Source organism: Cryobacterium sp. M96, from assembly GCF_002929845.1.
Classification (GTDB): Bacteria; Actinomycetota; Actinomycetes; order Actinomycetales; family Microbacteriaceae; genus Cryobacterium; species Cryobacterium sandaracinum.
Genome location: NZ_PJJS01000050.1, coordinates 112290 through 169403 on the forward strand (window position 1 = coordinate 112290; position 57114 = coordinate 169403).

A 57114-nucleotide genomic window follows, 5' to 3' on the forward strand; every position below is an offset into this window, starting at 1 on the left:
CGTGTCCGACGGCCCGCGCCTCTGGCTCGGCCAGAGCGGTTTTGGCACCGAGCTGGTGCACCGCTCCCGGGCCGAGCAGCTCGTCGACCGCCTCACCGGCCTCGACCGGGCCGGGGGAGAGGCCGGGGCGGCCCGGCCGGAGGTGCGCTCGCCGATGCCCGGGACCGTGGTTGCCGTGCACCTCGCCACGGGCGACCTGATCGTCGCCGGCCAGCGCATCCTCACCGTGGAGGCCATGAAAATGGAGCACCATCTGCTGGCCGAAACGGATGGCCGGCTCACCATCGGCGTGCGCCCGGGTGACCTCGTGCGCCTCGACCAGATCGTCGCCACAGTCGCCGCCACCGCCGTGACCACCGGGACGGAAGCCACACCACCAGCCACGCCAGTCAAGGGAGACCCAACGTGAAACAGGAACTGACCGAGCAGCAGCAGCAGCTCAGCGACACCGTGCGCGACTTCGCCGACATGGTCGTAGCGCCGGCCGCCTACGAGTACGACACCAAGCGCAGCCTGCCCTATGACATCATCGCCCAGATGGGGGAGTTGGGCCTGTTCGGCCTGCCATTCCCGAAGGAGTACGGCGGCCAGGGCCAGGACTACTTCGCGCTCTGCCTCGCGGTCGAGCAGCTTGCCCGGGTCGACCAGTCCATCGCCGTCACCCTCGAGGCCGGCGTGGGGCTCGGCATCATGCCCGTCTACCGGCGCGGAACCGAGGCGCAGAAGCAGGAGTGGGTGCCGCTGCTGACCAGCGGGCGTGCGCTCGCCGCGTTCGGGTTGACCGAGGCGGATGCCGGCTCCGACGCCGCCGGCACGAAGACCACGGCCGAGCTTTCCGGCAGTGAATGGGTGATCAACGGCACGAAGCAGTTCATCACCAACTCCGGTTCCGAGATCACCCGGCTGGTCACCGTGACAGCTGTCACCGGCGAGTCCGAGCGCCCCGACGGCTCGGTGAAGAAGGAGCTCACGGCCATCCTCGTGCCCACCCCGACCCCGGGGTTCACGGCGCTGCCGGCTTATGACAAGGTGGGCTGGCACACCTCCGACACGCATCCGCTGCTCTTCGAGAACGTGCGCGTGCCCGAGGCCAACCTGCTCGGCGAACGCGGCCGCGGCTTCGCCAACTTCGTGCAGACCCTCGACGAGGGGCGCATCGCCTTCGCCGCGCTGTGCACGGGTGCGGCGCAGGGCTGCCTCGAGGAGTCCATCCGTTACGCCAACACCCGCAATGTGTTCGGCCGGTCGATCGGCTCCAACCAGCACATCGCGTTCAAGATCGCACGGATGCAGGCTCGCGTGTACACGGCCCGCCTCGCCTACTACGACGCGGCCATGAAAATGGTGCATGGACACCCCTTCAAAATGGAGGCCTCGATTGCCAAAATGGTGGGAAGCGAAGCCGCCATGGACAACGCCCGCGACGCGACCCAGATCTTTGGCGGCTACGGGTTCCTGAACGAGAACCCGGTGGCGAGGCACTACCGCGACTCGAAGGTGCTCGAGCTCGGTGAAGGCACTACCGAGGTTCAGCTGATGGTCATCTCGCGGGCGCTTGGGTTCACCGGTTAGGCGGGAGGAAAATGAGCGACGAACGACGCACGATCGAGCAGCGCGGGCTGTATTACGAGGAATTCGACCTCGAGGCCCGCTACCGGCACAGCCCCGGTCGCACGGTGACCGAGGCCGACAACGTGCTCTTCAGCACGCTGACCATGAACTCGCAGGCACTGCACCTCGACGCGGCGTGGGCGGCCACCCAGCCGTTCGGGCAGCGCCTGGTCAACTCGATGTTCACGTTGGCGACGCTGGTGGGCAGTTCGGTCGCGCAGCTGACGCAGGGCACGATCGTGGCGAACCTCGGCTTCGGGGAGGTGACGTTCCCGCATCCGCTCTTCCACGGCGACACCCTCTACTCCGACACGATCGTCACCGCCCGCCGGCTGTCGGCGTCCCGGCCGGGCCAGGGGCTGGTCACGCTTCGGCACACCGGTCGTAACCAGGAGGGCGACGTGGTGGCCACGGCCGAGCGCACGGTGCTGGTCTGGTGCCGGGCGGCCGTTCAATGAGCTTCGACCTTGGACCCGCGCTGCTGTTCTGCCCGGCCGACCGCCCCGACCGGTATCGCAAGGCGGCGGAGCGGGCGGATGCCGTGATCCTCGACCTGGAGGATGCGCTCCTGCCCGGCAACCGGGCACGCGCTCGCGGCCTGCTGGTCAGCCATCCGCTCGACCCCGAACGCACTGTCGTGCGCGTCAACCCGGCCGACACGCCCGACTTCCAGCTTGACCTCGCCGCCCTCGACGACACCCTGTACCGCTACGTGATGCTGCCGAAGACCGTGAGCGCCGCCCACCTCGCCGCTCTCGCCCGGTTCGAGGTGATCGCACTCTGCGAGACCGCCGCGGGGGTGCTCGCCGCCCCCTCGATTGCGGCCGAGCCCAATGTGGTGGCGCTGATGTGGGGTGCCGACGACCTGGTGGCCTCGCTCGGCGGCAGCTCGAGCCGGTTCCCCGACGGCAGCTACCGCGCCATCGCCCGCCATGCTCGGTCCGCTGTGCTCCTGGCGGCCGGGGCCAACGACAAGGCGGCCGTGGACGGCGTGTTCCTGGCCATCCCCGACCTCGAGGGTCTGCAGGCCGAGGTGGTGGATGCGGTCGCGAGCGGATTTCGCGCCACCGCCTGCATCCACCCCAGCCAGGTGCCCGTCATCCGGGCCGCCTACCGGCCCACGCCTGCCGAGGTCACGGCGGCGTGGCAAATCCTGGAGGCGGCCGCGGGAGAGGGGGGCGTGTTCGCCTACCAGGGGCGCATGATCGACGCACCCCTGCTGCGCCACGCCGAGGCGGTGCTGCGGCGGGCGGCGACCGTCCCGCCGGAACCGGGATTTCCGACGGGATCGGCTCCGGCCGACTCGGTGGACCACTAGCTGCCTCTGTTCGGCGTCGAATTCGTTCACGGCGCAGCGCGGGGCGACCGCTGATTGCCCGAACCGCGTAAGCCCTGCGGCATATCCGTGGCGCCTTGTGGCTTAGTCAGGAGATACGTCTGGCCACGCCGGGCATCCACGCCGGTTCCGCACTGGTCCGGGGCGGCAGGTTCACGAGGGCGACGGATGTCCTGAGTTGACCACACGCGCGGGCTTGGCCGGGGCCCATCCACCCCGGGGGAGCCAGGGGCGTCAACCGGCTCGGTGGGCTCTTAGGCGGCGTTGGCCGCGAGGGTCTTCTCGATCGCCTGCACGATCTCGTCGGACTCCGGCTCGACCGTCGACGCGAAGCGGTTGACGATCTCACCCTCGGGACTCACCAAGAACTTCTCGAAGTTCCACTTGATCAGACCGGGCAGCAGGCCCGACTTGAACTTGGTCAGCTGAGCGTAGAGCGGGTGCTGGTGCCTGCCGCGCACGTCGACCTTCACGCTCAGCGGGAAGGTGACGCCGTAGTTCTTCTGGCAGAACAACTCGATGTCCGCCTCGGCCCCTGGCTCCTGTCCCATGAACTGGTTGCAGGGAAGGCCGAGCACGACGAGTCCCTCGTGCTGGTACTTCTGGTAGAGCGCTTCGAGACCGGCGTACTGCGGAGTGAACCCACATTTCGAGGCGACGTTCACGACCAGGACGGCCTTGCCGCCGAACTGGCCGAAGGTCGTTTCCGTGCCGTCGATGAGGGTGAGTGGGGTCGAATACAGCTCTGAGGCAGACATGCGGCTGACGCTACCGGTGCTGCCTTCGAGAAGGCTGGGCAGGGGAGCGGTGAAGGGGCTGACCCGGCTGCGATAGAATGAGGCGTCATGAGCATCATCCGTGCCCTCTCGACTGCCGTGTCGATGACTTCACGGACCTGACGCCACCGCCTTCGGACTCAGCCTCGACTCCGACCCGATCGGACATTAGCGTCCGCCCCGGGCGCGGCCGCCCGAATCCAGACTTTGCACGATCTGTTCACCAGAACATCCGTTCACCAGGACCCGACCACGGTCCACTACGCGAGACACGCCCGCGACGCGCGCGTTTTCACACTGAGAAATGAGTTTTTTTGACCAAGCACCCGCTCGACCTGTCCACGCCGCCGCAGCTGCCCAGGCGCGGCCTCCGCGTCACCCCGCTCGGCGGTCTCGGCGAGATCGGCCGCAACATGACGGTCTTCGAACACAAGGGCAAGCTCCTGATCGTGGACTGCGGCGTTCTCTTCCCCGAAGAGACCCAGCCCGGCATCAACGTGATCCTGCCCGACTTCTCGTCGCTGCGCGACCGCCTCCAGGACATCGAGGCCATCGTGCTCACCCACGGCCACGAAGACCACATCGGCGGCGTGCCGTACCTGCTGCGCGAGCGCAAGGACATCCCCGTCATCGGATCACAGCTGACCCTGGCCTTCGTCACAGCGAAGCTCGAAGAGCACCGCATCACGCCGCGCCTGATCGAGGTCAAGGAGGGTCAGCGCCGCAAGGCCGGCCCGTTCGACCTCGAGTTCCTCGCCGTGAACCACTCGATCCCCGACGGACTCGCCGTCGCGATCCGCACTGAGGCCGGCCTCGTGCTCGTCACCGGCGACTTCAAGATGGACCAGTTCCCCCTCGACAACCGCCTTACCGACCTCCCCGGCTTCGCCCGGCTCGGAGAAGAGGGCGTCGACCTGTTTCTGACCGACTCGACCAACGCCGAGGTTCCCGGGTTCACGGTGACCGAGGAAGACATCCGCCCGGCCATCGACGCCGTCTTCCGCACCGCTCCTCGCCGGATCATCGTCTCCAGCTTCGCCAGTCACGTGCACCGCATCCAGCAGGTCATCGACGCCGCCGCCCGCCACAACCGCAAGGTGGCCTTCGTCGGCCGCTCGATGGTGCGCAACATGGGCATCGCCGAGAAACTGGGCTTCCTGCAGGTGCCCAAGGGCCTCCTGGTTGACGTCAAGGCCTTCGACCGGATGAAGGACGACAAGGTCGTCCTGATCTGCACCGGTTCGCAGGGTGAGCCCATGGCCGCGCTGGCCCGCATGGCCAACCGCGAGCACACCATCAAGATCGGCGAGGGCGACACCGTTCTGCTGGCCAGTTCGCTGATCCCCGGAAACGAGAACTCGATTTACCGGGTCATCAACGGCCTCACCCGCTGGGGTGCCAACGTCGTGCACAAGGGCAATGCCAAGGTGCACGTCTCCGGCCATGCGTCGGCCGGCGAACTCGTCTATGTCTACAACATCGTCAAACCCAAGAACGTCATCCCGTACCACGGCGAATGGCGCCACCTCAAGTCCAATGCCGATCTGGCCATCCGCACGGGCGTCCCCGAGGACCAGGTCCTCGTCGTGGAAGACGGCGTGGTCGTCGACCTCGTCGACGGTGTCGCGAAAGTCACCGGCCGCGTGGCTGCCGAGCTCGTCTTCGTGCACGGTATGACGGTCGGCGGCGGCGGCTCCGAGGAGGCTCTCGCCGACCGCGTGCAGCTCTCCAACGACGGCGCGGTCACGATCCTCGGCATCCTCGACACCCGAACCGGGCTTCTCACCGAGCCGGTCGAGTTCATAGCCCGCGGCTTCGTGCAGGACAACGAGTGGATCCAGGGCGCGACCAAGTCCATCGATGACGCCCTGCGCGCCGCGAACAAGGTCAAGATCGTCAACGGCGCAGAGCTCGAAGACATCTTCACGCAGAGTCTGACCCGCTGGATGCAGCGCAAGTACCGCCGCATCCCGGTCATCACCTCGGTCGTCGTCGACGCCTGATTGTAGCCGCCGGGCCGCCGGGCCGTTCGGCCCGGTGGCCCTCCCGCTTCCTTCGCAACCAGAAACGACTCGGCGCTCATGACCCCTGAAATGTCCGGTAGGAAAAACGCCCGTCGGTCCCGACGGCGTTCGCGTGTGCTGATCGCGCTCAGTGTCATCGTGGCCCTGCTGGCGACGACGGCGATCGTGGCCGTGGTCAATCTGCCCGACGACCTGTCAATCGGCCGGTTGTCGCAGAAGAGCAACATCTACGCCACCGCGAGTGACGGTTCGCCCTATCTGCTCGCCTCCTTCTATGACCAGAACCGGGTCGAAGTGAGTTCGGATGCGATCAGCCAGTACGTGAAGGATGCGGCGACCTCCGGCGAGGACCCGGGATTCTACGAGCACGGCGGCGTGAACATCTGGGGCAGCCTCACCGGCGCCGTCACCACGCTGTTCACCGGCGACGTCCGCGGCGGATCCTCGATCACCCAGCAGTACGTGAAAAATGTGCTCGTGCAGCAGTGCGAGGCCCTTTCCGACGACGCCGAGCGCATGATTTGCTACGACGCGGCCACGGAGACCAGCCCGTGGCGCAAACTCAAGGAAATGAGCCTCGCCGTCGGTCTGGAGAAGAAGTCCTCCAAGGACGACATCCTGCGGCAGTATCTGAACATCACCGGCTTCGGTGGATCCGTCTACGGCATCGAGGCGGCCGCCAACTACTATTTCAACACGACCGCGGCCGCGCTGACGCTGCCGCAGGCCGCGAGCCTCGTCGCGATCGTGAACAACCCGGTCAAGTTCCAGCTCGACGAACCCGACAGCACGACCAACGGCGCCGCCAACGGGTACGCGGCCAACAAAGAACGCCGTGACTACATCCTCGACGAGATGCAGGAGAACGAGAAGATCAGCACGGCGGACCACGACGCCGCGATCAGCGCTCCGATCGAACCGACCATCACCGAACCGAGCACGGGGTGCCGCACCGCGGGCGGAAGCGCCTACTTCTGCGACCTGGTGCTCCAGACCCTCCGGAACGATCCGGCCTTCGGGGCGGATGCCGATGCCCGCCTGGCCAACTTCCGGCTCGGCGGCTACAACGTGTACACGACCCTCGACCCCGTCCTGCAGAGCGCGGCAGAGAGCACCATGGCCGAGAACGTGCCCAAGACCTTCGAGGACTGGGATGTCGGCGGCGTGATCACGAGCGTGGGCGTCGGTACAGGGCGGGTGCTGGCCATGACCCAGAACAAGGACTATAGCCAGGACCCGGCCGACACCGGAGCGAACTTCACCGGCATCAACTACAACACCGATCTCGACCAGGGCGGCTCCAACGGATTCCAGACCGGGTCGACCTACAAGGTTTTCACCCTCGCCGAATGGCTCACTCAGGGTAATTCGCTCGCCGACTCGGTCAGCGCCTGGGAACGCGACGAGTGGGGAACCTTCGAGGACAGTTGCAACGGTCCCCAGGACTACGGCGAGAGCTTTGCGCCCGGCAACGACTCCTCCTCGGATGACGATTCCTCCTATTCCGCCCTGGAATCGACCATCGACTCGATCAATACCGGCTTCATCGGAATGGCCAAGGAACTCGACCTTTGCGGCATCCGCAAGACGGCCGAAGCCTTCGGCGTGCACCGCGCCGATGGTGGCGCGCTGGAACAGGGCGCGTCCGCGGTGCTGGGCACCAACGAGATCGCGCCGCTGACGATGGCCGCCGCCTACGCGGGGATCGCCAACAATGGCGTCACCTGCACGCCGATCGTGATCGACCGGATCACCGGCCCCGACGGAGCCGAACTTCCCGCCCCGCAGTCGAATTGCACGCAGTCCGTCACCCCCGAGGTTGCCGCGGCCATGAGCTACGCGATGGAGCGCGTGATGACCAGAGGCTCGGGTAGCCCGTCGTACTACGACACCGACCCGCAGGTGCCGATGATCGGCAAGACCGGCACCACCGATGAGAACAGGGACACCTGGATGGCCGGTGCGAGCACGAAGGTCGCCACCATCGTGGGCGTCATGAACGTGTCCGGGGTCGGCGAAGACCAGCGGGAGACATATTTCGAGAGCGGGCAGGCGGCCACGGCCCGGCACCGGATGTGGCCCGAGATGATGGGCGTCGCCAACGAAAAGTACGGCGGAGACGAGTTCACGGAGCCGCCGCGCGACCTGACCCGCTGACCCCATGCCCGACGGCATCCGCCTGACCGCTGCCCTCGTGCTGGCCGCTGCCCTCGCGGCGTCAAACCAATTCGACGGAGATTCTGGCCTAAATCCGGTTTTCCGGCCGGTTTGGGCCGGTTTTCGGCAGAATCTCCGTCGAATTCGTTCGGGCTGCTGGCCTGCGAATCAGGACCGACTCGCCTAGTACGCGGCGGGAACCTCGTTGCTGCCCGTGGCGAGGTCTTCCAGCATCAGCTCGGGGTGGTCGCGCACGGTGTTGCGCAGCCGCCACGGAGTGCTGAACAGGGCGAGCAGCGTGCCGTCGGAGCGCATCAGCACCTCGACCTGGCGGTCGTGGCCGAGGATCTCGGCGCTCGCGCGGTCGGTGCGCCGGGCCAGCTGGTAGGGCAGAGCCTCGGTGCGAATGGCGGCGCCGAAGTCGTGGGTCATCCGTTCCTCCACAACCTCGAACTGCATCGGCCCGACCGCGCCGAGCACCGGCGCCTGGTCGCCGCGCAGCTCCGACCGCAGCACCTGAATGACACCCTCGTGGTCAAGCTGGTCTATGCCGCGACGGAACTGCTTGTGCTTGCTGGAGTCCGCCGACCGCACCACCCGGAAGTGCTCGGGCGCGAACATCGGCAGCGGCGGGTATTCCACCGGTTCGATCTCGAAGATCGAGTCGCCCACCCGTAGGGCGGAGGCATTGACCAGGCCGACGATGTCGCCGGGCCAGGCCTCGTCGGCCACCTCCCGCTCGCGCCCGAACAGGTGCTGCGCGTACTTGGTGGCGAACGGCCGCCCGCTGGCCGCGTGGGTCACGATCATCCCGCGCCGGAACTGACCCGAACAGACCCGCACGAACGCGACGTGGTCGCGGTGCGAGGCGTTCATCCCGGACTGCACCTTGAACACGAAACCGGAGAAGGCGCTGTCCACGGGGCGGTGGCCACCGGATGCGTCCTCCCGGGCTTCCGCGGCCGGCGCGAAGTCCACGAGGGTGTCCAGAATGTGCTGCACGCCGAAGTTGAGCACGGCCGCGGCGAACAGCACCGGGGTGGTCTCGTTCGCGAGGAAGCGGGCCTCATCGTGGTCCTGGCTCTCCTCGGCGAGCAGCTCGGACTCCTCGGTGGCGGTGACCCAGGCTGCGCCCTCCTCGGCGGCCGCGACGGCCACACTCAAGCGCTCGGGTTCGGCGGCTTTCGTTCCGCCGGCGGTGCGGTGAAAGCGGATGAATTCGTGCGAGGACCGGTCGATCACGCCGCGGAAGTCACCGGCGATCCCGACGGGCCAGGTCAGGGGAGTGGGTAGGAGTCCCGTGCGCTCCCGGATCTCGTCCATCAGGTCCAGCGCCTCGGCACCGGGACGGTCCCACTTGTTGATGACCGTGATCACCGGTAGGCCGCGCTGCTTGCACACCTCGAAGAGCTTCATGGTCTGCACCTCGAGACCCTTGCTGGCGTCGACGAGCATGACTGCGGCGTCGACGGCGGAGAGCACGCGGAAGGTGTCCTCGGAGAAGTCGGCGTGCCCGGGGGTGTCCACCAGATTGATCACGGTGTCGCGGTACTCGAACTGGATCGCCGCGCTGGTCACGGAGATGCCGCGGGCCTGCTCCATCGCCATCCAGTCGGAGACGGTGCCGCGTCGGCCGGCCTTGCCGTGTGTGGCGCCGGCCGTGGTGATGGCCCGCGCGTGCAGCAGCAGGGCCTCGGTGAGCGTCGACTTCCCCGCGTCGGGGTGCGAAATCACGGCGAACGTGCGTCGCCTGCGCGCTTCTTTCATTACCTCGGGCGTGGACACGCCGGCGAGCTGCGTCATGGATCCTTCTTTCGCGGATGATTCGGGCAGGCGGGGGGCGTTGCCTGGGCGGCCGCTACTCAGGAATCGGTTCCCCCAATTCTAACTTCACACTCTGGGAACTGGTTCTCCGCTTCCGGCGGCGGGGTTCAGGCCCAATGCGCGCACGGTTTGGTAACGGTCCAGGCGTGTCCTTCGCAACGTTCGGCCCCGGGGATAACCTCGGCTCAACCGAAGGGAGACGACGGATGCCGCGTCCGGGCATGCATGGTTCCCGCCGTACGACCACCAGCCTGCCCGCTCATCCGACCGGACAGGGCCCGGCTCCGATCTCGACGTCCATCCCGACCGCCCCGCAGGCGGTTTTTCTGCCCCCGCCCCCGCTCGCGATCCCGGATCTGTACGTCCCGCAGGCCGCCCCCGCGACCGGGGCGTCACCCCTGGCGCTCCGCCGCACGATTGCCGACACCGACCTCACCGTGCACCCGCTGGCACTCGGCACGAGCGTGTTCGGGTGGACGGCAGACGGCGCCACGAGCCACCGCATCCTCGACCGCCACCGCGACCTGGCCGGCAACTTCCTCGACACGGCCGACAGCTACACCTCCGGCCGCAGCGAGGTGATCATCGGGTCCTGGCTGCGCTCGCGCCGAACGCGCGACAGCACCGTCATCGCCACCAAGATCGGCAAGAACCTCGACAACCCCGGGCTCTCCTCCCGCAGCATCATCGGCGCCGTGCACGCCTCCCTCGACCGGCTGGGGACGGATTACATCGACCTGCTGCACTTCCACTTCGACGACCCGACAGTGCCGCTGGAAGAGAGCCTCGGCGCCGTCGATGTGCTCATGCGCCGCGGCCAGGTGCGCTACCTCGCCGCCTCCAACTTCTCCGCCGAACGCCTGATGGAGGCCCGGGTTCTCGCGGCGAACGGCCTGCCCCGCTTCGTTGCCCTGCAAACGCAGTACAGCCTCCTGCACCGCACCGCATTCGAATCCTCTCTCGCCCTCGTCACCCGCGCCCAGGGAATGGCGGTGCTCCCCTATTTCGCGCTCGCCCACGGATTTCTGGCCGGCCGGTACCGGTCGAAGGCCGATCTGGAGAAGACCACTCGCAGCTCCCGCGGCGCCCAATACCGCAACCGCAGCGGATTCCGCGTGCTCGCGGTGCTGGACCGCATCGCCGAGGAGCACGAGGCGCCGCCAGCGGCGATCGCGATCGCGTGGCTGCTCGCACGGGGGCCGGTCGTGGCGCCGGTGGCCAGTGCCAGCCAGCCCGAACAGGTCGACGCCCTCGTGACGGCGGCCGGCATCCGTCTGACCCGCAGCGACATGGTGGACCTCGACCGGATCTCGGCCTGACGCACCGGTGCCGGCCGAACACCGGTGCCGGCACCCGGGCCGCGTCGGCGCCGTGACGTAAGGTGGTCTAGTCATGAACGGTGCCGTCGAATTCTCTCTGGATCTGCCCGAACTCTCGTTCCGCGCGGCAGGTGATTCCCTGGTGCGCCGCAGCGTGCTGCCGAGCGGTGTGCGCATCGTGTCGGAACACGTTCCCGGCAGCCGCAGCCTGACCATCGGCTACTGGGTCGCGGTCGGCTCCCGCGACGAGGAGCCCGGCCACTTCGGGTCTACCCACTTTCTGGAACACCTTCTGTTCAAGGGCACCGCCAAGCGCACCGCCCTCGACATCGCGATCGCCTTCGACTCGGTCGGCGGTGAGCACAACGCGATGACGGCCAAGGAATACACCTGCTACTACGCCAAGGTGCAAGACCAAGACTTGCCGATGGCGGTCGAGGTGCTCACCGACATGCTCACGTCGTCGCTGCTCGACCCGGTTGAGTTTGAGAACGAGCGGGGCGTCATCCTCGAAGAGCTGGCCATGGCCGACGACGACCCGGCCGACGTCGCCAATGAGCGCTTTTTCGAGGCGGTCATGGGAGATCACGCGCTCGGGCGCCCGATCGGCGGCAGTCCCGACACGATCCGTGCGGCCACCCATGCCGCCGTTCTAGAGCATTACCGGGCGAACTACCGCCCACAAGACTTGGTCGTCACCGTGGCCGGCGCGGTCGACCACGACGTGCTGGTCGCAGCAGTCACCCGGTCCCTCGCCCTCGCCGGCTGGGACCTCAGTGTTTTCGCGCCCCCGGTCGGCCGCCGGTCCGGAGCCCCCGCCGCCCTCAGTCAGGGTGATCCGGTCACCATCGTGCGCCGCCCGCTCGAACAGGCGAACATCCTGATGGGCTTCCCCGGCCTCCTGGCCACCGACGAGCGGCGCGTCACCATGAGCGTGCTCACCTCGATCTTCGGCGGGGGCATGTCCTCGCGCCTGTTCCAGGAGATCCGCGAGAAGCGCGGTCTGGCCTACTCGGTCTACTCCTTCGCGCCCGGCTACTCGGATGCGGGACTGTTCGGCATGTACGCGGGCTGCACCCCGGCGAAGTCCGGCCAGGTGGCCGAGCTGATGCTGGGCGAGCTGCACCGACTCGCCGACAACGGCGTCACGGCCGACGAGATGAAGCGGGCCGCGGGTCAGTTGTCCGGCGCATCCGCTCTCGCCCTTGAAGACTCCGATACCCGGATGTCCCGGCTGGGCCGCGCCGAAATCACCCTCGGCGAGTTCATCGACCTCGACGAGGCCCTCCGCCGGCTCGCGCGCGTCACGGCCGACGACGTTCAGAACCTCGCCGCCGAACTGGCCGCCGGCTCGCTCTCCATCTCCGCGGTCGGCGCGCTCGACGACGACGTCTTCGCCGCGATCCTGCCGACCTTTGTGCCCTCCTGAGCAGAACTGTCGAGCCCAGAAACTCGGTACCCAAAAACTCGGAGCCCAAAAACTCAGTGCCCAGATACTGAATGCCCAGAACCACCGAGACCCAAAGCCGGGGCCACACGCTGATGTGCGGCTCCTGACTGAGAGAGATCCCCTTGCACCATTACATTTACCTCGTTCGTCACGGTGAACAGCAGGATGCCGAGCACGGCATGCCCGACGGGCCTCTGTCCGCGCGCGGCACCCGGCAGGCTCAGCTGATCGCCGAGCGTCTCGGCGGCGTGCCGTTCACGGACGCCTGGCACTCCCCGCTGCAGCGCGCCGCCGACACGGCGAAAATCATCGCGCAGCGACTGCCGGCCCTGACCTCGGTGCCCAGCCCGCTGCTCTTCGACTGCATCCCCTCCGGCAGGGCGCCGGAGACGCCGTCGGCCTATGCGCCGTTCTTCGGTAGGGTCACTGAGGCCGACATCGAGGCCGGCAGCGCGCAGATGGGCGACGCCGTGGCCGAGTTCCTCCAGCCGCGCCGCGGCGAACGCCACGACCTGCTGATCACCCACAACTTCGTCATCGCTTGGTTCGTGCGGGAGGTACTGGGCGCCCCGGACTGGCGGTGGATCAGCATCAACCAGGCGAACTGCGGCCTCACCGTGCTGCACCAAAAACCGGGCCGCCCCTGGACGCTGCTGACCCACAACGACACCGGGCACCTCCCCGTGGAGCTGCGCACCGGTCTGCCGGACCCGCTCCTGTTCTAGGTGGATAGGCGGGTTCCGGGCGGCCGGCTCTCGGCTGGCCCGGCTCCGTCCGTCTTCCGGGTGAGGCTCTTGCGATACCAGGTCGTGGCATTCGGGTTGTCGTTATACGGCGCGCAGGACTCGTAGCCCGACCGCGCGTAGAGTGCTCCGGCCGCGGTCAGGCTCGCGTTGGTGTCGAGCACGACGTCGTCGGCGCCGAACTCCCGGGCGCGTCGTTCGAGCTCGGTCAGCAGCGACTGCCCCCATCCGCGCCCGCGCACCTGCGGCTGCAGCCAGAGATGCTTGATCTCGAACCGCACATTTCCGGTCGGGGAGTCCTCGAGACGACGGATGCCGCCACACCCCACAAACGCTCGTTCGGCCGGTCCCATTTGCTCGCAGACCAACAGGAACACCCCGGACGGCGGCAGGAACTGGACCGGATCGGGGAACGTGGTGCGGTACCGGCCCTGCGCGGCCGGGAAGCCCGACTCCCGATCGCTGAAGTACTGGGTGAGCAGCACGATGGAGCCGGCATCCGTCACCGACACAGCGGTGAAGGCAAGGGCGGGGGAGTCAGGCATGGCCCAAGGCTAACTCGATGCCCCGCGATTGATAGATTGGACCCATGAAAACACGGGTGGCCATCGTCGGCGTATCGGGAACGATGGGCCGCTTGGTCTCGGGTCTCGTCGAGCAGTCCGAGGAGTACGTCCTCGTCGCCGGCCTGAACTCGAAGAGCGACCTGTCCGAGATGATCGGCGCGGAGATCGTGATCGACCTGACCCTGCCCGGGGTCAGTCAAAGCGTGGTCGACTTCGCGGTGGACCACGGCCTGCGCGTGCTCGTGGGCACCTCGGGCTGGTCGCAGTACCGCATCGATGCCCTCTCCGCCCGCCTCGCAGGGCAGAATGAGATCGGCGTCGTCATCATCCCCAACTTCTCGATGGCGTCGGTCATCGCGACCGGCCTGTCGGTGCTCGTCGCCCGTTTCTTCGACTCGATCGAGATCGTCGAGGCCCACCGGGCCGGCAAGGTGGACTCTCCATCGGGCACGGCCGTGCGCACCGCCGAACTGATCGGGCGGGCCAGGGCCGAAATCGGGCCGGTGTCGGCGCCGCACACCGACCAGCGCGCTCGTGGCCAGCAGGTGTCGAGCATTCCCGTGCACAGCCTGCGCCTCGACGGCATGCTCGCCCGCCAGGACGTGTTCTTCGGCGGTGCGGGGGAGACCCTCACGATCAGCCACAACACCCTGTCGGCCGCATCCTACGAACGTGGCATCCTGCTGGCCCTGGCGGCCACCCGCACGGCCGTCGGCGTCACCGTCGGGCTCGACCAGATCATCGATCTCGGACTGGGTGCGCCGACGACGGCCACAACTGCCCACCCGGGTGAGGCCGCCGTATGAAGGGCCGCCTTGCCGCCGGCCTGATGGCCCTGCTGCTGGTCTTCTACCTGGTTCTCGTCGGCTGGCGAGCGGTGTTATTCCTGCAGAGCGGCGAAATCATCGGCATCGTGATCGGGGTGGCGCTTCTCGTGCTCCCGTTGGTCGGAGTCTGGGCGCTGGTCGCCGAACTCCGGTTCGGGCGCAACTCCGAGCGGCTCGTGCGCCGGCTGGAGGCCGAGGGCGGGCTCCCCGTCGAAGAACTGCCGATCCGGCCGAGCGGACGCCCCATGCGGGACGAGGCCGACGCCGAATTCCCGATCTACCGGGCGGCCGTCGATGCCGCCCCCGACGACTGGCGCGCCTGGTTCAGGCTCGGCCTGGCCTACAACTCATCGGGGGACCGCCGTCGCGCCCGCGGCGCCATCCGTACCGCGATCTCCCTCGAGCGCGCCTAGCCTCCACCGGTGCGTGAGCCCGCCGAAATCCGGTGACCCGGCCCTCGAACCAGCTCACCGGCATCCATCACCGCGCGCTAAATGCAAAGTTTTTCGCGACACGCCGCCGGAGCAGCCGAAAAATGCGGCGTGTCCCGATTTTCTCCGAGTTTACGTCGCGACGGATGCCCTCGGCCCGCTGCGACCGCGCCCGCATCCCCGACCGCGCCCGAACCCCGGGCAGGGTGGCGCCTTGGCCGTCCGAGGCCACGAACCGTCAGAACTACGGGCGGCTGAGCATCCAGGCCACGGCCTCGGCCGCGGTTTTGTGGGTGAAGACGAAACCGTCTGTGTGCAGCCTCTCCGGCACGATCTGCTGGTCGGCGAGCAGCAGTGCGCGAGCGGCATCCTGCAGTACGAGCGTCAGCACGAATTCCGGCACCGGCACCAGGAACGGGCGGTGCAGCCCGGCTGAAACGGCCCGGATGACGTCGTTCGCGGTGGCCGGTGTCGGGCCGACCAGGTTGACCGGACCCGACAGCGTCGAGGTGAGCAGGTGCACGACGGCCGCGGCCTCGTCGTGCAGGCTGATCCACGGCCAGTGCTGGGTGCCGCGGCCGAGCGGGCCGCCCAGGCCAAGCTTGACGATCGGCAGAAGCGGCTTCAGGGCGCCGCCGCGGGCGATGACCAGCCCGGTGCGGAGGGTGACGACACGGGTCGACTCCGGCGCACGTGCGGCCTCGGCCTCCCAGTCTCTGGTGACTTTCGCCAGAAAATCATTTCCGGCCGGGGAGTTCTCGGTGAGCACCTCGCTCGGACGGTCGCCGTAGATGCCCACGGCCGACGCATTGAGCAGCACGGCTGGCGGTGTCGCCTGCCGGCCCATGGCATCCGTCAGCGTGCGTGTGGCCTGCACCCTCGAGTCACGGATCTCCCGGCGATAGGCCTTCGTCCACGGCAGACGGGCGATGGATGCCCCCGACAGGTTGATCACGGCGTCGGCGCCGTCGAGGGCGCCCTGGTCCATGCTCAGCGCGGCCGGGTCCCAGCGGAATTCATCGGCCCCGCGCGGATCGCGGCGCACCAGGCGGGCCACGGTGTGGCCGGCCGCGCGCAGCTGTGCGCTCAGCTCGGTGCCGATCAGTCCGGACGCACCGGAGACGAGAACTCGCATTGTGTGCGGGCCGCGCCTACGCCAGCTCGGCTTCGATGGTGATCGGGATGCCCGCGAGCGCCTTCGAAACCGGGCAGTTGGCCTTGGCGTCCTCGGCGTAGACCGCGAACTCCTCTTCGGTCAGGCCGGGGATCTTGGCGCTGACCAGGAGGTGGCTGCCCACCACGCCGACGCCGGCTTCGAAGGTCACGGCCGCGGTGGTCTGGATGCTGTCGGGAGTGTGTCCGCCGGCGCTGAGGCCGTTGGCCAGCGCCATCGAGAAGCAGGCCGCGTGGGCGGCTCCGAGGAGCTCTTCCGGGTTGGTGGTGTTCGGGGTGCCGACGGACCGGGCCTGCCAGGTGACCGGGAACTCGGCGGTCTTGGAGGAGTCGAGGGTGACGGTACCGCTGCCGGACTTCAGATCGCCGGTCCAGACAGTTGTTGCTTCGCTGGTGAGTGCCATGATGTTGCCTCCTGAGGTGAAGCTTCAGCCTAACTGTCGCCTCGGCCCACATAGGGTTCACTCTCAGCCAATGATCAGGGATGGAGCTGCGGCGGCCGTCAGCTCCCGGCCAGCGGCGTCGGCCCGCGTCCGAGGATGCCGGCACGCACCAGGAGCAGGTACAACTGGCAGCCGAGGCAGTAATCGAACACGGCGTTCAGGAACGCCGCGACGAACGCGACGCCGGCAGCGACGCCCACAGCGGGCGTCAGCCCGGCCAGACCGAGCACCACGCCGGTCACGGTGACCAGCAGCCCTACCCCCTGCGCAAACGTCGGCGGGGCCGCTTTCTCCAGTGCGGTGGGCGGGCCGAGCCGCGGCCGCACGACGGTCTTGAACAGCACGCCGTAAGGGTGCCGCCCGGCGCCGGCGAACGCACCCCAGGCAAAGAGGGCCGCCAGGATCGTGAGGAGGACGAAGGCGGCAACGGATGCCCCGGTCAGCGACAGGAACACCACCACCAGGAGCAGAACGGCCGTGATCGCGGCGCCGAAGCGTGGTCCGCGCGGGTCGAGGTCCGGGCGATCCGGGCGGGCCCGGCGCGCGGAGGGCTGCGGCCGGGGCTCAGCGGGCGAACTGGGCATGGCTGCTCCCGGTGAGGTCGTCGAGTTGCCGGAGGACGCCGGCCCGGTTCGGAACGCCGCCGATCCGGGCGCGCACCTGACCGGTTCCGTCGAGGATGAGTGTGGTCGGGGTCTGCAGGATCCCGAACCGGTTCGCGAGGTCGCGGCGGTGGGTCAGGTCGACGTCCAGGTGCGCGACGCCGGGACGGGACCGGGCCAGGCCGGCGAGGAGCACCTGGGTGCCGGGGCAGCGGGCGCAGTGACTAGTGGAAAACTGCACGAGCGTGGCGTTCGCGCCGAACGGAACCCGGCTGCTGACATCCGCCGGCGTGAGCGCGTCCGGCACGCCGAGCGCCTCCGGAGCCGCCGGGTTGACCACGATGGGGCGCCCCTGGCGGGACCGCCAGAAGAGGCCCAGCACGGTGGTGCCCGAGACAAGAACCAGCACGAGAATCAGGGCGGAGGTCGAACTCATGCTGCGACGTTACAAGGATCTCGGGCCGGGCGGGTCCGTGTGACGACAGGTTACGCGTGCAGCAGGTATCGTTTAGCCGTGTCTGAAATTGAGTTCCGCTCCGATGTAACCGTCGAACTGGTGCGCGCAAGCGCCCACGACTCCGATGTGCTGTTCGCCGCACGGGTGTCGACTCAGGGGGAGCAGACCCTGACCAAGGCCCTGCTCGAGGAATCGGACGGCGACGCCCCGAGCACGGGTGACGCCGGGCTGATCAACTACCTCATGCGCGACCGCCACGGCTCGCCGTTCGAGCACAACTCGATGACCTTTTACGTGCAGGCGCCGATCTTCGTATTCCGCGAGTTCATGCGGCACCGCATCGCCTCCTATAACGAGGAATCGGGCCGCTATCGCGAGCTGAATCCGGTCTTCTACGTTCCGGCCCCGACCCGCAACCTCGTGCAGGTCGGCAAGCCCGGCGCCTACGACTTCCTGCCCGGCACGGCCGAGCAGGCCGCGCTGGTCGACCAGCTGACCCGCGAGGCCTCCGCGCACGCCTACGCGTCGTATCAACGGATGCTCGAAGCCGGCGTGGCCCGCGAGGTTGCCCGCATCGTGTTGCCGCTCAACATCTTCTCCTCGATGTACGTGACCATGAACGCCCGGTCGCTGATGAACTTTCTCAGTCTGCGTACCAAGCGCGAGGGAACCCACTTCCCGTCGTTCCCGCAGCGCGAGATCGAGATGTGCGCCGAGAAGATGGAAGACCAGTTCGCGACCTTGATGCCGCTCACCTACGCCGCCTTCAACAAGAACGGTCGCGTCGCCCCGTAACGTGACGCCGCGGCGGTGCGCGGCCGCACACTGACCGGTAGCCTGTCCCTCGTGTCTATGTCTCAGAATCCCTTCGGCCAGGTCCTCGTTGCCCTGGTGACTCCCTTCACCGCCGACGGCGAAGTCGACTGGGCGGGCGTTGCCCAGCACATCGACGACGTCATCAACGCCGGAGCGGACGGCATCGTCGTCACCGGCACCACCGGTGAGACGTCTACCCTCACCGACGCGGAGAAGATTCGCCTGGTCGAGGTCGGCAAGGATATCTCGGGCGGACGCGCGAAGATCATCACCGGCGGCGGGTCCAACGAGACCGCCCACGCCATGCAGCTTGCCAAGCAGAGCGAGAAGGCGGGCGCCGACGGCAACATGATCGTCACCCCGTACTACAACAAGCCCACCCAGGCCGGCGTTCTCACCCACTTCCGCATGATCGCGGATGCCACGGATCTGCCCGTGATCCTCTACGACATCCCCGGACGCACCGGTATCCCGATCGAATACAAGACGATCCTGCGGGCCGCGAAGCACCCGAACATCCTCGCCGTCAAAGACGCCAAGGGTGACCTGGCCCAGGTCAGCCGCGTGCTCAACCAGACCGACCTGATGTACTTCTCCGGCGACGACCCCAACGTTCTGCCGCACCTCTCGATCGGGGCGACCGGCCTGATCGGGGTCACGGCGAACATCGCCGCCACCCCGTATCGCCAGATGGTCGACGCCGTGAATGCGGGCGACCTGAAGGCGGCCACCGCCGCGCATCAGCAGCTCGAACCGCTGGTGCGGGCCTGCATGACGCACGTTCCGGGTACGGTCGCGGTCAAGTACATCCTGCACGGCCTCGGCCGAATCAACAGCCCGCGCGTGCGCCTGCCCCTCGTCGGCCCGGAGGAGTGGGAAGCCGCCCAGATCGAAGACGAAATAGACCTGGTCAAGAACATCCCCGGGGTCAACTTCTCCAACTTCCGCCCGGACCGCAATGCCGCGGCCGGCGGCGCCCTGCCGAAGGTCGCCGGAACGACACGCTGACCGCTCCACCGAACCCCGAGGAGGGCCTGTGCCCATCGATGTGTACGACCCGGCCCCGCTCACAGCGGGAACCCTCCGCATCACGCCGATCGGTGGCCTCGGCGAAATCGGCCGCAACATGACCACGTTCGAGATCGACGGCAAGCTGCTGATCGTCGACTGCGGGGTGCTGTTCCCCGAGGAGCACCAGCCGGGCGTGGACCTGATCCTCCCCGACTTCAGCCCCATCCGGGACCGCCTCGACGACATCCTCGCGGTCGTGCTCACGCACGGCCACGAGGACCACATCGGCGCCGTCCCCTACCTTCTGAAGCTGCGTGCAGACATCCCGCTGATCGGTTCGGGCCTGACCCTCGCCTTTATCGAGGCAAAGCTCAAGGAACACAAGATCACGCCGTACACGCTGCAGGTCAAGGAGGGCCAGACGGAACGGCTCGGCCCGTTCAACCTCGAGTTCGTCGCCGTCAACCATTCCATCCCCGACGCCCTGGCTGTGGCCATCAAGACCGCCGGCGGCACCGTGCTGCACACCGGCGACTTCAAGATGGACCAGCTGCCGCTCGACAACCGCCTCACCGACCTGCGCGAATTCGCGCGCCTCGGCACCGAGGGCGTCGACCTGTTCCTGGTCGATTCCACCAACGCGGATGTCCCGGGCTTCACACCCACGGAACGCTCCATCGGCCCCGTCCTCGACGACGTCATCGCCCGGGCTCCCCGACGGGTGATCGTGGCCAGCTTCTCCAGCCACGTGCACCGGGTGCAGCAGGTGCTCGACGCCGCCCACGCGAACGGTCGCCGCGTCGCGCTCCTGGGCCGCTCGATGGTGCGCAACATGACCATCGCCGCCGACCTCGGCCACCTGCGGGTGCCGGAGGGTGTGCTGGTGGACTTCAGGAAGGCCGGCAACATCCAGGGCGACAAGATCGTCTACATGTCCACGGGCTCGCAGGGGGAGCCGATGGCCGTGCTCAGCCGGATGGTCAACCAGGACCACCAGATCGAAGTCGGCCACGGCGACACCGTCATCCTGGCGTCCAGCCTGATTCCCGGCAACGAGAACGCGGTCTACCGGATCATCGACGGCCTGACCAAGCTGGGCGCCACAGTGGTGCACAAGGGTAATGCGAAGGTGCACGTCTCCGGGCACGCCGCCGCCGGGGAACTGACCTACTGTTACAACATCCTGAAGCCGAAGAATGTGCTGCCCGTGCACGGCGAATACCGGCACCTGGTCGCCAATGCCAAGCTCGCGGTGCAGACCGGCGTGCCGGAGGCGAACGTGCTCCTTGCCGAGGACGGCACGGTCATCGACCTGCGGGACGGTGTGGCCACCAAGGTCGGCCAGCTGGACCTCGGCTACGTCTACGTCGACGGCTCCACCGTCGGCGAGATCACCGAGGCCGACCTCAAGGACCGCCGAACCCTCGCCGAGGAGGGATTCATCTCGATTATCATCGTGGTCGACGCCGCCACCGGCAAGGTGATCGTCGGGCCCGAGATCCACGCGAAGGGCTTCGCCGAAGACGCCTCGGTGTTCGACGCCGTGCGCCCGAAAATCGAGGCGGCCCTGGCGGAAGCCGCCGAGCACGGGGTGCGCGACCCGTTCGCGCTGCAGCAGATCGTGCGCCGCACGGTCGGCCGCTGGGTGAATACCGCCTTCCGTCGCCGCCCGATGATCGTCCCTCTGGTGATCGAGGCCTGATCCCGCCGAGGGCGACGGATGCCGCGCGTCCGCCCAGCCCTGACGTCGCGGTCGCTGATCGCCGCCCGCAGGCGTTTTGGCGTGCCTAAGCCCCAATGTCGGGGGATCGAAGTACCGTGGTTGCATGGCTACGAGCACTAAGTCGAACGGTCGCGCCCGCAGCACGCCTGCGCGCGGCACCCCGGCGCGCAAGCCCGCAGCCCGCACCGCCGCTCAGAAGACGGTCAAGTTCACCGCGGTCGAGGTCAAGCCGAGCCTGTTCGTGCGGTCGTGGACGGCCCTGGCCCACGTGACCGGCGGGGCTGCCCGCGCGCTCGGCCCGGAGAAGCTCTCCAAAGAAGAGCGCCGCGACGGCCTGCCCTTCTTCCTCGTGCTGCTCTCAGTCTCCGGCGCCGTGATCGAGTGGTTCCTGATCAACAACGCGGTCGCCCAGACCCTCGACGCCTGGACCTTCGGCGGATTGTTCGGCCGCGTCGCGTTCGCCCTGCCCGTGATCATGCTGCTCTTCTCCGTCTGGCTGTTCCGCAAACCCAGTTCGGTGCACGACAACGGCCGCATCGGCATCGGACTATCCGTGCTACTCGTTTCGGTGTCGGGTCTCTGCCACATCTTCGGTGGCCAGCCTGCCCCCAGCGACGGCATGGAGACCCTCGCACTGGCCGGCGGTGTCATCGGCTGGATGATCGCTGCCCCCCTGATCTACCTGACCACGGCGATCGGTGCCACCATCGTCGTCATCCTGCTTCTTGCCCTGAGCCTCTTCATCATCACCAAGACCCCGCCCAACCGCATTGGTGAACGCAGCCGGGAGCTCTATGCCTGGCTGTTCGGGGCCCAGCTCCCCGATCCCGAGGAGCGCGCCGCCGCCCGGGAAGCGAAGCATGAGAAGGCCGTTCAGGTCGAACTGGACGGGGTCGACGATGACGACGGAGATGCCGGAGCGCTGCCCTGGTGGCGGCGCAACACGAGCAAGCGCGAGGAGGACCCTGACTTCGGCGGGCCGCTCGGCCCGAACGGCGCCGGTACCCCCGCCGACGATCCGAACGCCGCAGGCCCGCACGGCGCCGACCCGCTGCGCACCCTGCTCGGCGGCGACAAACGAGGCAGCTTCGACACCGCGCTGGAGACGACGCCGACGACCCCCGGTCCCAACCAGGACCATTACGGCACCGAGGTGCTCGAAGACCTGCTCCGAGCCGAAGACGTCCTCAAACGTTTCACGGGCGCGATCGACCTGCCGCAGGGCTCGTCGACCGGGCTCCAGGCCGACGACCAGACGGGCCTGACCGAGGTTCTTCCCGGTTTGACCGGAGCAGGATTCGACGCACTCGACCCGGCCGCGGCCGGTGGGGCCGCCGGTTCCGCCGACACGCGCCTGTCCCTGGTGCCGGCCCCGGTTCCGCCGGCATCAGACCAGCCCGCCGCACCCTACCTGCTGCCCTCGGACACGACCCTCACCAAGGGCCCGCCGGCCAAGGCCCGGTCGGCGGCCAACGACGAGATCGTCAAGTCCATCACCGAGGTGCTCCGCCAGTTCCAGGTCGACGCGAAGGTGACCGGTTTCTCCCGCGGCCCCACCGTCACCCAGTACGAGATCCAGCTCGGCCCCGGAGTCAAGGTGGAGCGCGTCACCGCGCTGAGCAAAAACCTCTCCTACGCCGTCGCCTCAAACGAGGTGCGCATCCTGTCGCCGATCCCGGGCAAGAGCGCGATCGGCATCGAGATCCCCAACACCGACCGCGAAATCGTCACCCTCGGTGACGTGCTCCGCTCCCCGGCGGCCTCGAACAGCACCCACCCGATGACCATCGGCGTCGGGAAAGACGTCGGCGGCGGCTTCGTGCTCGCCAACCTCGCCAAGATGCCTCACCTCCTGGTCGCCGGTTCCACCGGTTCCGGCAAGTCCAGCTTCGTCAACTCCATGATCACGAGCCTGCTCATGCGGGCCAAGCCGAGCGACGTGCGCATGGTGCTGATCGACCCGAAGCGGGTCGAGCTGGCTGCCTACGCGGGGGTTCCACACCTGATCACGCCCATCATCACCAGTCCGAAAAAGGCCGCCGAGGCGCTGCAGTGGGTGGTGAAGGAGATGGACATGCGTTACGACGACCTGGCCAGCTTCGGATTCCGCCACATCGACGACTTCAACAAGGCCGTCGTCAACAACGAGATCGTGCTGCCCGCCGGCAGCCTGCGCAGCCTCAAGCCGTATCCCTACCTCCTGGTCGTCGTCGACGAGCTCGCCGACCTGATGATGGTCGCACCGCGCGACGTCGAAGACTCGATCGTGCGCATCACCCAGCTGGCCCGCGCGTCGGGCATCCATCTCGTGCTCGCCACCCAGCGCCCCAGCGTCGACGTCGTCACGGGCCTGATCAAGGCCAACGTGCCCTCCCGCCTCGCCTTCGCCGTGACCAGCGTCACCGATTCCCGGGTCATCCTCGACCAGCCGGGCGCCGACAAGCTGATCGGGCAGGGCGACGCCCTGTTCCTGCCGATGGGAGCCTCCAAGGCGATCCGCGTGCAGGGGGCCTGGGTGAACGAGGCCGAGATCGAACGCGTCGTCAAGCACGTCACTCTGCAGGCCCGCCCCGACTATCGGCCGGATGTCTCCATGGTCGCCCCCCGCAAAGAAATCGACTCCGACATCGGAGATGACCTCGAGGTGCTCCTCGCAGCGGCGGAACTGGTCGTGTCGACCCAGTTCGGGTCCACGTCGATGCTGCAGCGCAAGCTCCGGGTCGGCTTCGCCAAGGCGGGCCGCCTGATGGACCTGCTCGAGTCCCGCGAAATCGTCGGTCCCTCCGAGGGATCGAAAGCGCGCGACGTGCTCGTCTCCGTGGAGCAGCTGCCCGGCGTGCTGGCCCTGCTGCGCGGCTCCGACGCCGAACACCACGCTGCCACGGCCACCGCTCAGGCCGCCGCAGCTCACCAGTCCGCGGCCCAGCACACGCCCGGCCCGCCCGATCCGCGCTACGCCGACGACCCGGTCGCCAAAATGTCGGAGGGGTACCTTGAAGAAGACGCATCTCCCGATGAAGACGCCTGGCAACTGACCGACAGGGACTGACCCATGGCCACACCATCCACGCCGGTCGTCCGGCCCAGCAACTGGAATCTCCCGAATCTGATCACGATCGTGCGCATCCTGCTCGCGCCTGTGTTCATCTATATGCTCCTCGCCGACGCCGGTCAGGACGGCGCGCTGCGCTGGTGGGCGGCCGCCCTGTTCATCGTGGCCATCGCCACCGACGGGATCGACGGGGCCATCGCCCGTCGGCACAACCTGGTCACCGACCTCGGCAAGATCCTCGATCCGATCGCCGACAAGGTGCTCACCGGCGGAGCCCTGGTCTGCCTTTCCATCCTCGGCGAACTGTGGTGGTGGGTGACCATCGTCATCCTCGTGCGTGAAGTCGGCATCACGGTGTTCCGGTTCGTCATGCTGAAGGACCGGGTCATCCCGGCGTCACGGGGTGGCAAGCTCAAGACCGTGTTGCAGTCCGTGGCGATCTCCCTCGCCCTCGTGCCCCTCTGGCTGCTGCTGGGCGACTGGATTTACTGGGTCAACTGGACGGCCATGGCCATCGCCCTCATCGTTACCGTCGTCACCGGGTTCGACTACCTCGTGGCCGCGCGGCGCGAGAACCGGCTCCAGCACGACCGTGGCTGATCCGATTCCTCCGGCATTCGACGAGGCCCTGTCACCTGCTGACATACCCGGGGCGACGGATGCCACCGCGCGCCTCGTCGCCGAGCTCACCCGCCGCGGCCTCACTATCGCCGTGGCCGAGTCCCTTACCGGCGGGGCGCTGACAGCCGAACTCATCCGCATCCCCGGCGCATCCGTCGTCGTCAACGGGGGAGTGGTGGCGTACCAGAGTGCGCTCAAGCACACCCTCCTCGGCGTCGACGCGGCTCTGCTCGAGGAGCACGGCCCGGTGCACCCGCAGGTTGCCCTGCAGATGGCAGAGGGCGTGCGTACGCGCCTCGCCGTCGACGGCCGGCCCGCCGACATCGGCATCGCCACGACGGGTGTGGCAGGGCCCGACGGCCAGGGTGGCCACGAGCCCGGAACGGTGTTCCTCGGGCTGGCTCGTGGAGGAGAAGTATCGGTCATCCCGCTCCGGCTGCACGGAGACCGTGCCCTCATTCGAGCGGCCTCCGTGGCCGCGGCCGTCGAAGCTGTGTGGCAGCTGTTAGCCCGTGACGCGGTGGAATAGTTCCCCGAATTCCGTGGTTACAACGAGCATATTCACAAGAAAAGCCCAGTCGATATCGGTAGTGTCAGGGTGTTCAAGGTTGTAGTACTCTTGCGATCCAACACACGCAACCACCCGGTTGAGTGGGCGCCAGAAGTATAAAACGGTACTCGATAAGCAACACATAATCAGTACGAGAAGGAGGTTCCGATGATTCTTGTTCGACAGGAAATCGGCGATGTGCTCAGGGACTTCCGCCTGCAGAAAGGGCGCACACTCCGTCAGGTAGCCAGCAGGGCCAGTGTGGCCCTCGGGTATCTGAGCGAGGTGGAGCGTGGCCAGAAAGAAGCGTCTTCCGAGATTCTGGCTTCCGTTGCAGAAGCGTTGGAGACCCCGATCTCGGTCATCATGCGGGAAGTCGGCGACCGACTGGCCATCATCGAGGGAATCGACAGGTTCCCCGACACTGTGCCCGACGAGCTCGTGGCCAACTACGACGACATGATGGTGCGCTAGTTCCATCCCATGCGGCTCAGTGAGTTCCGTCAGGCTCTGAGCGACGAGTTCGGCGAAGGCTACGGTCGCGTCCTCACTCGAGATCTCATCCTGACCCCGTTTGGATGCACCGCCGACCAGGCTCTGGCCGGCGGTGCTTCGGCGCGCGACGTCTGGCTTGCCCTCTGCGCCGAGACGGATGTCCCGAAGGCCCGTTGGTACGGCGCGGGACTCCCCGCCGCCCGCAGCTAGTTTTCGCTCGACACGCCCTGGATTCCGTGGAATTCTCGAATGCGTGTTCGCATTTTGATATACTCCTCCACAGCAGGAGTCGAAGACGGCTTATCCACTGCCGCTCCCCGTTCCCGGCTCTGTCGGACGTGCCGCGTACAGTCGGTTTGTGTCAGCGACAGAGAGCACATGCCTTGTTGAAAGCGGGTGTCGGGGTCGTCCCGGTAGCCAAACGCGACAGCCTATAGGCGCCGGAATGCACGACCGAAGGAGATCACTCATGGCATCATCAGCAGATCGCGAAAAAGCCCTCGACACCGCTCTTGCAGCAATCGACCGCCAGTTCGGCAAGGGTTCGATCATGCGTTTGGGCAGCGACGAGCGCGCCCCCGTCGAGACGATCTCCACGGGGTCGATCGCGCTGGACGTGGCCCTCGGCATAGGTGGCCTGCCCCGAGGTCGCATCGTGGAGATCTACGGTCCGGAATCGTCGGGAAAGACCACGCTCACCCTGCACGCCATCGCGAACGCGCAGAAGAACGGCGGCATCGCCGCCTTCATCGACGCCGAGCACGCTCTGGACCCTGAGTACGCCCGCAAGCTCGGAGTCGACATCGACGCGCTCCTCGTCTCCCAGCCCGATACGGGTGAGCAGGCGCTGGAAATTGCCGACATGCTCGTGCGAAGCGGGTCCATTGACCTGATCGTGATCGACTCCGTCGCCGCGCTGGTTCCCCGCGCCGAGATCGAGGGTGAGATGGGTGACTCGCACGTGGGCCTGCAGGCCCGTCTGATGTCCCAGGCCCTGCGCAAGCTCACCGGTGGCCTCAGTCAGACCAACACCACCATGATCTTCATCAACCAGTTGCGCGAGAAGATCGGGGTCTTCTTCGGCAGCCCCGAGACCACCGCCGGTGGCAAGGCGCTCAAGTTCTACGCGTCGGTGCGCCTCGACATCCGCCGTATCGAGACCCTGAAAGACGGCACCGAGGCCGTCGGTAACCGCACGCGGGTCAAGGTCGTCAAGAACAAGATGGCACCGCCCTTCAAGCAGGCGGAATTCGACATTATCTACGGCATCGGCATCTCCCGGGAAGGCAGCCTGATCGACTTCGGTGTCGAGCACGGCATCGTCAAGAAGTCCGGAGCCTGGTACACCTACGACGGCGACCAGCTGGGCCAGGGCAAGGAGAACTCGCGCAACTTCCTGCTGCGTGAAGCGGATATGGCCAACGAGATCGAGAACAAGATCCTCTTCAAGCTCGGGATCAGCCCCGAGGGTGCGGCCGCCAAGAAGGCGCAGGCCGCAATCGACGCCGCAGCCGCCCTGGTCGCCGCAGCCGCAGCCAAGGAGGCCGCAGCCGCCAAGGCGGAGTCCCTCCAGGCCAAGCTCGCCGCCCGCAAGGGGGCGTAGCGCATGGTCCACTTCGAGCCGGCCGACGAGGTCGCGTCGCTGAGTGCGGCACGTCGCAAGAGCGCGGCCCGCGGCACCGCCGCGACCCGGCCGGCCGAGCTCGAGGCGGCGCCGATCGCCGACGAACAACTGGCGCCGGTCACGTATCTCGGCGACGGTGGTCCGGCGGCGTCGAGCGGCCCCGCAGTCGACAGCGTTGCCGGTGTCGGTGCTGGTGTCGGTGTCGGTGCTGGTGCCGGTGTCGGTGCCGGTGCTGGTGTCGGTGCCGACGACGGGGACGACACCCCCGAGGGTGTGGCGTCCCGGGCCGCCGCCGATCGCGAGCACGCCGAGGGGGTGCTGCGCCAGCGGCTGCGCGGCCGGTCCCTGTCGGTGGCCGAGGCCCGCGCAGTTCTTGGCGGTACGGAGGTCGCTGAGCACGAGATCGAAGAGATCATCGAGCGCTTCATCGAGTTGTCCTACATCGACGAGGGCCGCCTCGCCGATCAGATCGTGCACAGCCACCACGAGCGCAAAGGCCTGGGGCGCTCCGGTGTGCAGGCGGAGATGCGCCGCCGTGGGCTCGATCAGGACCTCATCCTGGAAAAGCTCGACGAAATGCCCGACGACGAGACGGAACGGGCCATCGAAATAGCCGTCAAGCGGGTGGGGCAGCTCGGGCGGCTCGACGACCAGACCATCGACCGTCGACTCAACGCGTTCCTGATGCGCAAGGGCTATTCCTCGTCCATCGTGCGCGTGGCGGTGAAGGCCGCCCTTGCCTCCCGCGGTGGTTCGCCATCGCGGGTGCGGTTCCAGTAGGGAGCGGGTCGGGGCAACCCGGCCCGGTTTCGGAGGTGCCACGCGTAAGCTGGTACCCACTATGACCAGCAGCACCGCTACGCCCCCATTCTCCAGCGCCGAGACGCTGGACCCGCAGCAGTCGGCCCTGCGTACCGCGGCCCTGCGCACCTCGGCCCTGAGCGCGCCGACTCTGATTGCTCCAAGCCAGGCGGCGCACGATGCTGAGGGCCGGGCCCGCACCTACGAGGTGCGCACCTTCGGCTGTCAGATGAACGTGCATGACTCCGAACGGCTCAGCGGGTCGCTCGAAGCGGCCGGCTACGTGACGGCCGGCGGGGAGGAAGCCGACATCGTCGTGCTCAACACCTGTGCCGTCCGCGAGAACGCCGACAACAAGCTCTACGGCAACCTGGGGCAGCTGGCCTCGGTCAAGCGCCGCCACGACGGCATGCAGATCGCCGTCGGCGGCTGCCTGGCCCAGAAAGACAAGGACGTCATCCTCAAGAAGGCACCCTGGGTCGACGTCGTCTTCGGGACGCACAACATGGGGTCGCTGCCGAGCATGCTCGAGCGTGCACGGCACAACGGCGAGGCCCAGCTCGAAATCCTCGACTCCCTCGAGACCTTCCCCTCGACCCTGCCCACGAAGCGCGATTCGAGCTACAGCGGCTGGGTCTCCATCTCCGTCGGCTGCAACAACACCTGCACGTTCTGCATCGTGCCCGCGCTGCGCGGTAAGGAGAAGGACCGCCGTCCCGGCGAGATCCTCGCCGAAATCCAGGCCCTCGTCGACGACGGGGCGATCGAGGTCACCCTGCTCGGCCAAAACGTCAACTCCTACGGGGTTGAGTTCGGCGACCGTCTCGCCTTCAGCAAGCTGCTGCGCGCGGCCGGCAAGATCGAGGGGCTGGAACGCATCCGTTTCACCAGCCCGCACCCGGCTGCCTTTACCGACGACGTGATCGACGCCATGGCCGAGACGCCGTCGGTCATGCCGCAGTTGCACATGCCGTTGCAGTCCGGCTCGGACCGTATCCTCAAGGCCATGCGCCGCTCCTACCGGTCGGCGCGGTTCCTCGGCATCCTCGACCGCGTGCGCGCGCAGATGCCGCACGCGGCCATCAGCACGGACGTCATCGTCGGCTTCCCCGGCGAGACCGAGGAGGACTTCCAGGAGACCCTGCGGGTCGTGGAGCTGGCCCGGTTCGCCACCGCCTTCACCTTCCAGTACTCCATCCGGCCCGGGACCCCCGCCGCGACGCTGCCCGACCAGGTCCCCAAGGAGATCGTGCAGGATCGTTACGAGCGCCTCGCCGCCCTGCAGGAGCGGATTTCCTGGGAGGAGAACCAGGCTGTGGTCGGTCGCGAGGTCGAACTGCTCGTCGCCAACGGCGAGGGCCGCAAGGACGCCGACACCCGTCGACTCAGCGGTCGCGCCATTGACAGCCGGCTCGTGCACTTCGACGTGCCGGAAGGCTCGGAACTGCCCCGTCCGGGCGACCTCGTGACCGTCACGGTCACCCAGGCGGCCCCCTTCCACCTGATCGCCGACTCCGTCGACGGGGCTCCGCTGCGCATCCGGCGCACCATCGCCGGCGACGCCTGGGACCGCCTCGAAGCCGAGTCCTGCGGCGTGCCCAGTCACGGCGGAGCAGCAGGCGGGTCTGGCTCGGTCTCCCTCGGCCTGCCGACCCTGCGCCTACCCGACCGGGCCGTGGGCTCGCCCGCGGTGGCCAGTTCCAGCACCACGCCGATCTACGACGTCACCGACGGGGAGCGCTAGGCAGGTGCCCGGCCCGAACCCGGTGACCGGCGCCCACCCGACGCTGATCGTTGTCGTCGGACCCACCGGCACCGGCAAGTCCGACCTCTCGCTCGACCTCGCCGAACGCCTGGCCGAGGCCGGTCGGGGGGCGGAGATCGTCAACGCCGACGCCATGCAGCTGTACCGCGGCATGGACATCGGCACCGCCAAGCTCACCGTGCTGGAGCGCCGCGGCGTCCCGCACCACCTGCTCGACGTGCTGTCGGTCACCGACGAGGCCACCGTCGCCCGCTACCAGACGGAGGCCCGCGCCGCGATCACCGACATCGTGGCGCGCGGCAGCGTGCCCATCCTGGTCGGCGGCTCCGGGCTCTACGTGTCCGCCGTGGTCTACGACTTCCAGTTCCCCGGCACGGATGCCGTGCTGCGCGCCCGACTCGAAGCCGACCTGATCGAGCAGGGGCCTGGTGCCCTGTACACCCGGTTGAAGGCCGTGGACCCGGTCGCCGCCGCCCGCATCGGCGCCGGCAACGGTCGGCGCCTCGTGCGCGCCCTCGAGGTCGTGGAGCTGACCGGGGGGCCGCACACCGCCGCCCTGCCCGACGAGCCGGTCTACTGGATGCCCGCGGTCACAGTGGGCCTCCGCGCCCAGCGCGCGGAGCTCACCCCCCGCCTCGACGCCCGGGTGGAGGGTATGTGGGCCCGCGGGCTCGTCGAGGAGGTGCGCGGGCTGATCCCGAGCGGACTCGAAACCGGTGTCACGGCCAGCCGGGCCATCGGCTACGCCCAGGCCCTTGGGCAGCTGACGGGCAGCCTCAGCCGGGCGGAGGCTATCCAGGTGACGCAGCAGTTCACCCGCCGGTACGCGAGACGGCAGGTGAGCTGGTTCAAGCGTTCCCCGCACACCCATTGGATCGACTTCGACGCGCCGGATCGGGTTGACCGGGCGCTGACCCGCCTGGCCGACCCGGAACAGCCGGCCGAGCACTGGGCGGCCGACCCGGCCTCCTAAACTGGACGGCATGGGTATTGATCTGAACTTCACCAAGGGCCACGGCACCGGGAACGACTTCGTGCTTTTCTCTGATCCCGACGGGCAGATCGACCTTACCCCGAGCCAGATCCGGGCCATCTGCGACCGCCGATTCGGCATCGGTGCCGACGGCATCATCCGCGCGGTGCGCTCCACGAGCCTGGCCGCCGGTGCGATCGCCCTCGCCGAGGACGACGCGGCCGAATGGTTCATGGACTACTGGAACGCCGACGGCACGGTGTCCGAGATGTGCGGCAACGGCATCCGCGTCTACACCCGCTTCCTGGTAGAGCAGGGCCTGACCTCGCTCGACCGCGGCGACACGCTCTGCATCGGCACCCGCGGGGGAGTGCGCGACGTGCAGCGCGGCGCAACCGGCTACCAGGTCGACCTCGGCCGGTGGCGCCTCGACGGTATCGAACCGCTCGTTCGGGCGAAGGACCTGCCCGTGGCCCGCCCCGGTCTCGGCATCAACGTGGGCAACCCGCACGTGGTCGTGGCACTGGCCGACGACGACGAGCTCGCAGGCGTCGACCTCACCTTCGTGCCGCAGCTCGACCCTGACCCGGCGGCCGGGGCGAACATCGAGTTCGTGCTTCCGGGCGATCCGCTCGTCGTGAACGGTGTCGGCCGCATCCGGATGCGCGTGCACGAGCGCGGCAGCGGCGAAACACTCTCCTGCGGTACGGGGGCGGCCGCGGCGGCCCTCGCCACCCGGCACTGGGCAGGCGCGGGTGCCCCGAACCAGTGGCAGGTCGAGGTCACCGGCGGCACGCTCGGCGTGCGCATGTTTCCGACCGAGGACGGCGAGCACGTCTCACTGTCGGGTCCGGCGGAACTCGTGTTCGACGGGGTCTTCCGCCTCGGCTGAGAACTAGCTCGGGGCGATGGGCCGCGACGCGGTCTAGTCCTGGCGTTTCACCCGCAGGACCCGGAAGCCCTTGCTGATGGAGTGCCGTGAGGTGCTGAATTCGGCGGGCAGGTCGCCGTCGAGCCAGCGCTGCAGGGAGTCGGAGCCGAGGTTGCGCTGCACGACGAGCCAGGCATCCGAACCCGGCTCCAGGCGCGGCAGCCAGGTACGCAGCATGGTGTGCAGTTCGGTTTTGCCGACCCGGATCGGGGGATTCGACCAGATGGTGCGGAACGCCACGTGGGCGGGCATCTGATCGGGCCGCACCGCGGTGATGTTGGTGAGGCCGAGCTCCTCCGCGTTCAGCCGCACCAGGTCGAGCGCCCGCTCGTTGACGTCGACGGCCCAGATCGTGGCGCGGGGTGAGGCGAGGGCCAAGTGCAGGCTGATCGGACCCCAGCCGCAGCCCAGGTCGAGGAAATCGCCGCCGGGCGGCGGGGTCGGCGCGCTGTTCAAGAGCACCTGGGTGCCGGTGTCGATGTGCTCCGGGCTGAAGACCGAATTGGCTGTGGTCAGCTCGCGCTCTTGGCCTCCCAATCGAACGGTCACCTGGCGGAGTTTCAGGGTGCTGTCGGGTGCCGGGGTGAAGTAGTGGTCGGAAGGCATAGAGGGAACTTACCGTGCATCGAGGAAGTATTGTTAAAGGAATGACTGAGTCACATCTGCCCGACGACACCGACGACGTGGTCGCCCGCGTTCTCGCCAGCGCTGATAGCAAGGCTGCCGGCTATTCGCTGTTCCGCAGCGGCTCCGCGCAGGCTCTGCAGGCCGAATCCGGCCCGTCGCACGACGACGAGGGTCACGACGGCGTGCAGCAGGACCGCGAGGACCGCAACGCGCTGCGCCGCGTGCCCAGCCTCTCCACCGAACTCGAGGACGTCACCGAGGTCGAGTACCGCCAGCTCCGGCTGGAGAACGTCGTTCTGATCGGCCTGTACACGCACGGGACCGTCGCGGACGCCGAGAACTCCATGCGCGAACTCGCCGCGCTGGCCGAGACCGCCGGCGCCACCGTTCTCGACGGCCTCATGCAGCGCCGAGCGAAGCCCGACGCCAGCACCTACCTCGGCAAGGGCAAGGCCGAAGAGGTGGCCGGCATCGTCAAGGCGATGGGCGCCGACACCGTCATCGCCGACACCGAGCTGGCGCCCAGCCAGCGGCGCGCCCTCGAGGACGTCGTCAAGGTGAAGGTCATCGACCGCACCGCCGTGATCCTCGACATCTTCAGTCAGCACGCCAAGAGCCGCGAGGGAAAGGCCCAGGTCGAACTCGCCCAGCTCGAATACCTGCTTCCCCGCCTGCGCGGCTGGGGCGACTCGATGTCCCGCCAGGCCGGAGGCCAGGTGGGCGGCGCCGGTGCAGGCATGGGTTCGCGCGGCCCCGGCGAGACCAAGATCGAGCTGGACCGCCGGCGCATCCACACCCGGATGTCCCGCCTCCGCAAGCAGATCCTCGAGATGAAACCCGCTCGCGAGGCCAAGCGGGCCAACCGCAAGCGCAACGCTGTGCCATCCGTCGCCATCGTCGGTTACACCAACGCCGGCAAGTCGAGCCTGCTCAACCGCATCACCCGGGCCGGCGTGCTCGTCGAGAACTCCCTGTTCGCCACCCTGGACGCCACGGTGCGCAAGTCGACGACGGCCGACGGGCTGCTCTACACGCTGACGGACACCGTCGGGTTCGTGCGGAACCTGCCCCATCAGCTGGTGGAGGCGTTCCGGTCCACCCTCGAGGAGGTCGCCGACGCCAACGTCATCGTGCACGTCGTCGACGGCTCGCATCCTGACCCGGCGAGCCAGCTTGCCACAGTGCGCGAGGTCATCGCCGAGGTCGGCGCCCGGGAGATCCCGGAGGTCGTCGTCTTCAACAAGAGCGACCTGATCAGCGATGATGACGGGCTCGTGCTGCGCGGACTCTGGCCGAAGGGCATTTTCGTCTCGGCCCGCACCGGCGAGGGCATCGAGGAACTGCTCGCGACCATCTCGGACCTGCTGCCGCGGCCGTCGATCAGGCTCGAGTTGCTCATCCCCTACGAGCGGGGCGACCTGATCGCGGTGCTGCACGATCAGGGCACGGTGCTGTCCACCGAGTACGCCGAGACCGGCACCCGGGTTACGGCTCTGGTGACTGATGAGATTCGGGCGCTGTTCGAGCCGTTCGCCGTGCCGCCGGCCGTCACCGGCTGACCCGCCGGCTTCGCTCCGCGTACCTCGGTAGGCCTTCGCCTGCCGATGTCCGCACTCCTCCGGCCTGTCTGAGCCGCTCCGGCGCCAGCTGATGACATATTCGGTCACAGACCTGCCGGGCACCGGGCGTGCTTGTTAGAGTCTTCTCAATCGTTGCCGCCGGTCTCCTGACCGGCGGCATGGAGCGACAGCCGAGCCCGGCACCCGCCCGCGAACGCTCGCCTGGCTTGCCGGGCGGTCCGCGGTCGCCCGGCCCCCGGTGACTGACACTGGCAACTGTCGAATGAGGAGCAATGCCCCACACCTCGGATCCTGCATGCCGGAAAATCCCGTTCTCATTCGAGTTGTATCCGCCCACATCGGATGCTGCCACCTCCGTGCTGCACGCCACTATCGAGCGGCTGGCCGCGGCCGGCCCGGAATTCATCTCGGTCACCTACGGTGCGAACGGCTCCTCCCGGCGCTCCTCCCTGGACGTGCTCACCCACATCCTGCGCACCACCACCGTGGACCCGCTGGCCCACCTCACCTGCGTGGGCTCGTCCAACGCGGAATCGAGCCAGCTGATCCGGGAGTTTCTGGACGCCGGGGTGCGGAGCTTCCTGGCCCTGCGTGGCGACCCGCCGGAAGGCATTCGGGAGGGTGAGGCCTTCCTCGGCGACCTGGGCAGCGCCGCGGAACTGGTGCAGCTGATCCACCGGGTGCAGGCCGAGCGGGTGCCGTACCGCGAGGCCGTGATCCCGGGACTCCCTGCCGCCCGCACGATCAAGCGGGAACGGGAGAAGGTACGCATCGCCGTGGCCGCCTTCCCGAACGGCCACCCGCGCTCCCGGTCGGCCACCCAGGACATCGACGCGCTCCTGGCCAAGCAGGCCGCCGGCGCCAACCTGGCGATCACGCAACTCTTCTTTCACGCCGACCACTACCTCAGCTTCATCCTGCGAGCCCGTGCCGCCGGGGTCGAATTCCCGATCCTGCCCGGGATCATGCCGGTCACGAGCCCGGCCCGCCTGCGCCGCATCCTCGAGTTGTCCGGCGAGGAACTGCCGTCCGAGCTGGCGATCGCGCTCGAGGTGGAGCCGACGAAGGAAGGCCAGCGTGAGATCGGCATCCGCCAGGCCACCGAACTGGCCCGGCAACTCATCGCCGGCGGTGCCCCCGGGCTGCACCTCTACGCCTTCAACCAGCACGAGACCGTGCTCGCCGTGCTCGACGGCTGCGGTCTGCTCACCCCCACCCTGCCTGCTTCCGCACTGCCTGCCCCTCACCCCGTCAAGGAGAACTCATGACCCACACTTCCGCCTTTCCCGCCTTTCCCGCCGGCACCATCCTGGGCTACCCGCGCATCGGGCCGCGCCGCCAACTGAAGAAGGCCGTCGAAGCGTTCTGGGCCGGATCGGTCAGCGCCGACGAGCTCGAAGCGACCGCGGCCGCCCTGCGCCAGAGCACCAGGAAGCGCCTCGTGCAGCTGGGACTCGGCAGGGACGACTCGTCCATCCCGGAATCCTTCTCCTACTACGACCAGATGTTGGATGCCCTGAGCACGGTGGGCGCCGTCCCCGCCCGGTTCGCGCATCTGCGGGGCGCGGACGGCCACCTCGACCTGGCCGGCTACTTCACCCTCGCCCGCGGCGAAGGGGAGAATCCGCCGCTGGAGATGACCAAATGGTTCGACACCAACTACCACTACCTGGTGCCGGAGATCGGCCCCGAGACCGAGTTCACCCTCGCCGGCACCCGCCTGGTGCGCGAGTTCGAGGAGGCGAAGGCGGCCGGATTCCTGACCCGGCCCGTCATCGTCGGCCCGGTCACCTTCCTGCTGCTGAGCAAGCCCAGCGACGAGGCCCCGGCCGGATTCAGTCCGCTTGACCGCCTCGACGACCTTGTGCCGGTCTACGCCGCCCTCCTGCAGCGGCTGCGCGCCGCTGGAGCCGAATGGGTGCAGCTCGACGAGCCTGCCCTGGTCAGCGAGAGCATCGACATCCCGAGAACGGATGCCCTCGCCGGCCTCCGCTTCGCCTACAACACCCTCGGCGCCGTCGCCGAGCGTCCCGCCCTGTTTGTCGCCGCGCCGTACGGCAGCCTCGACGACGCCCTACCCGTTCTTGCCATCACCCCGGTGGAAGCCATCGGGCTTGACCTCGTGCGGGGAAGCGCGCCGGCGGAGACCCCCGGACTCGACACGACCACTCTCGTGGCCGGCGTCATTGACGGCCACAATATCTGGCGCGGCGACCTGGCCGCCGCCTTCGACACGGCGGCCGGCCTGGTCCGCCTCTCGCCGCGGATCTCGGTTTCCACCTCTACCTCGCTGCTGCACGTTCCCCACGACGTCGACGACGAATCGGCGCTGGACGACGACCTGAAGACCTGGCTGGCCTTTGCGGATCAGAAGGTCGCGCAGGTTGCCACACTCGCCCGCGGCCTCAGTCTGGGTCGCCGTGCCATCGAGATCGACCTCTCTGCGGCCTCCGCGGCCCTCGACGCGCGGGGGGTGGCTCCCGGAGTCCACGATGGCGCCGTTCGGGTGCGCGCCGACGCGCTCGCTCCGGGCGACTTCACCCGGGGCGCCTACGCAGCCCGAGTGGCAGCCCAGGAGATGGCCCTCGGGCTGCCGTTCCTGCCGACGACCACGATCGGATCCTTCCCGCAGACCGGGGACATCCGTCGGGCCAGGGCGCAGCTGGTACGGGGGGTGCTGAGCACCGCGGACTACCGGGACCTGATGCGTGCCGAAATCCGTCGGGTCGTCTCGCTGCAGGAAGACATCGGCCTCGACGTGATCGTGCACGGGGAGCCGGAACGCAACGACATGGTGCAGTACTTCGCCGAGAACCTGGACGGCTTCGCGGTCACCGAGAACGGCTGGGTGCAGTCCTATGGCAGCCGGTGCGTGCGCCCGTCGATCCTCTGGGGTGACGTGTCCCGGCCGCGGCCCATCACGGTCGAGTGGTCGGCGTTCACGCAGGGGCTGACGCCCAGGCCCGTCAAGGGGATGCTCACCGGTCCGGTCACGATCCTCGCGTGGTCGTTCGTGCGCGACGACCAGCCGCTGGGCGAGACGGCCAGGCAGGTGGCCCTGGCCCTCCGGGACGAGATCGCCGACCTGGAGTCGGCCGGCATTCAGATCGTCCAGGTCGACGAGCCCGCGCTGCGGGAGCTGCTGCCGTTGAAGCAGAAGGACCAGGCGGAATACCTCGACTGGTCGGTGGGGTCCTTCCGCCTGGCGACGGCCGGTGCGGCCGCGGCCACCCAGATCCACACCCACCTCTGCTACTCGGAGTTCGGGGTGGTCATCGACGCGATCCGCAACCTGGACGCCGATGTGACCAGCATCGAGGCGGCACGCTCTCGCATGGAGGTGGTGGGCGATATCCGGTCCCAGGGCTTCGACCACGGTATCGGCCCGGGAGTGTGGGACATCCACTCGCCGCGTGTGCCGAGCGTGTCCGAACTCACCGACCTGCTCGAGCGCGCCGCGGCGGCCATCCCGGCCACCCGGCTCTGGGTGAACCCCGACTGCGGCCTCAAAACCCGCGGCTACACCGAAACCGTCCAGTCCCTACACAACATGCTCGCCGCCACCCGCATCCTCCGCGCCCGCCTGACCTCCTCCGTCTCCGCCTGACCCCGCCTCCACCCACACAAAAGCCGGGCACGACACCAAGAACAGTGTTCGTGCCCGGCCCACAAGACCCGGCTCACAAGACCCGACCGAAATAACCATGGTGACTCAACACGCGCGCGTCTCCACGACGCTGGTCGAAACCGTCGAGACCAAGAGTCCGCCTGAAATGCTGATGTGCTTGAGTGCTGATGCCCTAAACCGACCGCAGCACTGCCACAACCTTCCCCAGAATCTCGGCGTGATCGCCGACGATGGGTTCGAAGTTGGTGTTGCGGGGCAGTAGCCAGGTGTGCCCGTCGCGCTGGCGGAAGACCTTGACGGTTGCCTCGTTGTCGAGCATGGCTGCAACGATTTCACCGTTTTCGGCGGTCTTCTGCTGCCGCACGACGACCCAGTCGCCGTCCATTATGGCGGCGTCGATCATCGATTCGCCCGACACCTTGAGCATGAACAGATCGCCCTTGCCCACCAGCTGGCGGGGTAGCGGGAAAATCTCGTCGATCTGCTGTTCGGCGGTGATCGGGATGCCGGCGGCGATGCGACCGACGAGCGGAACCATGGCGGCGTCGCCGACCTGCACTCCGGTGTGGAAACTTTCCGAGGCTCCGGCCGTCGTGTCTTCGGGCGACTGCGGAATCTCGATGAGCACCTCCAGTGCTCGGGGACGGTTCGGGTCTCGGCGGAGGTAACCGCTCAGTTCCAGCTGGTTGAGCTGGTGGGTGACGCTCGACAGTGACGACAGGCCGACGGCGTCGCCGATCTCGCGCATGCTCGGCGGATAGCCGCGTTGGCTGACCGAGCGCTGGATGACGTCGAGGATGGCGAGCTGCTTCTCGCTGAGGCTCTTGCGCCGTCTGGTGCCGCCCTTGTCGCGCGGACCGCTGGTGTTCTGTGCCACGTTCGTCGCTCCTCGTTTTGATTGATGCGCTGGCAGCAAGCAGCGAATGCCGCCGATTCACGCGAATGTCGGGGGTGCCTGATTGAGTGTCAATCAACAATCGAAACTGTATCCGCGTTGAGCTCATTAAACAAACATGTATTCGAGTGGGTCGGAATAAATATTTCAGAAACTACCGAATAAAGCTTGATTGTTCGAATAATCGAATATACATTCGGAACATAAGTTCGCATCCGGCTCTCCCGGCCGAGAGTCGGATGCGTCTTCTCACAGGAGGTATCACATGAGCACTGCACTTGAACGAGGCGCCCCCATCGCGACCGGACGCACCCGGCTCCGACTCACCCGGCGCGGTCGCGTCGTTTTCACGTCCCTGGCTGCCTTTCCGCTCGTGGCCGTGGCCCTGGCCGTCGCCCTCAACGGAGGCATCGCCGCCGCCGAGAACTCGACCGTCGCTCACGTGGCCTCGGCCTTCGACTACGTCACCATCAAGTCGGGGCAGTCGCTCTGGCAACTTGCCGAGACAATCGCGCCCACGTCAGATCCGCGCGAGGTGATCGCCGAGATTGTGAGCCTCAATCAGTTGCCGTCCGACAGCGTGCAGCCCGGTCAGCGGCTGGCGCTTCCGAACGACCTGTGAACTACCCGCGGCGAGCCCCCGCCGGTCTCATCCCGGTAATATTGGGGGAGTGACCAGTCTCAACGATCTGCCCCTTCGCGATAATCTGCGCGGACTCACTCCCTATGGGGCTCCGCAGTTGCACGTGCCGGTGGCTCTCAACGTGAACGAGAACACCCACGGCATCCCGGCTGAGGTGGCGCAGGACATCGTGGCGGCGTTGGCCGTGGCGGTCACGACCGTGAACCGATACCCCGATCGGGAGTTCACCGAGCTGCGGGATTCCCTCGCCCGTTATCTCGGTCACGGCCTCACCCGAAAGAACATCTGGGCCGCCAACGGTTCCAACGAGGTTCTTCAGCAGGTGCTGCAGGCCTTCGGCGGCCCGGGTCGGTCCGTGCTCGGCTTCGCGCCGACCTACTCCATGTACCCTCTGCTGGCCTCCGGCACCGGCACCCGCTGGATCGCGGGCGGTCGTGACGCAAAGTTCGAACTCTCCCCGGCCACGGCGCTCGAGTGGGTCGACCGGGTTGCCCCTGACCTCGTCTTCCTCTGCTCGCCGAACAACCCCACCGGCACGCCCCTGTCCCTGGAAACGATCGCGGCCGTCTACGATGCGAGCGACGGCATCGTTGTCGTCGACGAGGCGTACGCCGAGTTCGGGACGGATGACGCGCCAACCGCCCTGAGCCTGCTTCCCGGCCGGGAGCGCCTGCTGGTGTCCCGCACCATGAGCAAGGCGTTCGCCTTCGCCGGTGTGCGCGTCGGCTATCTGGCCGCCGATCCCGCCGTGACGGATGCCCTCCGCCTGGTTCGTCTGCCCTACCACCTGTCCGCGCTCACCCAGGCTGCCGCGGTCGCCGCGCTCGTCCACACGCCCGCGATGCTTGCCATGGTCGACGACATCCGCGGGCAACGGGACCGCATCGTGAGCGAACTGGCCCGGCTTGGCTACACTCCGCTGCGCAGTGCGAGCAACTTCGTGCTGTTCGGCGGCGTTGAGGACCCTCGGGCCACCTTCGAGGCGCTGCTGGCGGAAGGCATCCTTGTGCGCGACGTCGGCATCCCGGGCCACCTGCGGGTCAGCGCCGGCACCGAGGCCGAGACCACGGCGTTCCTCGACGCCCTCGAGGCACTTGGGCGGCCGTGAACGGCGCGGGCCAATAAACTAGTCGTATGAGCTTCTCTTTCGCGACCACCTCGCCCCGTTTCGCCCACCTGCAGCGCGAGACCAGCGAGTCGAGCATCGACCTGTCGCTCAATCTCGACGGCACCGGTGAGTCGGACATCCAGACGTCGGTCCCGTTCTTCGATCACCTGCTCACGGCCTTCGCGAAACACTCGTTGACCGACCTCACCGTGCGCGCCCGCGGCGATATCGAGATCGATGTGCACCACACGGTCGAGGACGTCGGCATCTTGCTCGGCCAGGCGATCAAGCAGGCTCTCGGGGACAAATCCGGCATCTCCCGCTACGGTGACGCCGTCGTGCCGCTCGACGAGGCCCTCGTACAGGCCGTCGTCGACATTTCCGGGCGCCCCTACCTCGTGCACCAGGGCGAGCCGGCTGGTTTCGAGTTCCACCTGATCGGCGGCCACTTCACCGGCTCCATGGTGCGCCACGTGTTTGAGGCTATCGCCTTCAACGGCGGCCTCACGGTGCACGTCACCGTGCAGGGCGGCCGCGACCCGCACCACATCGCCGAAGCCGAATTCAAGGCGTTCGCCCGCGCGTTCCGCCAGGCGAAGGCGCTCGACCCGCTGGTGTCCGGCGTCCCCTCGACCAAGGGTGCGCTGTGACCAGCGTCGTTGTCTTCGACTACGGCACCGGAAACGTGCACTCCGCCGTCAAGGCACTCGAACTCGCCGGGGCCGAGGTGACGCTGACCGGCGACCGCCGTCAGGCGCTTGAGGCCGACGGGCTCGTCGTGCCCGGCGTGGGCGCGTTCAGCGCCGTCATGCAGGCTCTGAAGGCGGTGCACGGCGACGAGATCATCGACCGCCGGATCGCGGGCGGACGCCCGGTGCTGGGCATCTGCGTGGGCATGCAGATCATGTTCGAGCACGGCGTCGAACGCGGCGTGGACACGGAGGGGCTGGGCGAATGGCCCGGCACCGTGACGCAGCTGACGGCGCCGGTGCTGCCGCACATGGGCTGGGACACGGTCACGCCGGGGGAGGGCTCGACGCTGTTCCATGGCCTCGAGCAGGAGCGCTTCTACTTCGTGCACTCCTACGCCGCCCAGGAATGGTCCCTCGACGTCATGCCGCCGTTCCCGAAACCGATTCTCACCTGGTCCGAGCACGGACAACCTTTCCTGGCCGCCATCGAGAACGGACCGCTTACCGCCACCCAGTTCCACCCGGAGAAATCCGGTGAGGCAGGCATCCGTCTGCTCCATAACTGGCTCGGCACAGTCAAGAACTGACCTTGACTTTTCCCTGACTGACCCGGTCGCCGCGACCATTCCCAACCGAGGACACCCATGACTGTGCATACCCCTTCCCTCCGTCTCGTTCTGCTGCCCGCCGTGGATGTGGCCGACGGCAAGGCCGTTCGCTTGACCCAGGGCGAAGCCGGCACCGAGACCAACTACGGCGACCCCGTCGACGCGGCACTTGACTGGGCCCGCCAGGGCGCCGAGTGGATCCACCTCGTCGACCTCGACGCGGCCTTCGGTCGCGGCAACAACACGGATCTCATCCGCACTGTGATCCGCGAGGTCACGGGCGTGAAGATCGAGCTCTCCGGCGGGATCCGCGACGACGCGTCGCTGGACGCGGCCCTGAACGCGGGCGTCAGCCGGATCAACCTGGGCACCGCGGCACTGGAGAACCCGGAGTGGGCGGCGCAGGTCATCGCCCGGCACGGGGACGCCGTCGCCGTCGGGCTCGACGTGCGCGGAACCACCCTCGCCGCCCGCGGCTGGACCAGGGAGGGAGGGGACCTCTGGGAGGTGCTCGCCCGTCTCGAGGAGGCTGGCTGCTCGCGCTACGTCGTCACCGATGTGACCAAGGACGGCACGCTGCAAGGCCCCAACATCGACCTGCTCCGCCAGATGATGGAGCGCACTGACCGACCGGTCGTCGCCTCCGGCGGCATCTCCAGCCTCGACGACCTCCGCGCATTGCGCGAACTTGTACCGCTCGGACTCGAGGGCGCGATCGTCGGAAAAGCCCTCTACGCGGGGGCGTTCACCCTGAGCGAGGCACTGGATGTCGCGGGCGCGTAACCTCGGCTCCACCGGCCTTCCCGGCGGACCCGGAGGGGGCGACTCCGCCGGGCAACCGTGGGAGGGACGACAGTTTGAGCCCAACATGCACAGCGACGACGACGGGCTCGCGCCCGAGCCGCTGCTGGCGGCCGTGCGCCGCTTCCAGGCTCGGGAGGCCGGCGAAGAGACGGTGGTCGACGCCATCCGTGGCTCACGGCTGCTCGTTCCCCTGGTGACCGAACTCGGCCAATCGGGCACCACCGAGGCCGGCCTCCGCGTCGACAAGACCCAGGAACTGTCGATCATCACCGTGGCCGGGCCCGACGGCCGCACGGTGCTTCCCGTGTTCTCCTCGGTCGCGGCGATGACGGCGTGGAACACGCAGGCCCGGCCGGTCCCGGCCGACGGCGTGCGCGTCGCGCTGGCCGCGGCTCAGGAGAACACCGATCTGGTCGTGCTCGATCCGACCGCGCCCACCGAGTTCGTGGTGCGGCGCCCGGCCCTGTGGGCCATCGCCCAGTCCCTGCCCTGGACCCCCAGCTATGCCAGTCGCGACGTCGCGGATGCCTTTGCCGACTCCGTGTCCACCGAACTGAGTGTGCTCGGGGTTGAGCTGGCCCCCGGCGACCCGGCCGCCCGCCTCGCCGGACCGGAACTAATTGTGCGTCTCGAGCTCGTGGACGGCCTGACCCGCATCGAGCTCGACGCGACCCTCGCCCGGCTCGCGGCTCGCTGGTCATCGAGCGACGTCATCGCCACCCAGGTGGACTCCCTCACCGTGCAGCTGCTGCCCTCCGCCTAGGCGGCCTCTTCCATCGTCGGCGGTTCCGGGCTCCAGGTTCCGGGCCCCGCGCTCCGCGTTCCGCCCGCGCCCCCGCCTCCGCCACGAACGAATTCGACGGAGATTGTGGCAAAATCGGTCCTGGATGTCCGGGAAAGCCCGTTTTAGCTCAGAATCTCCGTCGAATTGGTTCGAGTGGCCCGGCTCAGGCGGATCGGCGAGGATAGTCGTATGAACGAGGTTCTGCACCGATTCACCCCGGCCACCCGCGCCTGGTTCGCGCAGGCCTTCGCCGCACCCACCGAGGCCCAGCTCGGGGCGTGGGACGCCATCTCTCGGGGCTCGCACGCGCTGGTGGTGGCCCCCACCGGGTCAGGTAAGACTCTCGCCGCGTTCCTCTGGGCCATCGACCGCCTGGCCGCGGATACTGCGGAGGCCGCAGATGTCTCGGAAGCCTCGGCGCGTCCTGACCGGGTCACCGCGCCGGGAACCCGCGTGCTCTACATCTCGCCGCTCAAGGCGCTCGGCGTCGACGTGGAACGCAATCTGCGGGCCCCGCTGGTGGGCATCGTCCAGGCTGCCGAGCGTCTCGGGTTCGCCCCGCCCCGGGTGACCGTCGGCGTGCGGTCGGGGGACACTCCGGCCACGGAACGCCGAAGCTTGGTCAAAACGCCGCCGGACATCCTGATCACCACGCCAGAATCGCTGTTCCTCATGCTCACCTCGGCGGCGCGGGAATCGTTGCGCGCCGTGGACACGGTCATCATCGACGAGGTGCACGCGGTCGCGGCGAGCAAGCGCGGCGCGCACCTGGCCGTCTCACTGGAACGGCTCGACGACCTGCTCACCCGCCCGGCCCAGCGCATCGGACTGTCGGCTACCGTGCGACCGGCCGCCGAGGTCGCCCGGTTCCTCGGAGGGTCCGCACCGGTGGAGATCGTCGCACCGGTGTCGACCAAACGATTCGACCTCAGCGTGGTCGTTCCCGTCGACGACATGAGCCAGGTCGGCCCGGCACCGGTGCGGGAGGGTTCGACGGCCGCCGCCGCCCCACAGACCGGGTCCATCTGGCCGCATGTGGAAGAGGCAATCGTCGACGAGGTGCTGGCGCACACCTCCTCGATCGTGTTCGCCAACTCCCGCCGTCTGGCCGAACGGCTGACCGCGCGCTTCAACGAGATCTATGCCCAACGCCTCGAGGACGAGCTCGTGCCCGCCGCGATGCCGGCCGTGATGACCGAGCGGATGCCTGCCCTTGCGCCCGTCGGCACTGCGGCACCCGGCCCGCCGGCCGCGCTCATGGGCGCCAGCGGCCAGAGCGCCGGGGCCGAGCCGCTGCTTGCCCGCGCCCACCACGGGTCCGTCAGCAAGGAGCAGCGCGCACTGATCGAAGACGACCTGAAAGCCGGGCGGCTGCGCTGCGTGGTGGCGACGTCCAGCCTCGAACTCGGCATCGACATGGGCGCCGTCGACCTGGTCGTGCAGGTGGAGTCGCCGCCGTCCGTGGCCAGCGGGCTGCAGCGAATCGGCCGGGCCGGGCACCAGGTGGGCGAGGTCTCCCGGGGCGTGATCTTCCCCAAGCACCGGGCCGATCTCATCCACGCGGCCGTCGCCGCCGAGCGCATGGCCGCCGGCCTGATCGAATCCCTGCAGGTGCCGTCCAACCCACTCGACATCCTCGCCCAGCAGACCGTGGCGGCAACCGCCCTCGAACCCATCCACGCGGAGGAGTGGTTCGACACCGTGCGCCGCAGCGCCCCCTTCCACGCCCTCCCGCGGTCGGCCTACGAGGCCACCCTCGACCTGCTTGCCGGTCGGTATCCCTCCGACCAGTTCGCCGAGCTGCGCCCCCGCATCGTCTGGGACCGGGAGACGGGCATCCTCACCGGGCGCCCGGGCGCGCAACGGCTCGCGGTGACCAGCGGCGGCACGATCCCCGACCGCGGCCTATTCGGCGTCTTCATGGTCGGCGGCGACCAGGCCACCGGCCGCCGGGTGGGGGAGCTCGACGAGGAGATGGTCTACGAGTCCCGGGTCGGCGACGTTTTCGCCCTCGGCACGACGAGCTGGCGTATCCAGGAGATCACCCACGACCGGGTGCTCGTGCTGCCCGCCTTCGGTGAACCGGGGCGGCTGCCGTTCTGGAAGGGCGACGGCCTCGGCCGGCCGGCCGAGCTCGGTGAGGCGATCGGCGCGTTCCTGCGCGAGGTCTCGGCGCTCCCCGACGCGGAGGCCCGGGTACGCTGCCGGGCCGGCGGCCTCGACGAGCGGGCCGTTGACAACCTCCTGACCTTCCTCGCTGAGCAGCGCGCCGCGACCGGTCAGGTCCCGACCGACCGCACCCTCCTCGTCGAGCGGTTCCGAGACGAGCTCGGCGACTGGCGGGTGGTGCTGCACTCCCCGTTCGGCCTGCAGGTGCACGCGCCCTGGGCCCTCGCCGTGGGCGCCCGGGTGCGGGAGCGCTACGGTCTCGACGGGGCCTGCGTGGCCAGTGACGACGGCATCGTCGTGCGCATCCCCGACACCGAGTCCGACCCACCCGGAAGCTCCCTCTTCGTCTTCGACCCGACCGAGCTCGAACAGATGGTCACCGACGAAGTCGGCGGGTCGGCCCTGTTCGCCGCCCGGTTCCGCGAGTGCGCCGCGCGGGCACTGCTGCTCCCGCGCTACAACCCGGGCCGGCGGTCACCGCTCTGGCAGCAGCGCCAGAAGGCCGCGCAGCTGCTCGACGTGGCCCGCACCTTCCCGACCTTCCCGATCATCCTCGAAACCGTGCGCGAGTGCCTGCAGGACGTCTACGACCTGCCCGCCCTCTTGGCCCTCACCCGCCGCATCGACAGTCGCGCCCTGCGCCTGGTCGAGACCCAGACGGATGCCGCGAGCCCGTTCGCGAGCACCCTCCTCTTCGGCTACGTGGCCGCGTTCATGTACGAGGGAGATTCCCCGCTCGCCGAGCGGCGCGCCACCGCCCTCTCGCTCGATTCCAGCCTGCTGGCCGAGTTGCTCGGTCGGGTGGAGCTGCGCGAGCTGCTCGACCCGGCCGTGATCGAGCAGACCGACCTGGAACTGCAGCGGCTGCCGGCCGACCGGAAGGCGCGCGGAGTCGAGGGCATCGCCGACCTGCTCCGCGGCCTCGGACCGCTCACCACGGCGGAGGTGGCCGCCCGCCTCGACCCCGCCGTGTCACCGGGCGCCGCCGAGGGCCTGCAGGTGCTTTTCGACGCCCGGCGCATCATCCCGGTCGGTTTCGCCGGGCAGCAGTGGTGGGCGGCCATCGAAGACGCCGCCCGGCTTCGCGACGCCCTCGGCGTCCCCCTGCCGCAGGGGGTCCCGGCCGTGTTCACCGAGCCGGTGCCGGACCCGCTCGGCGACCTGGTCAGCCGGTACGCCCGCACCCACGGCCCGTTCACTCTCACCGACGTGGCCGCGCGCTTCGGGCTCGGTCCGGCCGTGGCGCTCGTCGCCCTCCGGCGGCTGGCCGGGGCCCGCCGCCTCCTTGAGGGCGAGTTCCGGCCGCACGGCACCGGCAGCGAGTGGTGCGACGCCGAGGTGCTGAGGCGCCTCCGCCGCCGCTCCCTGGCCGCGCTCCGGCACGAGGTCGAGCCGGTCGACCAGGTCACAATGGGCCGGTTCCTGCCGGCCTGGCAGCATGTGGGCGGGCGCCTGCGCGGGATCGACGGGGTCGCATCCGTGATCGAACAGTTGGAGGGGGCGCGCATCCCGGCATCCGCCTGGGAGACGCTTGTGCTGCCCTCCCGCGTCGCAGACTACCGGCCGGGCATGCTCGACGAGCTCACCAACACGGGCGAGGTGCTCTGGGCCGGCGCCGGCACGCTGGCCGGCAACGACGGCTGGATCAGCATGCACCTGCGCGACACGGCGCCGCTCACCCTGCCGCTGCCCACCCCGCTGGAGACCACTGCGCTCCAGCAGGAGATTCTGACCACCCTGGCCGGCGGCGGGGCCTTCTTCTTCCGTCAACTCGCGGATGCCGTCGGCAGCCAGGACGACGCCGGCCTCGCCGCCGCCCTCTGGGACCTGGTCTGGGCGGGACTGGTGGGCAACGACACCTTCGCCCCCGTACGCGCCCTGCTCTCCGGCGGGCGCGCGGCGCACAGCACCCGCCGGGCCGCCCCGCGAGCCCGGCTGCACGGCGGCCGCATCCCCGCGCGTGGCACCCTCCCGTCCCGCACCGGGCCACCGACCGTATCCGGGCGCTGGTCGATCGTTCCGGTCGCCGATGACTCGCCCACCCGTCGGGCGCACGCCCTTGGCGAGACCCTGCTCGAACGCTACGGCATCGTCACCCGGGGCGCGGTGATGGGGGAGGGCGTGACGGGCGGCTTCGCCCTCGTCTACCGCACCCTCAGCGGCTTCGAGGAGATGGGGCGGTGCCGGCGCGGCTACTTCATCGAGGGTCTCGGGGCCGCCCAGTTCGCCACGGTCGGCACGATCGACCGGCTGCGCTCCTACGTCGCCGAGGCACAGCATCCGGAACCGGTGGCGATCACCCTCGCCGCCACCGACCCGGCGAACCCCTACGGCTCGGTGCTGCCCTGGCCTCCGCTGCCCGAGGGCACCGGGCACCGCCCCGGACGGAAGGCCGGCGCGCTGGTCGTGCTCGTCGACGGGGCCCTGGTGCTCTACGTCGAACGCGGCGGCAAGACCGTGCTCGCGTTCGACGGAGCGGCCGGGAACAAAGCGGCCGGGAACGGTGCCGACGGGAACGGTGCCGACGGGAACCGTGCCGACGGGAACCGTGAACCCGCCGTCGAAAATGGCGGACCGACTGCGGTCCTGACCCTCGCCGCGGCGACCCTTGCCGGCACGGTCACCGCTGGGCGGGTTCCGAAGCTCGGCGTGGAGACCGTCAACGGCGTGTTCGTGATCGGAACAGCGGTGGGCACCGCCCTGCTCGCGGCCGGATTCGGCGTAACCCCGCGGGGAGTGAAGCTGCATGCCTGAGGGTGACACCGTCTACCGCACCGCGTGGAACCTCGACCAGGCCCTGCACGGAGCCCGGCTCACCCGCTGCGACGTGCGGGTGCCGGCGTTCGCCACCGTCGACCTGACCGGGCAGACCGTGCACGAGGTTCTCAGTCGCGGGAAGCACCTGCTGATGCGCGTAGGGGAGGCCAGCATCCACTCTCACCTGAAAATGGAGGGGTCGTGGCACCTCTACCGTCATGGGAGCGCCTGGCGCCGCCCCGCGTTCCAGGCGCGCATCGTTCTCGAGACGGTGGAGTGGGTGGCTGTGGGCTTCGAACTCGGGCTGCTCGAGGTGGTGCCGCTCAATCAGGAGGCCGCGCTCCTCGACTACCTCGGACCTGACCTCCTCGGCCCCGACTGGGATGCGGCCGAAGCCGTGCGTCGCCTCGAATCACGTCCCGCGCAACCCATCGCGGTGGCGCTCGCCGACCAGGGCAACCTCGCCGGGCTCGGCAACGTTTACGTGAACGAGCTGGGTTTTCTTCGCGGCCTGCTGCCGTCCCGGCCGGTGGCCGAGGTGACGGATGTCCTGGGCCTCGTCGCCCTCGCCCGCCGCCTGATCCTGGCGAACCGTGACCGCACGGAGCGGATCACGACCGGCAATGCCCGGCGCGGCATGCAGAGCTGGGTCTACGGCCGCGCCGGCCAGCCCTGCAGGCGCTGCGGTACCGCGGTCGAGCAGGGCCGGCTCGGCCGCACCGAGCTCGAATTGCGGGTCACCTACTGGTGCCCGCGCTGCCAGACCTGAGGTCGTGGCCCCGTAGCGGCTCTGGCCCGAACCAATTCGACCACAGAAACCCCCGCCGGAGTCGACGGGGTTTTCCACGGTGCTAGGTCACTTCAGGGAGCCGCACCGCGACCCATCCGAGCCGGCTGTTCGTCCCTAGTTGACCGGCCCGGTGAACTTTTCGCCCGGACCCTGGCCGATCGCGTCGGGGATGGCCGAGGCCTCCCGGAAGGCCAGCTGCAGCGATCGCAGACCGTCGCGCAGGCTGCGCGCGTGCATGTCGGCGATGTCGGGGGCCGCGGCGGTGATCAGGCCGGCGAGGGCCGTGATCAGCTTGCGCGCCTCGTCGAGGTCGGTCTGGTTCTCCGGGTCGTCGGCCAGGCCCACCTTGACCGCGGCGGCGCTCATCAGGTGAACGGATGCCGTCGTGATGATCTCCACGGCCGGCACGTCGGCGATATCGCGTGTTGCCTGGGCTGCATCCTGCTCGTTGCTGTTGGTCACTGCATTCCTCTGTTAGACTCGACCGGGCTCCGAGATGCAAGTCTCGGTACGAAAGTGGATAATCTCCCACCCGCGCATACCGCTTCATCTAGGTTACCGGGTAGTTGCACTCCGCCTTCGCGGCGCTGGACTCCAACAGGAATCCGCTCCACGTGGGTAGACAGGGTGTCGTCTGTGGTATTCGGGCAGTTTTCTCCGACAATCCAGACGCGTTTTTCCTCTCTTCGTCTCCGGGCGACATCCGTCTCCTGGCTGTAGCCACGATGCATGAGAAGAGGAGAGACGCATCAGCGATCCCCGTACAAATGACCGTATCCGCGTCCCCGAAGTCCGTCTCGTTGGTCCTAACGGCGAGCAGGTTGGGGTCGTGGCCATCGATGTTGCGCTGCGCCTTGCACAGGAGGCCGATCTTGACCTCGTCGAGGTTGCACCGACCTCGAAGCCGCCCGTTGCCAAGATCATGGACTACGGCAAGTTCAAGTACGAGGCTGCGCAGAAGGCCAAGGAGGCCCGGCGCAACCAGGCGAACACGATCCTGAAAGAGGTTCGTTTCCGTCTCAAGATTGATAAGCACGACTACGAGACCAAGCGCAAGCGCGCCGAGGGCTTCCTGAAGGCCGGTGACAAGGTCAAGGCCATGATTCTGTTCCGTGGCCGCGAACAGTCCCGTCCCGACCAGGGCGTACGTCTGCTCCAAAAATTTGCCGAGGATGTCGCCGAGTTCGGTTCCGTGGAATCGAGCCCGACCATTGACGGTCGAAACATGGTCATGGTCGTTGGCCCGCTGAAGAACAAAGCGGAAGCCAAAGCCGAGATCAACGCACACAAGGCTGCCGATCGGGCAGAAAAGGTTGCCGACAAGGCTGACAAAGTTGCTGATAAGGCAGCGAAACTGGAGGAAAAAGATGCCTAAGATGAAGACCCACTCCGGGACGAAGAAACGCTTCAAGGTCACCGGTTCCGGCAAGATCATGAAGCAGCAGGCCGGCCTGCGCCACAACCTCGAGGTCAAGAGCACCCAGCGCAAGTCCCGCCTGAACCACGACCAGGTGCTGGCCAAGGCCGACACCAAGGTCATCAAGAAGCTTCTCGGTCGCTAGACCCGTACCCCGTAAGGAACTAAGAAAATGGCAAGAGTCAAGAGGGCCGTAAACGCCCATAAGAGCCGTCGCGTTATTCTCGAGCGCGCCAAGGGTTACCGCGGTCAGCGCTCGCGTCTGGTCACCAAGGCCAAGGAGCAGCTCACTCACTCCTTTACCTATAGCTACCGTGACCGTCGTGCACGCAAGGGTGACTTCCGTCGCCTGTGGATCCAGCGGATCAACGCTGCGTCCCGCGCGAACGGCCTGACCTACAACCGTCTGATCCAGGGTCTCGCCCTGGCCGGCATTCAGGTCGACCGTCGCATCCTGGCCGAGCTGGCCGTCAACGAGCCCGCCACGTTCGCGGCCATCGTCGAGAGCGCCAAGGCAGCACTGCCCGCCGACACGTCGGCACCCCGGGTCGCCGCGTAGCTGTCAGCCGGCACCAGCACTATCACGCACTCTCCACGGGAGCGGGCCCCGCGCCCGCTCCCGTTTTGCGTGCCCGGGGCCGGTTCGCCGGGTCGCCGCGTGTGCCCCGAGCGGGAACACAGCCGCCCCGCCCCGGCAAGTAAGCTGGAGGCATGTTAGATAATCCCCGTTCTCCGCGCGTGCGGGCTGTCGCGAAACTGGCGAATCGAGCCGCTCGCTCCGAGGCGGGGCTGTTCCTCCTGGAAGGCCCCCAGTCGGTCTCCGAGGCCCTCAACTTCCGGCCCGACCTTGTTGTGGAGCTCTTCGTGACCCCCACCGCCCTCGAGCGGCACCCCGAGATCGCCCAGGTCGCCCAAGAGGTGGGCGCCGAGCTCGAATTCGTCACCGAGCAGGTGCTCGAAACGATGGCCGACACGGTCACGCCGCAGGGTTTCATCGCGGTGTGCCGTCAGTTTCCCACCTCGGTCAAGGACATCTTCGCCAACGAGCCCAAGCTCATCGCCATCCTCGAAGAGGTGCGCGACCCCGGAAACGCCGGCACCATCATCCGTGCCGCGGATGCCGCCGGCGCCGACGCCGTGATCCTCACCGGCCGCAGCGTGGACCTGTACAACCCGAAGGTCGTGCGCTCCTCGACCGGCTCGATCTTCCACCTCCCCGTCGCCGTCAGCGCGACGCTCTCCGACGTGCGCGAACGGGCCCGGTCCGCCGGCCTGCAGATCTTCGCCGCCGACGTCAAGGGCACCGATTTGCTCGCTGCCCGCACCGAGGGGCTTCTGGTCGCTCCGACGGCGTGGCTGTTCGGCAACGAAGCCCGCGGACTGACCGACGAAGATCTCGCCGTGGTCGACCGGTCCATTTCTGTTCCCATCTACGGTCACGCCGAATCGATGAACTTGGCGACGGCCGCCAGTGTTTGCCTGTATGAAAGCGCATTTGCTCAGCGCAGCTGATTATCACAGCTCGGTAACCACCGGCTTGGTGGTTCTGAGAAACCCTGTTCTAGCCTAGGTTTGGGACATGGAGCCTACAGAATCTGCGCCGGCGACGTCCAACATCACGGTGTTGCGCGGTGAGCCTCTCGTCGTGATCAGTGACGTGGACAAGCACTACGGTGACCTTCACGTGCTGAAGAAGATCAACGCCGTGGTCAACCGCGGCGAGGTCGTGGTGGTGATCGGGCCGAGTGGCTCCGGCAAGTCCACCCTCTGCCGGGCCATCAACCGGCTCGAGACCATCGACGCGGGCGTCATCACGATCGACGGCGTCAAGCTGCCGGCCGAGGGCAAGGCGCTGGCCAAGCTGCGCGCGGACGTCGGAATGGTGTTCCAGGCGTTCAACCTCTTTGCCCACAAGACCGTCCTCGAGAACGTCACCCTCGGGCCGATCAAGGTGCGCGGCCTGTCGAAGGCCGAGGCCGAGAAAAAGGCCATGGTCCTCCTCGAGCGCGTCGGCGTGGCCAACCAGGCCAAGAAGATGCCTGCCCAGCTCTCCGGTGGACAGCAGCAGAGGGTCGCGATCGCACGGGCTCTCGCCATGGACCCGAAGGTCATCCTGCTCGACGAGCCCACCAGTGCGCTCGACCCCGAGATGATCAACGAGGTGCTCGAGGTCATGATCAACCTGGCTAACGACGGCATGACCATGATCGTCGTCACGCATGAGATGGGCTTCGCCCGCCGCGCCGCCGACCGGGTCATCTTCATGGCCGAGGGCGAGATCGTCGAGGAGACCACGCCCGAGCAGTTCTTCACCAACCCACAGAGCTCGAGAGCGAAGGACTTCCTCTCCAAAATACTTGCCCACTAACCGGTGTGCAGGACGACACAGCAATCAGGAGATACCCATGAGACTCACTAAAGGTCTAATGATTTCGGCCATTGCCCTCGCGAGCGTTCTCACGTTGAGCGGATGTACCGATTCCGCCCAGACGCCCGAGGCCGCACCGGTCGAGGAAACGGTTGAGTTCGAAGCCGGCACCTCCATGGCCGCGTTGAACGAGGCCGGGGCGATCACCATCGGCACCAAGTTCGACCAGCCGCTGTTCGGCCTCAAGGGCCCGGACAACAACCCGGTCGGCTTCGACGTCGAGATCGGCAAGCTCATCGCCGCGAAACTCGGCATCTCCGCCGACAAGATCAAGTGGACCGAGACCGTCTCGGCCAACCGCGAGCCCTTCCTCCAGAACGGCCAGGTTGACCTTGTCGTCGCGACCTACACGATCAACGACACCCGCAAGGAGGTCGTCGACTTCGCCGGACCGTACTACCAGGCCGGCCAGGACCTGCTTGTGCTCGCCGGCAACCCCGACAAGATCACCGGCCCGGAGGACCTCGCCGGCAAGCCCGTCTGCACCGTGAGCGGCTCGACGTCGGAGAAGAACATCGCCGCGTACTCCGACAACGTGATCGCGACCGACACCTACTCCAACTGCTTGGGCCCGCTCCGCAGCGGCGAGGTTGTCGCCGTGACCACGGACAACGTTATCCTGGCCGGCCTCGCCGACCAGAACGCCGGTGAGTTCGAGGTTGTCGACAACCCCTTCACCAAGGAGCCCTACGGCATCGGCCTGAAGAAGGACGACACCGAGTTCCGCACCTTCATCAACGATGTGCTCGATGAGGCGTACGAGGATGGCACGTGGGCCGAAGCCTGGGAAGCGACCGCCGGTACCGTGCTCGAGACCCCGACCCCGCCGGCAGTCGACCGGTACTAGTCGCCGAAAGCAGCACCTGCTGATCGGGGCGGCCGCGCCGCACAGGCGGCCGCCTCGACCAGCACCTTTTTCCTGGTACCCGCACGACCCACCCGCACGACATCCAGATAGTCACTACAGAAGAGGAGGTGAGTTGTGGAAGCAGTCATCGAAAACCTGCCCCTGTTTCTGGAGGGCTTCAGAAATACATTGGGCCTTCTGCTTCTGGCCGGCACGGGAGCGCTCGTGTTCGGCATCATCATCGCTGCCATGCGCATCTCGCCCGTCGCATCCCTGCGCGGATTCGCCACCGTCTACACCGAGATCGTGCGCAACACCCCGCTCACGCTGGTGCTGTTCTTCTGCGCCTACATCCTGCCCTACCTCCAGTTCAGCCCAGGCTACTTCGTGCTCGCCACGATCGGACTCACCGTCTACACCTCGCCGTTCGTCGCCGAAGCCCTGCGCTCGGGCGTCAACGGTGTGCACGTGGGTCAGGCCGAGGCCGCCCGCAGCGTGGGTCTGACCTTCACGCAGACCCTCTCGTTCGTCGTCATGCCCCAGGCGGTGCGCATGGTCATCCCGCCGCTCATCAATGTGTTCATCGCCCTGACGAAGAACACCTCGGTCGCCGGTGCCTTCTTCGTCTTCGAACTCTTCGGCGCCGCCCGTAAGATCACCAACGATCGCGGCGATGAGGTGCTCGCGATCTTGCTCGCCGTCGCAGTCTTCTACCTCCTGGTCACCATCTCGCTCGGCCTGATCGCCGGTCGGGTCGAGAAGAAGGTGGCGGTTCTCCGATGACTTCCGTGCTTTACGACGCTCCGGGCCCCAAGGCCATCTTCCGTTCCCGGCTGTTCTCCGTGGTGGCCGGCCTTGTCATCGCCGCCGGCCTGGTCTGGCTGATCCTGGCGCTGGGTGCGCCCAAGACCAGCGCCAACGGCGCCGTTCAGCCGGGCCTCTGGGACGTCTCCCGGTGGGACGTCTTCGCCGACCGCGAGGTCTGGCGCACGCTCGGCCGCGGAGCGCTGAACACCCTCCGAATGGCCGGCGTCGCCGCCGCGTTCGCCCTGGTGCTCGGTGTGCTGTTCTCCTTCGGGCGCGTCTCCGACACTAAATGGATTCGGATCCCGACCACGGTCGTGCTCGAATTCGTGCGCGGCATGCCCGTACTGCTGATGATGCTTTTCATCCTCCTCGTCTTCTCCACCGGCTCCTTCTGGGCCGGTGTCGCCGCCCTCTCCGTCTATAACGGCGCGATCATCGGCGAGGCGCTGCGGGCCGGCATCAAAAGCCTGCCTCGCGGCCAGCGCGAGGCTGGGCTGGCCATCGGGCTCACGCCCGTGGCAACCCGGTTCCGGATCGAGTTCCCGCAGGCGTTCCGGCAGATGCTGCCGATCATCATCGCGCAGCTCGTCGTGCTCCTCAAGGACACGTCCCTGGCGTTCGTGGTCGGCTACGAGGAGCTCCTCCGCAGCGGGCTGTACAACCTGACGAACTTTTTCGGCAGCCGGTACTCCTTCTCCTTCTTCCTCGTCGTGCTCGCGATCTACCTGACGATGAACCTACTGCTCTCCTGGCTGGCCCGCGTCATCGCCCGCCGCACCGGTTCCAAGTCCGGCGGCGTCACCACGGACACGAAGGCGCCGCCTGAGAAGCCCCTCGATCCCGAGGTGGTCTACCCCGCTGCGCTCGGCAACCAGATGGGCGCCCGGGGGCTTTAGCGGCACTAAACTTATGCCTTGTGTCTGACCCCACTGAGATCTCTGAACCAGTCGTGAGCGCGGCCGTCGACGCCGCACTCGCCGCCATTGACGCCGCGAACGACTCCGCGGCCCTGAAAACCGTGCGCACCGAGCACACCGGCGAGGCCTCCCCGCTGGCCCGACTCAACGCGCTGATGCGCAGCGTGCCGGGCAACCAGAAGGCCGCCGCCGGCAAGCTCCTCGGCCAGGCCCGAGGTGCCGTCGCCCAGGCGTTCGCCGCCCGCGAGGCCGCGATCACCGAGGCTGAGGCAACCGCTCAGCTCGCGGCCGAAACAATCGACGTGACGGCGGCGGCCTCCACCTGGAAGCCCGGCGCGCGGCATCCGCTCACCCTGTTGCAGGAGCGCGTCGCGGATGTCTTCGTCGGCATGGGCTGGGAGGTCGCCGAGGGCCCCGAGCTCGAGAGCGAGTGGTTCAACTTCGACGCCCTCAATTTCGACGAGGACCACCCGGCCCGTGCCATGCAGGACACGTTCTTCATCGACCCACCCGAGGCACACCTGGTACTGCGCACCCACACCTCGCCGGTACAGCTGCGTGCCCTGTTGTCGCGCGAACTTCCCGTTTATGTCGTCGCGCCCGGCCGGGTGTTCCGCACCGACGAACTTGACGCCACGCACACGCCCGTGTTCCACCAGATCGAGGGCATCGCCGTCGACAAGGGCCTGACCATGGCGCACCTGCGCGGCACTCTCGACCATTTCGTGCAGGCCATGTTCGGCCCCGAGGCGAAGGTGCGCCTGCGCCCCAACTACTTCCCGTTCACCGAGCCGAGCGCCGAACTCGACCTGTGGCACCCGACCTTCAAGGACGGCGCCCGCTGGATCGAGTGGGGCGGCTGCGGCATGGTCAACGCCAATGTGTTGCGTTCCGCCGGGATCGACCCGGAGGTCTACTCCGGATTCGCGTTCGGCGTCGGCGTCGAACGGGCATTGATGTTCCGAAATGATGTGAAGGATATGCACGACATGGTCGAAGGCGACGTCCGGTTCAGCCAGCAGTACGGGATGACCGTCTGATGCGCGTACCACTGAGCTGGCTGGCTGAGTTCGTCGACCTGGCCCCGGGCATCACGCCCGAGGACGTGCACGCCGCCCTGGTGAGCGTGGGCCTCGAAGAGGAGGAGATCCACCGCTTCGAGCTGACCGGGCCGATCGTGGTCGGCCAGGTGCTCGAGTTCGTCGGCGAGGAGCAGACCAACGGCAAGACCATCAACTGGTGCCAGGTGCGCGTCGCCGCTGACGGCGAGCTCGCGGCCGACGGCGGCCCGGCCGTGCACGGCATTGTCTGCGGCGCCCACAACTTCGTCGTCGGCGACAAGGTTGTCGTGACCCTGCCCGGCGCCGTGCTGCCCGGTCCGTTCCCGATCGCGCCCCGCAAGACCTACGGCCACGTGTCCGACGGCATGATCGCCTCGGCCCGCGAACTCGGCCTCGGCGACGAGCACGACGGCATCCTGGTGCTCGGCAGCCTCGGCCTCGACCCCGAGAT

At 68.0% G+C, this 57114-nt stretch carries 55 protein-coding genes (2 of these 55 running past the window's edge); 45 read left to right on the forward strand and 10 right to left on the reverse strand.

The window, feature by feature from the left end:
- The 4 genes in view from CXY79_RS10760 to CXY79_RS10775 are tightly spaced (at most 11 nt apart) and all read left to right on the forward strand, a layout consistent with a single transcriptional unit that may run on beyond the window.
- Positions 1–409, forward strand: the final stretch of a protein-coding gene (locus CXY79_RS10760) for a biotin carboxylase N-terminal domain-containing protein (RefSeq protein ID WP_104101131.1). 1880 nt of this gene lie to the left of the window's left edge; 409 of the gene's 2289 nt are visible here — the last part of the coding sequence; its start codon lies off the left edge, out of view; it ends in the stop codon at positions 407–409.
- Positions 406–1572, forward strand: coding sequence for an acyl-CoA dehydrogenase family protein (locus CXY79_RS10765; protein ID WP_104101134.1), 1167 nt, complete (start codon positions 406–408; stop codon positions 1570–1572). The genes CXY79_RS10760 and CXY79_RS10765 overlap by 4 nt, the downstream gene beginning before the upstream one ends.
- 11 nt (positions 1573–1583) lie before the next feature.
- A complete protein-coding gene (locus CXY79_RS10770; protein WP_104101137.1) occupies positions 1584–2069 on the forward strand; it encodes a MaoC family dehydratase in 486 nt (161 codons plus the stop codon).
- Positions 2066–2929 (forward strand): CoA ester lyase, encoded by an 864-nt coding sequence (locus tag CXY79_RS10775; RefSeq protein ID WP_104101138.1) that lies wholly within the window; start codon positions 2066–2068, stop codon positions 2927–2929. The genes CXY79_RS10770 and CXY79_RS10775 overlap by 4 nt, the downstream gene beginning before the upstream one ends.
- Positions 2930–3201: 272 nt before the next feature.
- Here CXY79_RS10775 and CXY79_RS10780 read toward each other — a convergent pair whose 3' ends face one another.
- Positions 3202–3705 carry a glutathione peroxidase gene (locus tag CXY79_RS10780; protein ID WP_104101141.1) on the reverse strand — a complete coding sequence of 168 codons (504 nt, stop codon included), beginning with the start codon at positions 3703–3705 and terminating at the stop codon, positions 3202–3204.
- A gap of 332 nt (positions 3706–4037) precedes the next feature.
- Between CXY79_RS10780 and CXY79_RS10785 the strand changes: the two genes are divergently transcribed.
- Entirely contained in the window at positions 4038–5726 is a 1689-nt protein-coding gene (locus CXY79_RS10785) for a ribonuclease J (RefSeq protein ID WP_233191417.1), read from the forward strand.
- 135 nt (positions 5727–5861) lie between these two features.
- Complete coding sequence (locus CXY79_RS10790; protein WP_158250272.1) at positions 5862–7904, forward strand: transglycosylase domain-containing protein; 2043 nt, start codon at positions 5862–5864, stop codon at positions 7902–7904.
- Positions 7905–8087: 183 nt separating this feature from the next.
- On the opposite strand, the gene CXY79_RS10795 is transcribed toward CXY79_RS10790, so the two are convergent.
- Entirely contained in the window at positions 8088–9707 is a 1620-nt protein-coding gene (locus CXY79_RS10795) for a peptide chain release factor 3 (RefSeq protein ID WP_104101145.1), read from the reverse strand.
- 242 nt (positions 9708–9949) lie between these two features.
- Here CXY79_RS10795 and CXY79_RS10800 point away from each other — a divergent pair, with 242 nt between their 5' ends.
- From CXY79_RS10800 to CXY79_RS10810, 3 genes are all read left to right on the forward strand, one after another.
- Positions 9950–11047, forward strand: a complete 1098-nt coding sequence (locus CXY79_RS10800; RefSeq protein WP_104101299.1) for an aldo/keto reductase — start codon at positions 9950–9952, stop codon at positions 11045–11047.
- A 73-nt stretch (positions 11048–11120) separates the two neighbouring features.
- Positions 11121–12476, forward strand: a complete 1356-nt coding sequence (locus CXY79_RS10805; protein ID WP_104101147.1) for a pitrilysin family protein — start codon at positions 11121–11123, stop codon at positions 12474–12476.
- Positions 12477–12619: 143 nt separating this feature from the next.
- The gene (locus tag CXY79_RS10810; RefSeq protein WP_104101149.1) at positions 12620–13222 is read left to right on the forward strand and encodes a histidine phosphatase family protein; all 603 of its coding nucleotides are present in this window, start codon (positions 12620–12622) and stop codon (positions 13220–13222) included.
- Here the strand turns inward: CXY79_RS10810 and CXY79_RS10815 are convergent.
- Positions 13219–13785, reverse strand: coding sequence for a GNAT family N-acetyltransferase (locus tag CXY79_RS10815; protein WP_104101151.1), 567 nt, complete (start codon positions 13783–13785; stop codon positions 13219–13221). The two genes, CXY79_RS10810 and CXY79_RS10815, sit on opposite strands and share 4 nt — an antisense overlap.
- A gap of 44 nt (positions 13786–13829) precedes the next feature.
- Between CXY79_RS10815 and dapB the strand changes: the two genes are divergently transcribed.
- Both dapB and CXY79_RS10825 read left to right on the forward strand, forming a co-directional pair.
- Positions 13830–14612 carry a 4-hydroxy-tetrahydrodipicolinate reductase gene (gene dapB, locus CXY79_RS10820; RefSeq protein WP_104101153.1) on the forward strand — a complete coding sequence of 261 codons (783 nt, stop codon included), beginning with the start codon at positions 13830–13832 and terminating at the stop codon, positions 14610–14612.
- Positions 14609–15046 carry a tetratricopeptide repeat protein gene (locus tag CXY79_RS10825; RefSeq protein ID WP_104101156.1) on the forward strand — a complete coding sequence of 146 codons (438 nt, stop codon included), beginning with the start codon at positions 14609–14611 and terminating at the stop codon, positions 15044–15046. The genes dapB and CXY79_RS10825 overlap by 4 nt, the downstream gene beginning before the upstream one ends.
- 262 nt (positions 15047–15308) lie before the next feature.
- Here CXY79_RS10825 and CXY79_RS10830 read toward each other — a convergent pair whose 3' ends face one another.
- The 4 genes from CXY79_RS10830 to CXY79_RS10845 all read right to left on the reverse strand — a co-directional run bounded on the left by CXY79_RS10830 (position 15309) and on the right by CXY79_RS10845 (position 17718).
- Positions 15309–16199 (reverse strand): TIGR01777 family oxidoreductase, encoded by an 891-nt coding sequence (locus CXY79_RS10830; RefSeq protein WP_104101158.1) that lies wholly within the window; start codon positions 16197–16199, stop codon positions 15309–15311.
- Between the two features lie 16 nt (positions 16200–16215).
- Positions 16216–16641 carry an OsmC family peroxiredoxin gene (locus tag CXY79_RS10835; RefSeq protein ID WP_104101161.1) on the reverse strand — a complete coding sequence of 142 codons (426 nt, stop codon included), beginning with the start codon at positions 16639–16641 and terminating at the stop codon, positions 16216–16218.
- 98 nt (positions 16642–16739) lie between these two features.
- On the reverse strand, positions 16740–17264 hold the full coding sequence (locus tag CXY79_RS10840; protein ID WP_104101163.1) for a DUF4395 domain-containing protein: 525 nt from the start codon (positions 17262–17264) through the stop codon (positions 16740–16742).
- A complete protein-coding gene (locus CXY79_RS10845) occupies positions 17245–17718 on the reverse strand; it encodes a thioredoxin family protein (RefSeq protein WP_104101165.1) in 474 nt (157 codons plus the stop codon). Before CXY79_RS10845 ends, CXY79_RS10840 begins: the two co-directional genes overlap by 20 nt.
- 78 nt (positions 17719–17796) lie before the next feature.
- Between CXY79_RS10845 and thyX the strand changes: the two genes are divergently transcribed.
- The 13 genes from thyX (at position 17797) to dapF (ending at position 32062) form a co-directional block, all read left to right on the forward strand.
- Positions 17797–18534: an FAD-dependent thymidylate synthase gene (gene thyX / locus CXY79_RS10850; RefSeq protein WP_104101167.1), complete on the forward strand. Its 738-nt coding sequence runs from the start codon at positions 17797–17799 to the stop codon at positions 18532–18534.
- A gap of 51 nt (positions 18535–18585) precedes the next feature.
- Positions 18586–19563 carry a 4-hydroxy-tetrahydrodipicolinate synthase gene (dapA, locus tag CXY79_RS10855; RefSeq protein ID WP_104101302.1) on the forward strand — a complete coding sequence of 326 codons (978 nt, stop codon included), beginning with the start codon at positions 18586–18588 and terminating at the stop codon, positions 19561–19563.
- Between the two features lie 28 nt (positions 19564–19591).
- The gene (locus CXY79_RS10860; protein WP_194087077.1) at positions 19592–21268 is read left to right on the forward strand and encodes a ribonuclease J; all 1677 of its coding nucleotides are present in this window, start codon (positions 19592–19594) and stop codon (positions 21266–21268) included.
- A gap of 124 nt (positions 21269–21392) precedes the next feature.
- Positions 21393–24338 carry a DNA translocase FtsK gene (locus CXY79_RS10865; protein WP_104101172.1) on the forward strand — a complete coding sequence of 982 codons (2946 nt, stop codon included), beginning with the start codon at positions 21393–21395 and terminating at the stop codon, positions 24336–24338.
- A gap of 3 nt (positions 24339–24341) precedes the next feature.
- On the forward strand, positions 24342–24941 hold the full coding sequence (gene pgsA / locus CXY79_RS10870) for a CDP-diacylglycerol--glycerol-3-phosphate 3-phosphatidyltransferase (protein WP_104101174.1): 600 nt from the start codon (positions 24342–24344) through the stop codon (positions 24939–24941).
- A gap of 28 nt (positions 24942–24969) precedes the next feature.
- The gene (locus CXY79_RS10875) at positions 24970–25491 is read left to right on the forward strand and encodes a CinA family protein (RefSeq protein ID WP_369827976.1); all 522 of its coding nucleotides are present in this window, start codon (positions 24970–24972) and stop codon (positions 25489–25491) included.
- Positions 25492–25680: 189 nt separating this feature from the next.
- Entirely contained in the window at positions 25681–25986 is a 306-nt protein-coding gene (locus tag CXY79_RS10880; protein WP_104101176.1) for a helix-turn-helix domain-containing protein, read from the forward strand.
- 9 nt (positions 25987–25995) lie between these two features.
- Positions 25996–26217, forward strand: a complete 222-nt coding sequence (locus CXY79_RS10885) for a DUF3046 domain-containing protein (RefSeq protein ID WP_104101179.1) — start codon at positions 25996–25998, stop codon at positions 26215–26217.
- Between the two features lie 259 nt (positions 26218–26476).
- Positions 26477–27610 (forward strand): recombinase RecA, encoded by a 1134-nt coding sequence (gene recA, locus CXY79_RS10890; protein ID WP_104101181.1) that lies wholly within the window; start codon positions 26477–26479, stop codon positions 27608–27610.
- 3 nt (positions 27611–27613) lie between these two features.
- Positions 27614–28411, forward strand: a complete 798-nt coding sequence (locus CXY79_RS10895) for a regulatory protein RecX (protein WP_104101184.1) — start codon at positions 27614–27616, stop codon at positions 28409–28411.
- 61 nt (positions 28412–28472) lie between these two features.
- A complete protein-coding gene (gene miaB, locus CXY79_RS10900; RefSeq protein WP_104101186.1) occupies positions 28473–30176 on the forward strand; it encodes a tRNA (N6-isopentenyl adenosine(37)-C2)-methylthiotransferase MiaB in 1704 nt (567 codons plus the stop codon).
- A 4-nt stretch (positions 30177–30180) separates the two neighbouring features.
- Entirely contained in the window at positions 30181–31170 is a 990-nt protein-coding gene (miaA, locus tag CXY79_RS10905; RefSeq protein WP_233191418.1) for a tRNA (adenosine(37)-N6)-dimethylallyltransferase MiaA, read from the forward strand.
- Positions 31171–31180: 10 nt separating this feature from the next.
- Positions 31181–32062: a diaminopimelate epimerase gene (gene dapF, locus CXY79_RS10910; RefSeq protein WP_104101188.1), complete on the forward strand. Its 882-nt coding sequence runs from the start codon at positions 31181–31183 to the stop codon at positions 32060–32062.
- Positions 32063–32095: 33 nt separating this feature from the next.
- Here dapF and CXY79_RS10915 read toward each other — a convergent pair whose 3' ends face one another.
- On the reverse strand, positions 32096–32707 hold the full coding sequence (locus tag CXY79_RS10915) for a class I SAM-dependent methyltransferase (RefSeq protein WP_104101190.1): 612 nt from the start codon (positions 32705–32707) through the stop codon (positions 32096–32098).
- Positions 32708–32748: 41 nt separating this feature from the next.
- On the opposite strand from CXY79_RS10915, the gene hflX reads away from it, so the two are divergent.
- The 3 genes from hflX to metE all read left to right on the forward strand — a co-directional run bounded on the left by hflX (position 32749) and on the right by metE (position 37915).
- On the forward strand, positions 32749–34287 hold the full coding sequence (hflX, locus tag CXY79_RS10920) for a GTPase HflX (protein ID WP_104101193.1): 1539 nt from the start codon (positions 32749–32751) through the stop codon (positions 34285–34287).
- A gap of 293 nt (positions 34288–34580) precedes the next feature.
- Positions 34581–35576: a methylenetetrahydrofolate reductase gene (locus tag CXY79_RS10925; RefSeq protein WP_104101195.1), complete on the forward strand. Its 996-nt coding sequence runs from the start codon at positions 34581–34583 to the stop codon at positions 35574–35576.
- Positions 35573–37915 (forward strand): 5-methyltetrahydropteroyltriglutamate--homocysteine S-methyltransferase, encoded by a 2343-nt coding sequence (gene metE, locus CXY79_RS10930; RefSeq protein WP_104101197.1) that lies wholly within the window; start codon positions 35573–35575, stop codon positions 37913–37915. Before CXY79_RS10925 ends, metE begins: the two co-directional genes overlap by 4 nt.
- Positions 37916–38108: 193 nt before the next feature.
- Here metE and lexA read toward each other — a convergent pair whose 3' ends face one another.
- On the reverse strand, positions 38109–38813 hold the full coding sequence (gene lexA / locus CXY79_RS10935; protein ID WP_104101199.1) for a transcriptional repressor LexA: 705 nt from the start codon (positions 38811–38813) through the stop codon (positions 38109–38111).
- Positions 38814–39096: 283 nt separating this feature from the next.
- Here lexA and CXY79_RS10940 point away from each other — a divergent pair, with 283 nt between their 5' ends.
- The 8 genes from CXY79_RS10940 to CXY79_RS10975 all read left to right on the forward strand — a co-directional run bounded on the left by CXY79_RS10940 (position 39097) and on the right by CXY79_RS10975 (position 49165).
- Positions 39097–39453 carry a LysM peptidoglycan-binding domain-containing protein gene (locus CXY79_RS10940; RefSeq protein WP_104101202.1) on the forward strand — a complete coding sequence of 119 codons (357 nt, stop codon included), beginning with the start codon at positions 39097–39099 and terminating at the stop codon, positions 39451–39453.
- Positions 39454–39502: 49 nt separating this feature from the next.
- A complete protein-coding gene (locus CXY79_RS10945) occupies positions 39503–40582 on the forward strand; it encodes a histidinol-phosphate transaminase (RefSeq protein ID WP_104101204.1) in 1080 nt (359 codons plus the stop codon).
- A gap of 26 nt (positions 40583–40608) precedes the next feature.
- A complete protein-coding gene (gene hisB / locus CXY79_RS10950) occupies positions 40609–41232 on the forward strand; it encodes an imidazoleglycerol-phosphate dehydratase HisB (protein WP_104101207.1) in 624 nt (207 codons plus the stop codon).
- Positions 41229–41861, forward strand: coding sequence for an imidazole glycerol phosphate synthase subunit HisH (hisH, locus tag CXY79_RS10955; protein ID WP_104101211.1), 633 nt, complete (start codon positions 41229–41231; stop codon positions 41859–41861). Before hisB ends, hisH begins: the two co-directional genes overlap by 4 nt.
- A gap of 57 nt (positions 41862–41918) precedes the next feature.
- A complete protein-coding gene (gene priA / locus CXY79_RS10960) occupies positions 41919–42665 on the forward strand; it encodes a bifunctional 1-(5-phosphoribosyl)-5-((5-phosphoribosylamino)methylideneamino)imidazole-4-carboxamide isomerase/phosphoribosylanthranilate isomerase PriA (protein ID WP_104101215.1) in 747 nt (248 codons plus the stop codon).
- Positions 42649–43449 carry an SseB family protein gene (locus tag CXY79_RS10965; RefSeq protein ID WP_104101218.1) on the forward strand — a complete coding sequence of 267 codons (801 nt, stop codon included), beginning with the start codon at positions 42649–42651 and terminating at the stop codon, positions 43447–43449. Before priA ends, CXY79_RS10965 begins: the two co-directional genes overlap by 17 nt.
- 210 nt (positions 43450–43659) lie before the next feature.
- Positions 43660–48393 (forward strand): ATP-dependent helicase, encoded by a 4734-nt coding sequence (locus CXY79_RS10970; RefSeq protein WP_104101220.1) that lies wholly within the window; start codon positions 43660–43662, stop codon positions 48391–48393.
- Complete coding sequence (locus tag CXY79_RS10975) at positions 48386–49165, forward strand: DNA-formamidopyrimidine glycosylase family protein (RefSeq protein WP_104101222.1); 780 nt, start codon at positions 48386–48388, stop codon at positions 49163–49165. The genes CXY79_RS10970 and CXY79_RS10975 overlap by 8 nt, the downstream gene beginning before the upstream one ends.
- A gap of 135 nt (positions 49166–49300) precedes the next feature.
- Here CXY79_RS10975 and CXY79_RS10980 read toward each other — a convergent pair whose 3' ends face one another.
- Positions 49301–49648: a DUF1844 domain-containing protein gene (locus tag CXY79_RS10980; RefSeq protein WP_104101224.1), complete on the reverse strand. Its 348-nt coding sequence runs from the start codon at positions 49646–49648 to the stop codon at positions 49301–49303.
- Between the two features lie 286 nt (positions 49649–49934).
- Between CXY79_RS10980 and infC the strand changes: the two genes are divergently transcribed.
- The 10 genes from infC to pheT form a co-directional block, all read left to right on the forward strand.
- Positions 49935–50561, forward strand: a complete 627-nt coding sequence (gene infC, locus CXY79_RS10985; RefSeq protein ID WP_104101226.1) for a translation initiation factor IF-3 — start codon at positions 49935–49937, stop codon at positions 50559–50561.
- Positions 50554–50748: a 50S ribosomal protein L35 gene (gene rpmI / locus CXY79_RS10990; RefSeq protein WP_104101228.1), complete on the forward strand. Its 195-nt coding sequence runs from the start codon at positions 50554–50556 to the stop codon at positions 50746–50748. Before infC ends, rpmI begins: the two co-directional genes overlap by 8 nt.
- A 27-nt stretch (positions 50749–50775) precedes the next feature.
- Entirely contained in the window at positions 50776–51162 is a 387-nt protein-coding gene (gene rplT, locus CXY79_RS10995; RefSeq protein ID WP_104101231.1) for a 50S ribosomal protein L20, read from the forward strand.
- 152 nt (positions 51163–51314) lie between these two features.
- Complete coding sequence (locus tag CXY79_RS11000; protein ID WP_104101233.1) at positions 51315–52115, forward strand: RNA methyltransferase; 801 nt, start codon at positions 51315–51317, stop codon at positions 52113–52115.
- Between the two features lie 67 nt (positions 52116–52182).
- Complete coding sequence (locus tag CXY79_RS11005) at positions 52183–52971, forward strand: amino acid ABC transporter ATP-binding protein (protein ID WP_104101236.1); 789 nt, start codon at positions 52183–52185, stop codon at positions 52969–52971.
- A 37-nt stretch (positions 52972–53008) separates the two neighbouring features.
- Positions 53009–53878 carry a glutamate ABC transporter substrate-binding protein gene (locus tag CXY79_RS11010; RefSeq protein ID WP_104101238.1) on the forward strand — a complete coding sequence of 290 codons (870 nt, stop codon included), beginning with the start codon at positions 53009–53011 and terminating at the stop codon, positions 53876–53878.
- A gap of 135 nt (positions 53879–54013) precedes the next feature.
- Complete coding sequence (locus CXY79_RS11015; RefSeq protein ID WP_104101240.1) at positions 54014–54661, forward strand: amino acid ABC transporter permease; 648 nt, start codon at positions 54014–54016, stop codon at positions 54659–54661.
- The gene (locus CXY79_RS11020) at positions 54658–55581 is read left to right on the forward strand and encodes an amino acid ABC transporter permease (protein ID WP_104101242.1); all 924 of its coding nucleotides are present in this window, start codon (positions 54658–54660) and stop codon (positions 55579–55581) included. Before CXY79_RS11015 ends, CXY79_RS11020 begins: the two co-directional genes overlap by 4 nt.
- A 20-nt stretch (positions 55582–55601) precedes the next feature.
- On the forward strand, positions 55602–56642 hold the full coding sequence (gene pheS / locus CXY79_RS11025) for a phenylalanine--tRNA ligase subunit alpha (RefSeq protein ID WP_104101244.1): 1041 nt from the start codon (positions 55602–55604) through the stop codon (positions 56640–56642).
- Positions 56642–57114, forward strand: the 5' end (the start) of a protein-coding gene (gene pheT / locus CXY79_RS11030) for a phenylalanine--tRNA ligase subunit beta (RefSeq protein WP_104101246.1). The gene runs 2062 nt beyond the window's last position; only the first 473 of its 2535 coding nucleotides appear in the window; it begins with the start codon at positions 56642–56644; its stop codon lies off the right edge, out of view. The genes pheS and pheT overlap by 1 nt, the downstream gene beginning before the upstream one ends.

Coding starts and splice junctions, on each gene's coding strand:
- CXY79_RS10770 (WP_104101137.1), top strand. CDS start 1,584: ATGAGCGACGAACGACGCACGATCGAGCAGCGCGGGCTGTATTACGAG.
- CXY79_RS10775 (WP_104101138.1), top strand. CDS start 2,066: ATGAGCTTCGACCTTGGACCCGCGCTGCTGTTCTGCCCGGCCGACCGC.
- CXY79_RS10780 (WP_104101141.1), bottom strand. CDS start 3,705: ATGTCTGCCTCAGAGCTGTATTCGACCCCACTCACCCTCATCGACGGC.
- CXY79_RS10795 (WP_104101145.1), bottom strand. CDS start 9,707: ATGACGCAGCTCGCCGGCGTGTCCACGCCCGAGGTAATGAAAGAAGCG.
- CXY79_RS10800 (WP_104101299.1), top strand. CDS start 9,950: ATGCATGGTTCCCGCCGTACGACCACCAGCCTGCCCGCTCATCCGACC.
- CXY79_RS10805 (WP_104101147.1), top strand. CDS start 11,121: ATGAACGGTGCCGTCGAATTCTCTCTGGATCTGCCCGAACTCTCGTTC.
- CXY79_RS10815 (WP_104101151.1), bottom strand. CDS start 13,785: ATGCCTGACTCCCCCGCCCTTGCCTTCACCGCTGTGTCGGTGACGGAT.
- dapB (WP_104101153.1), top strand. CDS start 13,830: ATGAAAACACGGGTGGCCATCGTCGGCGTATCGGGAACGATGGGCCGC.
- CXY79_RS10825 (WP_104101156.1), top strand. CDS start 14,609: ATGAAGGGCCGCCTTGCCGCCGGCCTGATGGCCCTGCTGCTGGTCTTC.
- CXY79_RS10830 (WP_104101158.1), bottom strand. CDS start 16,199: ATGCGAGTTCTCGTCTCCGGTGCGTCCGGACTGATCGGCACCGAGCTG.
- CXY79_RS10835 (WP_104101161.1), bottom strand. CDS start 16,641: ATGGCACTCACCAGCGAAGCAACAACTGTCTGGACCGGCGATCTGAAG.
- CXY79_RS10840 (WP_104101163.1), bottom strand. CDS start 17,264: ATGCCCAGTTCGCCCGCTGAGCCCCGGCCGCAGCCCTCCGCGCGCCGG.
- CXY79_RS10845 (WP_104101165.1), bottom strand. CDS start 17,718: ATGAGTTCGACCTCCGCCCTGATTCTCGTGCTGGTTCTTGTCTCGGGC.
- CXY79_RS10865 (WP_104101172.1), top strand. CDS start 21,393: ATGGCTACGAGCACTAAGTCGAACGGTCGCGCCCGCAGCACGCCTGCG.
- pgsA (WP_104101174.1), top strand. CDS start 24,342: ATGGCCACACCATCCACGCCGGTCGTCCGGCCCAGCAACTGGAATCTC.
- CXY79_RS10880 (WP_104101176.1), top strand. CDS start 25,681: ATGATTCTTGTTCGACAGGAAATCGGCGATGTGCTCAGGGACTTCCGC.
- CXY79_RS10885 (WP_104101179.1), top strand. CDS start 25,996: ATGCGGCTCAGTGAGTTCCGTCAGGCTCTGAGCGACGAGTTCGGCGAA.
- recA (WP_104101181.1), top strand. CDS start 26,477: ATGGCATCATCAGCAGATCGCGAAAAAGCCCTCGACACCGCTCTTGCA.
- CXY79_RS10895 (WP_104101184.1), top strand. CDS start 27,614: ATGGTCCACTTCGAGCCGGCCGACGAGGTCGCGTCGCTGAGTGCGGCA.
- miaB (WP_104101186.1), top strand. CDS start 28,473: ATGACCAGCAGCACCGCTACGCCCCCATTCTCCAGCGCCGAGACGCTG.
- dapF (WP_104101188.1), top strand. CDS start 31,181: ATGGGTATTGATCTGAACTTCACCAAGGGCCACGGCACCGGGAACGAC.
- CXY79_RS10915 (WP_104101190.1), bottom strand. CDS start 32,707: ATGCCTTCCGACCACTACTTCACCCCGGCACCCGACAGCACCCTGAAA.
- hflX (WP_104101193.1), top strand. CDS start 32,749: ATGACTGAGTCACATCTGCCCGACGACACCGACGACGTGGTCGCCCGC.
- CXY79_RS10925 (WP_104101195.1), top strand. CDS start 34,581: ATGCCCCACACCTCGGATCCTGCATGCCGGAAAATCCCGTTCTCATTC.
- metE (WP_104101197.1), top strand. CDS start 35,573: ATGACCCACACTTCCGCCTTTCCCGCCTTTCCCGCCGGCACCATCCTG.
- CXY79_RS10940 (WP_104101202.1), top strand. CDS start 39,097: ATGAGCACTGCACTTGAACGAGGCGCCCCCATCGCGACCGGACGCACC.
- hisB (WP_104101207.1), top strand. CDS start 40,609: ATGAGCTTCTCTTTCGCGACCACCTCGCCCCGTTTCGCCCACCTGCAG.
- priA (WP_104101215.1), top strand. CDS start 41,919: ATGACTGTGCATACCCCTTCCCTCCGTCTCGTTCTGCTGCCCGCCGTG.
- CXY79_RS10965 (WP_104101218.1), top strand. CDS start 42,649: ATGTCGCGGGCGCGTAACCTCGGCTCCACCGGCCTTCCCGGCGGACCC.
- CXY79_RS10970 (WP_104101220.1), top strand. CDS start 43,660: ATGAACGAGGTTCTGCACCGATTCACCCCGGCCACCCGCGCCTGGTTC.
- CXY79_RS10975 (WP_104101222.1), top strand. CDS start 48,386: ATGCCTGAGGGTGACACCGTCTACCGCACCGCGTGGAACCTCGACCAG.
- rpmI (WP_104101228.1), top strand. CDS start 50,554: ATGCCTAAGATGAAGACCCACTCCGGGACGAAGAAACGCTTCAAGGTC.
- rplT (WP_104101231.1), top strand. CDS start 50,776: ATGGCAAGAGTCAAGAGGGCCGTAAACGCCCATAAGAGCCGTCGCGTT.
- CXY79_RS11000 (WP_104101233.1), top strand. CDS start 51,315: ATGTTAGATAATCCCCGTTCTCCGCGCGTGCGGGCTGTCGCGAAACTG.
- CXY79_RS11005 (WP_104101236.1), top strand. CDS start 52,183: ATGGAGCCTACAGAATCTGCGCCGGCGACGTCCAACATCACGGTGTTG.
- CXY79_RS11010 (WP_104101238.1), top strand. CDS start 53,009: ATGAGACTCACTAAAGGTCTAATGATTTCGGCCATTGCCCTCGCGAGC.
- CXY79_RS11020 (WP_104101242.1), top strand. CDS start 54,658: ATGACTTCCGTGCTTTACGACGCTCCGGGCCCCAAGGCCATCTTCCGT.